Source organism: Burkholderia sp. AU44665 (genome assembly GCF_030504405.1).
GTDB lineage: Bacteria > Pseudomonadota > Gammaproteobacteria > Burkholderiales > Burkholderiaceae > Burkholderia > Burkholderia semiarida.
Map to the genome: position 1 here is coordinate 114,768 of NZ_JAUJRI010000003.1, position 57,310 is coordinate 172,077.

Genomic DNA, 57,310 nt, shown 5'->3' on the forward strand with positions numbered 1-57,310 from the left:
TCACGGTGGTCAAGCACGGCGTGCGCCGGCCGGCCGCCGAACGACTGGCGGCCGACGAGATCCGCCGCCGCAAGATCGCGCTGTTCGGCGCGGCCGGCGCGGATGCGATCGTGCTGGGCAGCAGCGCCGGCACCGCGCCAGAAAAAGGCTGGATGGACCTGATCGCCGCACTCGGCCGCCTGCCCGAAACCGAACGGGAGCGGTTTCGCGTGCTGCTGGTCGGCGCGGAGCCATCCGGCGAACAGCGCGAGCAGCTCGCGCGGCACGGCATGGCGTCGCGTACCGCGTTCACCGGGCGACTCGACGATGTGCGGGCGCCGTTCTCGATCATCGACGTGTCGTTCGTGCTGTCGTATCACGAGAGCCTGTCGTATGCGTGCCGCGAAGCGATGTCGCTCGGCTGCCCCGCGATCGTGACGCGCGTGGGCGGGCTGCCCGAGAACGTCGAACCGGGCGTGGACGGCTGGGTCGTCCCGCCACGCGAGCCCGCGGCGATCGAAGCGATCCTGCGCGCGATCGCGGAGGATCCGGGCCGCGTCCGCGCGATGGGACGCAGCGCGCGGCTGAAAGGCAAGCGAGAGTTCTCGTTCGACGCGTTCGTCGACGCGACCTTGTCCGTTTATCAGCACTCGGTTCGACACAACTCCTCCCGCTGGGTGACCTCGTTGAGATCCGCGAAATGGCAATGAATATCTGGAAGAAGTACCGGGACCGGCGCCACAAGGAATCGTCGGCCTACCGGAAAGCCGAGCCGATCATCGCGAAGTGGGCCGCGCATGCCGATTTCGCCGAGATTGGCGACTTCAAGACCCTGCGGATTTTCCGCAAGGCTGCATAACCACACTTTCCTGCGATCCACCGATGCTTGCGCGCACCCCACGCTATCCGATCCTGATGTATCACCAGATCCGCCCGCTCCCGCCGCCGACCGACCGACTGCGCAGCCTGAGCGTCGCGCCCGACGCGTTCCGCCGCCAGATGACCTTGTTCAGGCGGCTCGGCTACCGCGGGTTGAGCGTGCGCGAACTGCAGCCGTACCTGCGCGGCGAACGGCAGGGCAAGGTCTTCGGCATCTCGTTCGACGACGGCTTTCACAACGTGCTGACGCATGCGATGCCCGTGCTCGACGCGCTCGGGTTCACCGCGACCTGCTATTTCGTCGCCGGTCGGTTCGGCGGCGCGAACGACTGGGATGCCGGTGCGCCGACTGCGCGCTCGCCGCTAATGACGTGCGCGGACATGCTCGCGTGGCGCGATCACGGCCATGAAATCGGCTCGCATACGCTCGATCATGTGGCCCTGTCGTACGCGCCGTCACATGTATCGGCGTTTCAGTTGACCGAATCGAAGCGGCAGCTCGAAATGCTGAGCGGCCAATGCGTCGAATCGTTCTGCTATCCGTACGGCGATCTCGACGCACGCGTGCGCGACCAGGTCATCGCCGCCGGTTACGGCAATGCGACGACGACCCGGCGCGGATGCGCCGGTGCGACCGACGATTCGTTTCTGTTGCCGCGGATTCCGGTCGCGGGTGGGGGCGGGGCTGCGAGGCTGTGGTTCAAATGTGTGAAGGGGCGGGTTGCGGCGGGCGGGTAGCATGCGTCGTCATACGACGACATCTCGATACCCGTTCATGCCATGCACGCGCACGGACGACCCTCGCCGTCAGATCCACGCGGTGAGCAGGAACGAGAGCCGGCCAGCGCGAATCGTCCTGTCGACCACACGCCACGCAGCCCACAGAAAATGTAGATAAACTACAACCCACTTATTCAGTTCCGCCATCAACACGCTCAAGTCAGATTTGGATAAGCACCCGAAATTCCCCCCATATTCCGTCCTTGACCAGCCTGGCCGTCCGCGGTTAATGTTGAAAAACTACATGATCTAGCGGGCCATCCAGTTACGGATACTGGCTTGCTTCTTCGTGGGTTCGCTTCCGCTGAGAGCAGGACAATAATTTCTTACACACAGGAAAGGAATGCTGTTTATCAGGAACCTGAGAGATGTCGAGAAAGACGGACGGCTTGTCGAATGGGGTCCGGCACAAGCCGTCGCTGATTGACGGAAAAGGACGGCATGGGCTACGGCGTGTGCCATACGGTGGTGCGCGCGGGGACGGAATCGCTGCTGCAATACCGCAACCATCTCGAAGCCTGTTATTGCATTGCGGGCGAAGGCGAGGTCGAGGGCATGAACGGCAACGTCTTTCCGATCCCCCGGGCACCATCTACGTGCTCGATCAACACGACCAGCATTATCTGCGCGGCGGCAATGACGGGGATCTGGTGCTTGTCAGTGTCTTCAATCCCCCGCTCAAGGGACACGAACGGCATAACCCGGAATCTGCAGAAGCATCCGATTACTGAGGCCCGATACGCTCATTCCGGGAGGCCACGGGGTAGCAGCCCCCCGGCAACGTCCGCGGGAGCGCGCATGCATCGCGTGCTCCGCGCAAAAGAAAGGTGACCGTTCGTGCGCGCCCAGCATCAAGCCTTTTTCCATTCGCTTTTCCTTGCCCGCCTCGCCGACCAGATTCTGTTGTTTCTGGTGCCGCTGGTCATCTTTCAGATGACAGGACGCGTGTCCTGGTCGGGCATCGCGTTTTCGCTCGAAACACTGCCGAGATACCTGTGCTTCCCGTTTCTCGGCGCGCTTTGCGACCGGTATTCGCCCACGAAGCTGATGCGCGTCAGTCAGGTTCTCCGCGCGGCGGTATGCGTCGCGGGCGTCGCCGCCTACGACCTCGTCGGCGGCATCGGATGGCTGATCGCGCTGTCCGCGTTGTGCGGCATGCTGACGAGTCAAGGCATCGTTGCGCGCGAGGTGATGCTGCCGCAGATATTCAGCAGCCATCGCTTCGAAAAAGTGCTGTCGTATTCGCAATTGGCCGACCAGCTTGGCCTGGTGCTTGGCCCCATGCTCGCGGCGATTCTGCTGTCCTGGTGGCGCTGGGAATTCGTCGTGGCGGCCGCGGCCGTGCTGTTCGTCACAGCCGACGTCGCGCTCGCCTATTGGCAAAAGGCCAGCGCGTTCGAATTCGCGATGCCGGAAGGTTCGCACGGCACCTGGTTCAAGCCGATCAAGACGGCCTTGTCTCACGTCGTCCATCTGCCGGGCCTCAAGTCCGTCATCATGCTGGCTGCCGCGGAGAACCTCGTGATCGGCGTCACGCTCGCGACATCCGCTGCGATGGTCACCGGCTTTCATCACGAAAGCGGACGCTATTATGCAGGACTGCAAACGGCAGGCGCATGCGTGACGATCGCGATTCTGTTGATGACGGCGAGGTTGCATGTCCCGCGGCGCATCCTCGGCCTCGTCGGCTTCGGTTCGATCTGTGTCGGCGGCGTGATCGCGGCAGCCAGCTCGGGAATTGCGGGGTACGTTCTCGGCTTCCTGCTGATCGTCGGGTTCGACAAGATGTTCAACGTGTACATCCGCAGCACGCGGCAGAAGATCATCCCCGCGCGTGACTACGGCAAGACGACGGGCGTCGTCATCCTCCTCAACAACATGACACAGCCGCTCGCGGGCGTCGCGGTAGGCGTGTTCTCGACGCGTTTCGGACCAGACACGGTGATCATGGTGCTATCCGTGTGCATGGGTTGCCTCGGGTTGCTGGTCTCGCTCGCGCCCCGCGTTCGAAAAGACCACATCTTTTCTGAGAGCCCACACAAATAATGTTGGCTCTCAAAAAAGGTGTCTTTGGGCCTGTAGACAGATCAAGGACTTGGACATCTTTTTTGAGAAATCTACATGCCTCTCGTCTCAAAAAAGATGTCCGTGGCCCCGGGATTTCTCAGAAAAGTCGTCCTTGGGAATGTCACGGCCCTGCCTAGGTGTCTCGACGGAACTTAGCGACAAGCAGCGTCATGGGCGGGCGTTTCAACGGCCAGCACAGTCGACACTGCTTGTGCTATAAATGTGCCCATAGTGTGCGCCGAGAAATCTGCCGTGAACCCCAATCTGGCCCAGGATTCAACGCCCCCTCTCGATTTCGACCAGTTCATGGCGTCTTTGAAGGATTCGGAGAGTATCGCGCCCATCATCTCGGCGCGACGCTTCGCGTCTGCCCTGCATATCGATATGCAAACACTCGCACGGCTGGCCCATGTACACCGCAATACGGTAAGCCGCTTGGCTGGCTCCGAAAGTGTGCAAAAGTACCTTCGAGACGCGCTCCGGGTCATCCGAGCTGCAACCGATATCTCCGGAGACCTACGAAGCACGCTGTTTTGGTATCGCAATGAACCGCTGCCGACCTTCGGCTACAAGACTGCCGAAGAGTTGATATCGGAGGGGCGCACCGAAGACCTGCTGCGTTACGTCACATCGCTCGAGGCCGGCGCGGCTGGATAGGGTCGGGTACACACGTTGCAGGTCTGCAAAATAACGGCTATCCAGCCATCAGTACGTGGCGATCGCGCGATAAGCGAGTACGCCGCCTACAAAGAAGCCCGCAAAAGAGGAGACGCCGAGCAGAATCGAAACCACATTGGCCACTCCACCGTATCGCAGCATGCGGTCCTTCTTGGCCCCTGCATATCGCGCCTCGCTGTACCAAAACTGGGTGAGATACCGAAAGCCCGCTGCCGTCCCGCCAAAGCCTGCGCTTAAGACAAAGACGAGCATGGCGACCCCGACTTTCGATAGCAATGGCCCTCCGGTTTGCCATTTCGTCATGGCATTGCCAACAAAGGCTAGCATTGCCACCGCGGCCCCTCCGTTGATTGCAATTGCTGATCTGACAGCGGTCTGGCCGGCCTCGATTGTCCCTTTCAACAGTTCGACGCCGAAGGCCAGGTCGGTCGACGTTTGCGTCTTCCACACTTCCAACTCGTGCTTGATCTGCTCGTCGCTTTTCTGGTGGCCTCCAGTCTCACTCTCGTTCAAGGCCTTGATGAGACCATCCAGATAGGCGTTGAGGTTCGAAACGGGTATGGACGCTGCTCCTGCGGTGGCGGCATTGCTGACGGCATCTTTCACCAGTTGAACAGCATCGGACGGTTTCATTTTTACCCCGAGACGTTGTTTTATTGGATTTTGAATCGCTCGCTGGAGAAATCAACCCGAGCTTGGGGCTCGGCCACGCGAGCATGCGTAATGCATCGTGATCCCCGCGTTCTTTTCTTGTGCAGCGAATGCACCACGCAGCCTTTCATTTGTTCTATAGCACTCGTGGCGAAGACGGCGGCCGAAGTGAAAGTGAAGCAGTCGTTCGGGTGAACGTATAGCTGGTCTCCCAAAGACGCATTGCGATTCACGCAGATTCGTCGCTCTGGCCGGTGCGTGCCAGTGACAGAAATTCTTCGGTTATCGAAAATAGGGAGCGGAGTAGCGCATCGTCCCACGGAAGTGACAATCCATGAGCGCTAGCTAGGCGCATCTGCCTAATCCGTTCGAGCAAAAACAACTCGCGCTTACCTATGACCCCGGCGTCCGCTAAACGGCGGACAAGCATGTTTGGTTGCGGGTCAATATGCCCTTCCAGTTGCCGTAGCGCCATTCGGCGTAACAAAGCTTCGGTAGCGGCCCAAGCGATCAGCAATGCAGCACGAGGAGCATTTGCACGATGGGCGCGCTTAGCCTCGGACATCATATCTTCGATCTGTTCGAGACTCGGCTCACGGTCAATGCTCACGCGCGTTGACGGTCGCACTCTTTGTTCCTTCCTGGCAAACCGCAATGCGCTCAAGCGCTGTTGGGTGAACTCTGCAGTCACGCCCGACGGAAATTGAAGATCCTCGTCTCTTTCTAGGATCGGCGGGTATTCGATGCGATCAAGGAAGTCAGAAAATGCTTGTCGAGTAGGGCTCGGCCAAATAGAGAAATCCTCAAACCGAAGTTTTCCCTTGAGTTCTTGTACGCGTTCGTCTACTAACACTGCTATGTCAACCAATCGGAACTGTCGGGTTGTCGATCCTCGTGAGAACGTGAAATGGATCGGTCCATATCGGAAAATCAGCGGGTTCGACTTTCTGGAGATTGCATCGGGATCGCCACACTCTTTCATTATGACGTTCGATTCGAGACCAAGCGTGACAGGACCGAGCTGACCCGTCCTCAGAAATTCACTAATTGTTGCCATAGGTCTGCTCCCATCTTTCAATCGCGATACGTAGCATTTTGAACTCAAACATCCGGCCGTTGGCGCGGCTCGCTAGCTCTTCGCCGCCGTCGTAGCCGAGCATGTAAGCGCGCGCCATATCTAGTCTGTCTATCCAGCGGCGCCGCATCGCGGGATCCGGAAGGCAATGCTCCCGGGCGTACTTGATCGCTTTCTCCAACCTGTCGCTCGGCGTCATCGAGAAGACCTCCTTGAAGTCAACACGCGCGTTGTGATCTGACACGACGGTGAGCTCGACGCCGTTGACGTGAATGTGGCACCCCTTTATAACCCAATCATCAGCCAACTTAGATGGCTCGCACATCTTCGTCCGGCGCCTCAATCATAGTTGTTAGACCCTCGGCCGCAGAAATTGGCGTAGCCTGCGGCGTAGGTCATTCGTCGCATGCCCATCAAGCCAAGCGGTGTTGCTACTACTGATGCATCACTGGTGAATGGCTTTCGATATAAATTCGCAGGTGCGGTAATGCTGTGTCAGGTAACGGTCGTAAGTCATCTTCATGGTGGAGTTTAGCAGTGTCCGTTCGAACTTCCGCCGCCTCAGCCATTCACCATCGTCGACGCAGGCTCATTCCAGCGGCGGTTCAGCGCAAACAGCGGCACTTCACGGTCGTGATGGCATGAGGTCGTTTCAGCATACGGAACCCACACGATGCGCCGCGCAAAGGTTTCATTGATCTACCAGCGAACGAAAAACCTTCGCGCCGTCCAGTTACTACTCGGACATACGAAGCTGGAAAGCACGGTTCGCTATCTCGGCATCGATGTCGACGATGCCCTTGAGATGGCAGAGCAGACGGAGGTCTGATGGCATCACGGCCGGCGAGCGGTCTCTTGCCGGTCATGAGCCGCCTTTCACACGCGGCATCGCTCGGAGGTTCAAGGGTCGGCTACACTCCGTAGGCAGTCCATTCGTAACTGACGAAGCTCATTCGTCGGTCTACCTTCTCGCAAAAATGCGATCAGAAGGATGATAGACAGTCTGTTGAGCTTGCGGCCGTTGTGTTTGCTGGAGCCGCCGCGCCGCGAACGGTACAGCATGACTTCCTGACGTTGGTTGGGACTAGGATTCCCTATGAGCGTAAATAGGCCTTTTCGGCGGGTATGCCGTCAATTCGTTGATGGAAACTATTCAGAGGGCGGAAGCTGGATGTATCTCTTGCACCCGAAATATGCGACAGACCCACGCCACTACGCCCGCGCGTTCCTGCTGCTTCAGGAGGATCTCCTCGACCTCTTTTCGTATGTCGAACCGAGCGACGTGAACCTCAATACCTACTCTCACCGTATCCAGCAGTTGCTGATGAGGGCATGCATTGAGGTAGAGGCGAACTTCACCGCAATATTCTTGGACAATGGATTCGGCGACAATGACACACGGTTCAATATCAACGACTACAGGCTGATTAATACGTCACACAGACTATCTTCATTCCAGGTTCGGATTCCCGGCTGGACGGGAGAGCATGGAACGCGTCGACCATTTCTTCCGTGGGCGGAGGAAGACGGCCGCCTTGGCTGGTATCGCGCATACAACAAAGCTAAGCATAACCGACATGAAAATTTCCACTTGGCAACCTTTGACGCGCTGCTCGACGCCTATTGCGGGCTGAACGTCTTATTGTCCGCACAATTCATGAGCGAGGATTATGGACCGGGTTCCAAGAGCATCGGCGTGACGGGTGCTGACTACTACTATGAGGGGAACGATGGCATGGATCCCTCGATCGGTGGCTCGTTACGAATAAGATTTCCGGATGATTGGCCAGCCGATGATCGATATGAATTCAACTGGCAGGGATTAAGGAATATGGAGGACCCTTTCGTGAATTTTGACTACGCGGAGCTTTCCCAGGCTGAGCGACGCCGCTGACCGTTGTGGCCGGCAGGAAAAATTGGGATGCGCACGAATGCAAAGCAAATCTGTGGGCTTTTCCTATGACCCGCGTGATCGCGCCGCAGCATATATTCGCCAATTTTCTAAAAGTAAGCGGGTGGAGTGAAGATTGCTAGCTGCATGGTTTAGATCAAGCCTCTGATCCGGCGTGCTTGGTTTCGTCCAGACCCATGACTACTTCGCCTAGGTATCTTCTGCCGCGGTGCGCGATCCGATCCTGCCACCTTGCCGGCTGCTAATGTGAGCCAGTCAACCTTTCCTGAGGAGTTCTCCAGCGCCGAAGATGGTCGAGTGCCGATCCCTCATCGAATAACTCTCGGGCCGCCTCCAAGCGCTGTGTGAGGTGTTCACGCATCGAAGGTTCGAGCTTCGACAAATCCGCTTCTATTTCTGTGAGGAACTGCTCAATGTTGCGCGCCTCTGCCCATCGAGCAATGAATTGAAGCAGATCCTCTTTGCTCTCTTTCAGCGCAGCAACCGCTCGACGTTCAGCATCTTCCTTCAATCGCTTCTGGCGATCTAATTCCCACTCCCTGCGCTGAGCTTCTGCGCGTTGCTTCTCCTCAACAACCAAGCGAGCAATCTCATTCGCACCAACCTCAAGCTCCTGGATGATTTCCGAGATTTGGGAAATGAGCCCTTCTTCCTTTGACTCCTTCCAGCATCGCTTCCAGTTGGTACCGGGATAGGGAGAATAGGCTTGCAAACAAAGCCTTCCCGTCGCGAACTCACGGGTCGTCGTCCACGTGTGATCGACGCTGCGCCGGCGCTTCGGAACAACATATTCAGATTCGCGTATGTATTCCCCGTTGACGTAGCGTGCTTGAGCCGACTCAGACATCTCAATAATCGTTATGCCTATAGCGACAGTCCCGACATATACCACCGTGCATCGCAAAGGTGACCAAAGATCCTGATGATGGTATCCATGATCCCGTTTGGGTGGATTCTCCCGCTCGTCGATCGACGCTCTATGCAAAATTTGACCGTGCGGCGCGATGGCCACATGAAATCCGTGGCCTTCCAGTTCAAGAAATAACTGATTTGCTAACGTCAACGCACGATCAAGACCCATCTGGGTGACGGCAAGGTCAACCAGAAGCTTCTTCGCCGGCTTCAGATATTTAGGGTAACTGTAAGAGGAAACACGTCCGCTTTCGAACAGTTCCCTAGCTCCTCTGATGAGGCCATGCTGACCTGATCGACGAGTTGGCGATTTCGTTCTACTCAGTGACATCGACTTACCGACCTCGCTTGGCGGCTGAGGCAATGCGGAGGGCGAGGTAGCGTATCCATCTCTATTCCAGGTTTGCTCGTCGCCCGGCCGCACATCCGGCAGCGGAGGAATTTTTAACTGGATGCCAACAGCGAGCTTTGCCCAGTATCCACGCGCTGGACGTGGTACGCGAAGCTTTGTGCAAACACGGGCCAGATAGCTTGACGAAACCTTATATTCAGCCGCTATCTTCGTCATTGGTTGTGACCACACGAGTTCATACAATTTCTCTCGTGTTAGCGATACCTCGGAGCTCTCACGGATACTATCGGCGTTCGGCCCCAGAGCATCTTGTAAAGCCATACTGACTCTCCTCGCAAATATGTCTGTTCACTCCATCAAGCCCTAAACGTTCCGTCCACGAGAACAGCCTCATCCGACGAAAAGAGTTCATAGAAGCTGCGACATCGCTCAACCGAATGATAAGTTGGTGGCATCAAGCCATGGCCGGAGACTCTGCTGCACTATCCTCATCTCCCTCTAAGGCTGCCTCATAAGCGATTTGCTGCCTGAACCACTTATCGCGCAGTTCCGGGTCCGACTCGATCTGACGCGCAATCGCAAGACTATCGCGATACTGCGCCGCAGCAGCCGTCATCGTCCACGACACGTTCAGCCCCATGTCCTCGACGGTTGCCCGTAGATCCGCGAGGCCCACACGGAAGAACTCCTTGCGCGGATTCACCTTATTAACCTGCGCCTCGAAGAACTTGCGATGCAACGTCCGCTCGAGCTCCGGAGCATCCTCCGACCAAATCATCGCATGGACATCGAACGAGAACGGCACGCTCGCATCTCCCAGCTCTCGAACGCGATCCAACGGCTCAAGACGGCGCGTTAGGCCAACCTTGTAAACATGCTCGCCGAACGAGCCGATGTTGGAAATGATGTAAACGTGACCAGCTTTCGTTTGTTGCGCCATCGAAAGCGCACGCTGGTTCTTCTCTTCGGCTTGTCGCAACCTTTCTTCGAGCTCGGCAAGCTGAGCCTGAAACTGCGCTTTCTGCTCTTTCGTTGCTCGAGCAATCTGACTTTGCGCCTTCTCCATCGCACGGCGAATGAGGTCTTGCTCCTTCGCAGCATCACGCATTGCACGCTCATACTCTCGGCGAGCCTTCTCCTCCTCACGCATCTGCTCACGGATCTGCCGCTGTTCCTCCTTCTCGCGCTCGCGAAGCTCGTACGTCCGTACCGCCCAGATCAGCTCGTCAATACGCGCGTCAACGTACTCCTTCAAAATCCGTGCATTCCGGAACGCGGTGCCGTTGTGGTTCACCAGCGCAGCGGCGTCCTTGATTTCCTGTTGCAGCGTGCCGAAGTTGTCTACTTTAGCGCGCGAGAGGATGGAATCTACCTTCCCGTTAAAAGCGTCCACCACAAACCTGATCGCAGTATCACGGCGGATTTTCTCCACGTAATCGCACTCGGCAGCCCGTTTCTGTGTTGCCATCAATTTCGAGTAGTCGCGCGCAACTTTAAGTTGCTTTCCGGCCTCCGTATGCGAATAGGTTTCAGCCAGGTCATCGAGCAAACTATGACTGGGAATCATGTATGAATCCCCGTAGCCGTCAATGACGTTCTTCATGGCCGCCACAGTCGCGGTTAGGCGATCGGCATCCTCCAGCGCACGGAGAGCATCGCCACCGATTTCCTCCGCACGCGCACGAGCGTCCTCGATAACCTTTGCTGCTTGCAAGCTCGCGCGCGAAATCATCTGCTCCGCCTCGCCACGCTTCTGCTTGGTTTCAGCCGTCGCTTCTGCCAGCAAACGCGTCGCCTCTTCTATGGCAGCCGTAACCGACGCCGCGGACTTGCTCTCAGCGAAGTTCAGAATTTGAGCAGCTTCGAACCTGATGCGGTCAGCCTCAACCACAGTGTCGCGTATGCCGACAAACTTGGAGAGCGAGTCTCTGTCCGCCGTCGCTGTCGCCAGCTGCTCTCGCAAGTCAGCAATTTCGTGAGCGTTCGTAGCATCGTTTTCCTCCTTCGCTGTTCGCAATGCTTCGAAGCGCGTAGCGAGGCCGGCGGCCTCCTTCTTGATCGCTGACAATGCTTGGGTGGCCACGGAGTATCGCCACATCAGCAAGGCGAAGAAGATGACAAGAATTGTTAGAGTTAAAGCCACGGTCTCTCTCAAGGTTCTGCGTGCCGTCGACTCTGGTAGCGGTCCTGGCACACCCATTTGACTTTTTTCACAGGCGCTACTTTGCCACGTTCTCGTCGCAAATACTTGAGAGGAGCTCAAAATGCCAGGACCGAATCCCGAGGTATAGCTCGAACGCGTCGGCCGAATAACCTGTGACGCGCAAACATGTCTGGATATAGTGAAAGCCGTTCACACACGCGGCACTACGGGGCACACACCACGCATACAGCTCTCGCCCGTTGTCCATAGTTTCGTTCCAGCCACCGGCCGACTATGCCGCCGTGAACAATTCGATTACTTTGCGGACGACGAGCCACGCTTCAATTCGTTCGATGACCGTCAGCGAAACGCAAGCACATCACTGGACAAATTTTCTTCTAACAAGGGTATTTTCGCGTTGATGCATTCGAACTGAGATGGCATGATTGTCAAAAAATCAGTCAGTCGATTCGTGACCAAGCTCACCGCCGGGCCCAGGAAGCCGTGCGATGTTGCAACAGGGGATTCGAAAAATGCATATTCCAATTAAGGCTGTATCTGCGGGTCTGCCGGCCGACGTTCAAATCGGCCCACCCACACCAGCAACCATGGCTTCAACTGCCAACAATGCGATTCCAAAGTTAAAAGACCGCACAACCGAAGAATTGATTATTGCACTCGTTGGCCCGGTAGGATCGGGTTGCACAACAGTGGGAAATCAAATCGGTGAAATTTTAGAACACTCTTACGGATATGCGATCGAAAAATATAAGCTCAGCGAGCTAATTAGCGATTACGCCCACTTGGTGCATGAAAAAAGCGCAGCGACCATGACAGGTGCCGCTCGCGTTAAACATCTCCAGAAGGTTGGGGATAGTCTGCGTCAAAGCTTCGGACACGGCTATCTTGCCGCAAAGGCAATCGAAAAAATTGCCGAAATTCGAGATAAATTTGGCACACAAAAGACGGCCGAAGGAAATGAAGTTCCTGTTAGCCAGAGACGAATTCACATTATAGACTCACTGAAGAATCCGGAGGAGTTGAAACTTCTTCGCGACACTTATGGACAAATGTTTTGGGTCTTCGGCGTATTCGCCCCCGAAGCAGTCCGCAAAGATCGTCTGCAGCACGTACAAGGATTAGAACCCGACAAGCTAAACGAAATAATAAAAACAGATTACGACGAGGCCGAAAAACGCGGACATGGTCAAAGTGTTCGAGACGTGTTTCATGAGGCTGACTTCTTTGTCAGAAACGACCAGTCTACTGAAATTGATCTAAAAAATTCCCTGAATCGATATATCGACATCCTATTTGGCTATCCGATCCATACTCCAACGACCGATGAATCATCGATGTACGCTGCGCATGCAGAAGCAGCAAAATCCGCCTGTATGTCTAGACAAGTAGGGGCTGCAATTACCGACTCTTCCGGCCATGTGATTGGACTTGGAAGAAATGACGTGCCTAGATTTGGTGGAGGCCTCTACAGCGAGGAGAATGAAGGGAACGACCATCGATGCTTCAAATGGTCTGGGCATTGCTGCCATAACGATCGGAAGAAGGAGAAACTATATGATCAGATCGCTCGCAAGCTGATCGAAAGAAATTTGGTCGTAGACCCGGCGCTCAAGGACGCGATCATCTCTGCGCTAAAGGAAACCGACGTAAAGCAACTAATCGAATATTCGCGAGCCGTCCACGCCGAGATGGATGCAATCGTCTCAGTGGCCAGGGCAAACAAACCCGGGCTTCTAGGGGGCACATTGTACGCAACAACGTTTCCGTGCCACTCCTGTGCGCGACACATTGTCGCCAGCGGCATCGCGAAAGTTCTATATATCGAACCGTATCCGAAGAGTCTCGCGTTGGACCTCCACCGCGACGCAGTCTCGGAGGACAGCAAGGATGCAGCCGAAAAAGTAGTATTTCTGCAATACTCCGGCGTGGCACCGAAGAACATGCTCGCTTTGTTCAACGCGAAGTTGACACGGAAAGACGCCAGTGGAAAACTACGCTCGTTTGACAGGCGCACTGCATCCCCGTTGGTCGCTGTCTCGTTGGATGACTTCCCGACCCATGAGAAGTACGTTATCGCGGAGTATGCGCAACATGAAAGAGACGCAACGTCCGGAGAGCAGGCAGCTCTCTTTGAAGCTTGATGTGCCTGAGTCAACTCGCGTGCCGAAGCAGCCGCAGCAACCGAGCGGTGGGAATCTTGTGCGTTTCCCGAATTCTGCACCCACAACGTCGTTCCAGCGACGCGTCATCGAACAGTTGCTCCGTACACGGGTGATTGCGAAGTAATTTCGCCTCGTTCGAGACCTCTTAACGGGTCTCGAACACTTGAATCGTGACGTAGAGTGCATCAGCGTCTCGCCCCTCTGTAGACCCCGGCCATCGTCGTAGACGTTCGTATCAGAATCCAGTCGCACCAATCAGCGTATGCTATAAATGTGCAAATAGTGTGCACCCAGCAATCTGCTATGGATCCTGACGTCCCCTGCGACTCAACGTCACCTAGCGGTTTCGACCAGTTCACGGCGTCCTCGAGGGATTCGGAGGGCGCCACGCCGATCGTCTCAGCACGACGCTTCGCGACCGCCTTGCATATCGATATGCAAACACTCGCACGGCTGCCCCATGTCCATGGCAATGGTGGGCCGCCTTGCAGGCTCCGAAAGCGTTCAGAAGCTCCTTCGGGACGCGCTTCGGATCATCCGAGCAGCTACCGAATCTCCGGCAACGTGCAGCGGGCACTCTTCTGGTACCGCAATGAACCGTTGCCGACCGTTGATTACAAGACCGCTGAGCAGCTCGTGTCAGAGGGGCGCACTGAAGACCTGCTACGTTACGACACATCGCTCGAGAGCGGTGCGGCGGGATAGGATCGGGTACACCCGTTGCGGGTCTGCGAGATAATGACTATTCTCATGTCTTAGTCGATCTATGCTCGGCGAAAAAAACAGGGAGCGGGGCTTACCGGCTTGGACGTGGTTCCGCGGTATGTTCTCGCCCCACCTCTTCAAATGCCCGCTTGATGAGCGGGCACTCGCGCTCACTTCACCGCAAATCCACTCGAAAATTATGCATTTCGGCCCCGCGCGCACCACGGACGGTAGTTCATGGATCTCCGTATCGGATTTAGACTGAATCGTGACCGGTGTCCGTGTCGCACAGTATCGGCCACAAGCGGCTACTTGGGCTCATGTCGTGAATCGCCGCTTCCGGGGACGGATCTTACTTAAAGCCGTGCCCACACAGACAACCTATCAGCCTCAATCAGCTGCCTCTGTAAGTGGACGATTGCGCAAGTCTCTGCCTCGCGCGACGACCTCGCTCGCAAGGTTAATGCGCTGAATGTAGATCAAGTCACCAAGTCCTGAAGGAAATTCGTAAGCGCCTTCTTGGGGTCGTCCTCCTCTGAAACGATCATCTCGATCCCCCAATGGCTCAAAACTTCTTGGGCGACCGGGTTGGGACGATTCGTGAAGATGTAGGACTTCGGCCTTGCGGACGCAAGGGTAGAACGTTCCCACATTTCGGTCAGGCGATAGAACAGTAGCCGAATGTTGAGATCGTTCAGGCTGTAGCCGATGAAGAGAACCGAACTGCCCAGTACGTCGTTGCGGAGCTTAATATCAAGCGGTGTATCAAAGTTTAACCGATGAAAGTAGCTGGTCTCATCAAGGACGATCGACTCATCTGCGTCGAAATCGCCATGGAACTTAATGATCTGCCGGCGTCCATCCGTGACGGAAACTAGATCGGAAACTCTGGCGATTTTATCGTACTTCACATTGAACGCATCGTGGGCAAATTCCAGCCATCGATCGTAGTTAGTGGTATAGATCCGGGAGAATTTTCCCTGGGTGATCAGCCTATGGATGTCGGACTTCGAGATGTCCGTTGTCGGTTTATGCCATTCACGGTCCATCCAACTGCGCAGCGCCCCGAGCCCACCCATCTTCTTCTTGTAAAACTCTGCGAGGGCCAAATGACTGCCGTAAGTAGAGAAGATTTTCGGGTCGTAACCAAGCTCTTTCGCGATGCGCGCAATCAATGCGTCCCAGTTCGGCAGACCAAGGTTGGCCGACACCCCGGCGCCTACAAACAGCATCAGCTTGCCGGTGCGATGCGCATCATGCAGTTGATCTTTCATTTCGTGCCCTTCGCGGATTTGAGGTGAGCGGCAAACAGGTCCAGTGCTTTGCGACGCATGGAGATGTCGTCCTTGGCCGCCCCCATCTCAGCAAACGTCTGTGAGCTGCCATCCGGGACGAAGACACAGTCCCATTGGAAGTGAGTGGGACCAGCGGGTTTACGAGGTACGGTCCCGTCGATCGCACCCACGAATGTATGGATTTCCCGCCCATCGCAGTACCCGAGAATCGTCTTAGCAGTAACCTTGGCGTCGCCAAGTCCTGCAACGAGGTCCGCGAAGCGATCCGCCTGCAACCGGTCCCAGAATATCTGAGTCAATCCTGCGGGAAGTCCATTGAGGCCACTCAAATACAAGCCGGTGTGCTCAACGAACAGCGGGCGACCGATGGCCTCGAACGCCTTGGTCAGCTTGTCCCGCACCAAACTCTCGACATCTTCTGTCTGGAGCTCCTCGATTTTCTTCGACACCGGCACAATGTCCACTCCTACGGGGGCAAGGATCCGCTGCACCTCTGTGATCTTGTGTGCATTGCCGGACATGAATCGGATTTTCAATTTAGACCCTTCATGAATGAGTAGCGCTTGGCTACTTCGTACTGCTGTCGCATGTCACTGATCGACAGGCCTTCAGCCATCGCGGCGACTTGATCGTCCGCAAGGCCACGGTGGTGGATTGCGGGGTTATCCGAGCAAATGACAAACGGTACGCCATAACGCCGGAACTGTTGAAGCGGGTGAGCCTCGTTCGCAGGAACTGCACCCGTGAGCCGATTGCTAATCGGGCACACCTCGACGCAGATGTCCCTGGCAGAAAGAAGGTCCAGCAGCTCTGGATCCTTGCCAGCTGCTGTCCCGTGGCCAATACGATCTGCTCCGAACAGTTCCACGGCAGACCGGACGTTCTCAACACGGCCTGTTTCACCGGCATGGATTGTGATCCCGAGCCCGAACCTGTCTTTGGCCTCCCGAAAGAACGAGGGCAACTCCGTCGGATACGCGATTTCTTCATCTCCGGCCAGGTCAAGCCCAATCACGTCCTTCGGCTCACCAAGGTCCTGGTATGCCTGGAGAAGGGTCGATAGGTTAACCGCGCTGTAGTCACCACGCGTCACCGTGAGGATCAGGCCGCGACGGATACCATGGTGCTGCGCAGCCTCCCCGGTTGATTCGATCAGGCGCTCAAGCGCCTGCGCTGGCGAACACTTCTGAAGTGCTGCGAGGTAAAGAACGCTGCTTCGGAGTTCGACGAACCGCACGTTGTTTTCCGCCAGGCCCGCAACGACCGCAAGGGTGAGACGGTCGAGGTTCTCGCGCCTCCGTGGAAAGAGTCGCAGAACTTGCCAAGGCATCAGGTATTCGGCCAGCGACTGGCAGGGCGTTGACCGAACCAGGTCTCGCTCAAGTTCGAATCCAGTCGGCAACACGGTCCCTTCGTCGGCGAGGATCTCTCGAATCTTCGACGTTGGAATCGCGCCGTTCATGTGCACATGAAGTTCGCCCCGGTGGGGTACATCCACGCCTTTCCCGTCTTCGCCTGCCTTCTCGGCGACACCGGCATCGGCCAGCATCCCTGGCAGATCTAGTTGCCGTTGATCCAATCGTTGTTCCCCGCATTCCGCTTATCGAGCGCCCCGCTCGTCTTTGAGTATCCTACGCGTGTTCGGATTGTAACGTCTCCTCGCAAATCTATAAGTAGTCGATCGTTCGCAAACGTTACATTTCGACCTCGATAATCCTATTATAGTAACCGCAACAAATGCGCCTCACTTCGACCATGGTCGATTCTTCATCCTCGCGGGGCGAGGCATAGATGCGATACGAATACTCAACCATGCAAGAGCCCGCGCAGAGCGTGCTGTTGACCAAACCCACCACGAATTCATTAAATAATGCGCTTCACTTCAATGTTACGTGTCCACGACGGACAGCCCAGAACCATCCCCGATCCGTTGATTCCTGGCTTTAGCGAGTCTGCGTTCTATGATGCTTTCATGGCGCATGGAGACGGGTCGCCAGAAGATCTCAATATCTACAATTTTGGCGCCCTCGTCGCTAGTCGAGTTGATCGCATATTTATGACTCTAGAGCAAGTGGAGCGAGAATGTCGACGATTCACTTATGACGAGGTCGCAGAAGCAGTTGTTGTCTTCTTACATCGTACACAAGTGCAAGTGTTCTCGGATTACCAGGCCGCACTCGAAGAAATCACAACAATTTCTAGAGAGGCACTGCAAGGATTACGCACATCAGTCGATGAGCATGGAAGCCGGTTTACCGCCCAAGAGATTTTGCAGGCGGCCGTGGATGGAGCTCGGCATGTGTTGAAGCATGCACGCGGTAACAAAGGATTCGGTGGCAAAGGCAACGAGCGCGGAATCGATGATCTTCAAGCAGTGCTGCCTATTGTTCTTAAGTTAGGAAGCCAATTCGAGTCGTTACGCAGTCAATGGAACAGCGTCCTCTGGGGAGAAGCTCGTGTCTACGTCGATGTTAGGCCACCCTACCAGTACCACATCGACAAATACGTCTCCCGGCGCGAGTTTCTAGCGAGTGTCGATCTTGCTCGGCGTGAGTCTGTTATCGCTCGCGACGCAGATGAGATGAAAGGTCAAGCCAGAGTTGGCGAAGCACTTGCAAGAAAAGTAATAATGCGCGACAGGAAAGGTCCGGGGTGCTCGCCACTCACGGTGCTCAGCGCTGGCGCAATGCCACCGGAGTTGCGGGAGATAGCTATCCAATTGGCGGTGGCGCACTCCACCTTACTCGATCGCCAAGTCGAGTTTTTCCTCAATGCGACCCACGAATCCTTGAAAGGAATGACATATCGAAAGGTTCTTGATGCCTGGTATTGTTTGACACTGCTGGCGCTCGTTGACTGGCATTCGGCGCACGAAGATCCAACTCAAGTTGAAAATACCTCGATCGCACAACTGACCAGAATTTCAATAAACGAGTTGGTCAACGCAATGTCCCTCGTATTGGAGGTCTCGCCAGCAGATGCAAAAACGATCCTGAACTTCCTGACTTATCAAGGCGGCCATCAAACTCTTTGGTCAAGACCGCTTCTCGTTACCTCCGACTTCGTGCTGCCTTTGTGGTGGCCCCTCCAGGCAGGTCATCTTATGCGGCTCGTCGACAGTTGGGGAGGCGCTAAGGGTTCTAAGGGTGCGCAATATTCTGACAAAGGACACGAGTATGAAGACTTGATCGGTGATCTGTTACATCGCCTGAGTCGCTATCGTAATGTGTCTATACCATTCACCGCTCTCGGACCGCGTCTGGCCATAAAGGAGATTGCAGAAGACGGAAACGAGGTCGGAGATGTTGATGCGGCTTTCATCGTGGAGAAGACGCTCTTTATTCTCGAGTGTCGTTCGGTGGGATACCCGGCTGAGGCCTATGAGTTCTGGTCTGTCAATGACGCACTGGAGGACAAAATTCGTCAGGTAACCAGAAAAAAGAACTACATAGCCAAAAACCCAGAAGTGGTCGTGTCGTGGGCACGTAAGTTGCGAATCGATTTACCTATCGAGCCCATCGAAAGAGTTGTCTCAGTGGTCGTATCTAACTCATTTTTACTCGAGGGCGAGCGCAAGGAAGAACCTTACTTCGTGCATCTCGATACTTTGTTTAATTTGCTTCTGACGGGAAAAAGTATCTTCGGCGGGGGTCTTGACCAAAATAACCAGGAAGTTGAATTCCATGTTGATTTCCGAATGCAAGCGGTTTCAGTAGCAGACGCGATCATACAGGCGCTGCAGAGCCCCGCTAAGGCCGAAGCCTACAAGGCCAGTGTTGTTCCTTTCGAGGTCAAGATCCCGCCATTTGACCATACAGACGCGACCGGTTTCGTTCGTAGCCCGGCCGTGGAGCTTCCGTCCGCCCTTGCCGAAATCGAGGCGCTGCTGAGGCGTTGCAGCTTCTCACCTTACATTTCGCACGTCACTGTGGGAAGGTAAATTCCAGCCAAAGGCCGGCTAACAACTCGATGGTCTGAGCGGCGAAATTGCTGCATTTCGTCGCTCCCGGACGAGCATTAAGCACCGGTAGCAGTACATCGTGCCGCTGCCGGCCGCCCCCGCTAAAATTGCGCACTGAAAGCTATACGCCCATATAAATCGGGAAAAAAATGCCGACAGCAACAAAGTGTAAGCTGGAGCAGAGGGAAATCAACGTTCGAGAGGCGATTCAGCTTAGGGAAATCGCTCGATCGGACGACCGGCCAATACCGGCGTTCATTTGTACAGAATGCGGTCGACCGGTCCGTCCGCATCGAGGCGGTGGCCACACTCCCCCTCACTTTGAACACTTGCGTCGCAACAAAAATTGCACGTTGAGCCACAAAGCAACGCATAAAAATAGCACGGCAATGAAGCATGTTGGCCCGATCGACACGGCTGAGCTAGCACGCCGAACTGCAGGAGGAGACGACTATATCCGCACCAAAGACGGGAAGGTTAAAGGGCTTGCCCTTCGCCTTGACATAAACGAAGAAGCCCCTGAGATCATCGTTGTTGGGAGGGGCCCACGCATAGAACACCGCGCGAAGCTGTTACTCGATACACCGCACGGCGTCCCTACCTACGTTAAGCGAGGTAGCAATGCGTGGGCATACATCGGCGACTACAGAGCAACGGCCTATAGGACAGATAGGTCGACCATTGAGCAGCACCGTGGCGAGCGCAGAACCGACGACGTCGCAGGCATCTTGTTTCTGGAATCCGTCAGATCTGTTTCTGTAACCGCACACGGAGGTGGGTTCGCCGACCCGAAAACTCGACGGGAGATTGAGTTGGCGGCTATCCGGTACGTTACGCAAGAGCTGAAACGCCAAGGTTTCGCGGTCGAGGACCGTCAGCGAGAGAACTGCGGTTACGACCTGCACGCTCAACGCGGGAAGGAGGAACTTCTCTACGAAGTGAAGGGTACAGATGCGGCCGCCCCGCGGTTCTTCATCTCGCGAAACGAGCGCAATTGCTCAAGGTTGAATAAGAACTGGCGTCTCGCGATTGTGACGTCTGCACGCGCAAATCCGAGGCTGCTCATTTTGACGTCAGCGGAAATGGAAGATCGATTCACCTTCGAGTGCCTCGCCTGGGAAGGTACGGAAACAACGCCGACAACGTGAAGGAAGTCCGCTTTCAGAGGAGCACTAAGGGAATCGAACGTACACGCGCAAGCGGCGCAAACCACTCTTCCGGGCCGACAGCCGCCTCGATTCGGACGCAGTGCTGTCAGCATTCGCAGCAGAGAAACGACCCTTGCAAGCACCCCGCAGTCGGCTGACTGCTCCGGTGGCGCGTGACGACACAGAGCCTTCTGATCTAGCGTGCGGCAGCGACATCTGGCTCAAAAGCTCAGAAATAAATGGCAGATGACGATGCTGCCGTGGGCAGGCGCCTTCCCGGCGGGGCGCTTGTGCTCGGTGTCGAACTCGGCGTCGCTGAAGGAAGCAGGGCTACGCACAAATTGACCTGCAGGGTTTGCCACCATGCCAAGAGCCGCCTGAGCTGCCGCTGACGACAGGTACGTCCTCAATGCCGGCACGCAGTCGGATGTCGGTTTCAGCAACATGCCGGCCATCAATGCAACCGGCTGACCAACGCTATAGTCGCCCGTTACGAACCGCTCCATGCCGTCGGCGCCGGTATAGGCGTTGCGACGAGTCTTGGTGTGGTCGATCTTCTTAAATTCGAACACCAGTCGCAACGCCGGCTGCAGTCGATCCGAAAAATACTGGATATCCGTCCGGCGTCGTTTCACCACCTCAAAGCCACCCGTCGGCAAACGGACGATAGATCCTAGCCGGTCCTCATAGGTCCAATTGCCCGTGAGGCCCGCCCCAGTCTTCGCAGTCCGGATGTACTCACCTAGCAGTTCCGTGAGCGTATGCTCCTTCTCCTTTCCGTGGAAAGTCTGGGCGCTGTCCCTTACCAGTTCGCGCCATGCCTCGCAGAGCACCTGAACCACCTTTTTCGCATCGCTCTTGCCAAAAGCGCGTTGCCAGTCGCTGAGGTTTTTTGTTTGCATTGAGGAGATAGATCAGCAGTTGCCTGTTGTCGCCGATACAATCCGCGCCGCATCGCGGCGGGCCTGCCGACGCAGCCACAAGCGCTGCGCTACCGGTTTAATCAGATACGCTGTATTGCCCGAGACGATCAGAGTGTCGGGCACGAAGTGCATGCGCTCCTGCAACTCGACTGTCAGCAACTGCGCCTCTTTGAGCTTGCGCAGAATGGCGTCGACCACAAGGTTGGCTTGTTGACCGGTCGGCTTGGACTCAGCCTTTTTGTGCAAATTCACCTGAGCCACGGCAAGCGCCCCTGTATGCCGCTCGTCGGTGTAGTACACGTTGACGTCAAAGCTACCTTCGCCGTCACCTGCATCCCGCCAGGCGTTCAGCTCGTTCTGCAACGCATCGGCGTAGTGTTCGGCCACGGCATCGGACACACGCTCCATCGCGAGTTCGTAGACGCGCGACATCCCATATGGCCGCGTGGCGGGAAGAATGACGTCGACCGTCTCCTTGACGATGGCTTGCGCATCATGAGGTAGATCGAAGTAATCTTTGATGTACTTCTCGACCTTTGCCCGCATCTTTTCCCAAGCGCGAGGCCGAGTGAAGTCGTCGCGCTGCTCCAGCCATCTGGAGATCGCCGCAACCTTGCCCACGATCCGCCGCGCCTTTGCAGGATCAGCATGTCGTTCTGGTGGATAGAACGGAAACTGTTCGATGTCCTTTAGCGATACTCGATCACGATCACTTAACAGCTGATAGACCTGGGTCACCATGAGATAGCGGACCAGATCTGACCTCAGGTAGAAGGCAGCAAATCGCAGCAGATCTTCATCCTCTGGAGGGCCTCCGATTACGCCCACACTGCTCATAAAGGACGCCGGGGTCGCTAGGAACGCGGCCCGGATGCTCCTGTCCGGAGCGGGACCATCGGGGAAGAGGATGCGTGGACCGGAGAAAAATTCGATCAACGAGGCGTCAAGGCTCGGAAGCGTCGGCATTTCATCGCGCGGAAAGGCGTCTAGATCTGCGTCGGCAATCACAGGGCACCTATACAGATGCTCCGGCCTGAGGAACTTCATCTTCCACAGCGGCGCGCTGCTGACGTGCTTCTCGACCTCCACGTACGAATCGACACGATGAAATCCCTTTCTCCGGCTCCACCGCTTGTGTTTGCCACGCAGCAAGTCGCCGAAAGTACCGCGAAGGCGAAGTCGTGCCCACAGGGCCATATCGAACTCGTCGCCCCACATGCGGGTGACCAGTTCGCGGTTGGACCGCACGATGGCCTGCGTCTGGACTTGATGGCGATCAACACCATGCAGCGAAATCCGGCCGAATGCTAGGCCGACATCAGCCTTCGGCACCCAGTACTCGAACTTCTCCGTCGGCGGCACAATCCACTCGTCGTGCTCGCTGAGGATACGCGGGCTGGCCAGCAACACGATGCAAGAAGCCCTGCCCTCGTCGAACAGCAGTTCCTTCAGGTCGCCGAAGTTGATCAGCCGCAGCCACCGCACCTGCGTCAGCCAAGCTGACAGGAACTCTTGGCTCGTCGGCTTGAGCAACAGCGTCATCGGCAAGATGACGCACATGCGTCCTTCGGGCACCAGACACTCGCGCGCTCGCCAGACGAAGTCAGCGGCAATCTGCCGTAGTGGTCGCGGATAGCCTTGCTCGGCAGCCCACTCGTCCGCGAGCCCGGTAGACTCCCCGTCCGGCTCACTCCATGGCGGATTACTGAGAAACAAAGTGAACTTGCGCTCGTTGGCCAACGGGTTTTGAGCGGAAAAGAAGTCGCCTTTGTCGGGGCCGCAAAAGAGATTGAAATCCCGAAGTGGGGGAAGCTTGACGTTCTCGTCCTCACACAGCGCCACGATGTCAGTAGGCTGGAGCTGTTCGAGCAACGAGAGGTAGAGGCTGAACGCCGTGACGCGGCAAGCGGCCTCGCTCAGGTCGCTGCCAAAAATTTGAGTCTGGAGTAGCTCTATCCGGTCGCGCAGAGACAACTGCCGTTGAGCTTTGGCCTCGGCAGCGCCGATCAACCGGCGGAAAGCCGTCGTCAGAAGAATACCCGAGCCGCATGCACCGTCGTAGATTCGCTCTGCAAGCAGATCCGTCGAATTCGTCAGTGCCTGCGACACCACCACGTTGGCGAGATGCCGGGGCGTGTAATAGGCAGCCAGTTCCTTTTTCCTATCGCCAAGAAATGATTCATAGATGCCGGATAGCAGCTCGACGGGGATGTAGCGGAAGTTATAAGGGAATAGACTTGGCTGTGCGTTCGCCACATCCGTTGCGCGCAAGAAGTCCGCGATGACATCAAACCCTGCGTTGCCTAGGTCGAGCCATAAGGACTTTTTCTTTGCGTCAGGCTCCAGAAAGTCCCCGTTGAAATCATCTTTGAGGCTACTCAGCAGCTGTGCCAAGCCATCCCGATCACGACCGGTCACTAAATCCACAAACGTGCCGACCTTGTTCTTCGAGCGGTACGGTTCGTCGACGATGCCGCGATGCTCCAGGTAGGAGATGAATAGCGCTTGGCCGACTAGATATTGGGCAGCGCTCTTGCCGCACTCCCGTCCGTTACGCAACTTGCACGTTGCCAAGTCGCGCACGGTCAAGTTGAGGTTTCTCAACAGTTTGCGATCAACGCGGTCCTCCAGGCGGAACCAAGTCGGGAAACGCTCTCGCACATCGCCAGACAATAGGTCGGAGCAGGACCACGGGCCATTGACCTTCGCGTCAGCCAGCTTGAGCTTCGCCTGCGCCCCCGCGACTGCGGATGCTGGGTAGGCGGTTGCCATATCGAGATCAGCAACCAATACGACCGTGATTAACCCCTGATTCCAGATGCGCTGACGGAGTTGCAGGAGTTGGGCAGGGTCTTGCAGCGGGGAAGCCTCACCGCCGACGAAGAAGGTGATGGCGGGCACGCCATCGACGTCGAACACCGCCTGCGCCTGAATCTCTCCATTGGGGTTCAGCAGGTCCCTGAGCTCGGGCGCATAGGGATGATCTTGCGGCACTGGGTCTCGCGCCAGATGCAGCGACGGCGAAGCCTCAGCATAGCCGAGGGCACGCAACCACGGATCGAGACGTGTAGAAATCATGAGACCACAGGCCGAGAAAGACACGATTATGACAGCAGCCCATCCGCCGTGGGTGCCCCAACGCTACTATAATACAATACTTGTTAGATGTAGACTGAGCAATAAGAGTGCTCTACACTTTTTGATTAGATCGTGCCACCAACTTCCATCAGGTTCGTGCCCTCCCACTCACAGCGTGAACGCTTGCGCTTTGTCGAGTCGACTCTCCTTTGGGAGGGTGAGATCCAACGTTCTCGCGTGAGCACTGTCTTCGGTGTCGTGCTTAACCATGTCACCAAGGACTTCCGGGAGTACGAAGCTGCGTTTCCACAAAGCCTGATCTTCGAACCTCGGCGACGCTTCTACGTCCCCGGGCCGGCCTTCAAGCCGCGCTTCGCCTCTGGCGACCCTCACGAGTACCTAGCTCTGCAACTGGCCTCATCGCAAATCAAGTCCAGCGCCCTAGTCTCGCTTGTGGGCAATCAGCTTCCGATTCAGGGGCTGCCGATACCTACGCATGGCGTGAAACGACAGACCTTATCCTTGGCCGTACAGGCGATCAGATCAGGGACCGCTTTGGAGGTGGTCTACCATTCGATGACGACCATCGGGCCCGTGAAGAGGCGGATGTGGCCGCATGCGTTGATTCACACCGGGTCGTGGTGGCATTTACGGGCGTTCGACAGCCGCAGCGAGGAGTTCAGGAACTTCGCCCTTCAACGCATCGAGCAGCCCAAAGCCCTAACGGATCCGTCGCCTCAACCCAGCGACCATGATCTGCAGTGGCACAAGGAGTCGGTGCTTGAGGTGATCCCCCATGCTGCGCTGAACGACCACCAGACAAAAGTTGTTGCCCGAGATTTCGGCATGACGTCGGACGGAGGTCAGCCCCTGTGGCGAGTCAAGATCAGGAACTGCCTGGTCGGCTATTTCGCGACTTACTATGGGTTGGATCTCCCGAATGCGCGTCCGCCTCGGCACATCCTGGCCCTGCGCAACCGGGACGAGGTGAAGGCGTTGTTCCTGCCATCAAATCACGAGTAGCAGTTTGACTTGCTTGGCACGAAACAGTGGCTGCATTGACTGGAAATCATCGAAATGCGCACCCAATGCAGTGACTCTACTTACCGAGTTAGATAAAACCCAACGCATACCGCATCTGATTCAACGGGACTGCCCGTCGGTCGACGGTGCCGCTCCCATTCTTGGCTCCCGCGGCACGCCGACAGTCGACTAGCTTCTCTGCCGCAGCCAGCCCTTCCGAAAGTCCGGATCCCGTAGTCTCCGGCGAACACCAGCACTGGTACAGATAGCGCACATTGTCAGCCTCCTCCAGCGTGCAGGTAATGGGCGAAATGCGAGAAAAATCTAGACCACATCGACATTGCACCATGTTCGGTCGCGTCACCATGATCGGCTTTTCGCACTGCGGGCAAACGTCAAGCAACTGAACTGCGTGTACGGGACATGCCGTCATCCAGGTAAGGCGATGGGCGGCAAGCATCATCCCGCCGTCGAGCAGGCAAAGCGGACAAATCCGCTCGCGGTCTCGAACAAGCAAGTGCCGGGCCTCAATCACGTGATGCCCCACCGCGTAACTGAAGGCGGCCCCTCGTGCTCGCCCACCAACTTCGATCGGGCACATCGATCTCATCGTCGACTGCCCGATCCGGCAAACACGAGACAATTCCGCAATCTCGGCGGAAACCAACGGACCGAAGGCAACGCAACTGGCGTCACGCAGCAACGCCCCAATGCTTCTCAGGCCGTTGGCATCCACTAGGCGCATGAGCACCGACGACAACGACTCGTCGAAATAGGGCTCGACGCGAAGCGCAAGCGGCAGCCGTAACATCGCATTCGCTGGCTTTGCGGAACACGGAACCCAACTTTGATTTTCCATATCGAACTCCAGATCGATACAGTGCTCGTTACTAGCGGTAGGCGCCTGTCTGCATGCTCTGCAGCGTCAGGGCCACCAGTTCCTCTCTGTCGGCGGCGAGATATGTGACAGGCTTCTTCCAGCCGAGTGACGGAACCTCTTCGTGTTGCCATGTACACAACCACCGTTTCGCGTCAAACCCCTCCGGTTCGCCTGACTCATTGACCATTTTCTGCACAAGATTCACGAGCTTGTTCCAGACCGCTTCATGCACGTGCTTGACCATACATTCGGATCGCCATGTGCCGCAACGACACGTTTTCATGATGTTCATCTCACCCAGATTCGCAGTCCCACGTCGGAACCGGTGGCGATCCGATTCGAATCGGATCGCCACGGTTCATTGAGAACACCGCGTCACACGGTCTGCACCACTTGGCCGCCTATTGCGTCGACCAATGCGCGATGAAGAAACGCAAATGGAGGCTCCGGCAACTCCGTGAACAAACGCAAGGAGATGTGCTCAACGCTTCGGGCCGAGCTCAGGATTGACCCCGACCGAGGTCGGTATTGCCGTTCCGCGTTGACCAGTTCCTGGAATCCCCGAGGCCAGTCCGACATGATCCGTCCGATTTTTTGCATGCGCGGCGTCAGTTCGGAAATGGCCTTCGAGCGCAGCCCCTTGTCTGTCGACCCGCTTGTCGCGCCGCTCACGCGATACAAAAACGAAAGCACACGCAGCAACTCCCCAAGGTCAAGCGCGGCGAAATCCGGTGGAACGCCTGGTGGACAGTCCGGCATATCATGCTCAAAACTCATGCGCCAGCGTCGATCGATGAGCCGAGTGATCATCAGATCGTCCGTCTTCGCGGGTTGACATGCAGTCGACCCGAGATCCGTCCCGCACTGACAACGCGCCACGCCCGGCCGCATGGACGACACTTCTCGTCGACAACCCGGACAGCGATCGAGCAGCTGGACGCCGTGGACAGCGCAGCACGTCGCGAATACGTAAGCATTCACACCCAGCACGTGTTGATGCTCAGCGATACACAGCGGACATATGCGCTCGTTGGCGCCGACAAGGATTGCATCGGGTTCGACCCAGTGGCCATACAAGCTGATCTTCGCGTGCTTCGTCCCGCTACGGTCAATCGCGCCCACGGTCAACGGTGTCATCGCCCGGACCAATTTCGGGGAGAGCCGGCAAACACGGGCAAGCGCATCGACCTCCGAGGCAAAGCGCGGCCGAGCAGCAGCCACGCCGGCGCGGCGCAGGACCATCCCTGGTCCACCCAACCCGTTGACCTCGGCAACGCGATGCAGCAACGACGAAAGCGACTCTCCGCGATGCGGAGCAACGCCTAGGAGAAGAGGGGTCGTCATTGCACGTCCTCCGCAAACGGTTCACCAGGTTGGTCAAGCGGAACGCCATTAAACTTCGAATCGAAGGGATCGCGAGAAGGCGGTGCATCCTTCCAGATATGAACGCGAAACGCCGCGGCAAAATCGTTCAGCGTGACACTTTTCCCACCGCGTCGCTCGGCAACCTGATAAGCACCGTTCAACAGCTTGCACATGTAGTCCACCAGTCCTGCAGTTGCGTAGTACAACTTCATCACGACACGCTTGTCGACAATATCCGTCATCGGCAATGGCATATCTTTGGCGAGCGCCTGCATCACGCCAATGAACGTTTTGGCGCCTTCGTTGGTGTTCACATTGAACGGACGCATCTCCGTCACGCGAGAAAACCGGCGCCGCAATTGCCCATTGACTCGTAGCACACCCAGCAGCGACGGCAGCCCCGCGAGCACAACAGCAGCTGGGAGCCGGTCCAGCAGCACCTTCAACCAGTTCGCAACCTGTCTCAGCGAACGGCGATCGCCCTCGACGAAGTGCTGAAACTCGTCGAGCATGATGATCTCCACGCCACAGCCGTGTACCAGTTTGACAATCTGCTCTGTCAGGCGCGCACTCGATTGACCAGCTTGCGCAATTTCACCCAAGGCAATCAACATAGCTTCGGCCAACGATCTGACAGTCGGTACTGCAGGCACGATGACATAGAGAACCGGCACGTGCCGGCGCAACACCTCCTCTCGCACCGGAAATTGGGCACGATAGCATTCGAGCACGGTCGATTTTCCGGCTCCGGACGCCCCGATCGTCGCCAGACACCCTGCTTCGCCGGATTCCCGCAGCCATTGATGGATCTCCTCGATGCTCTTGAGCGCAACAACGAAATCGGGATGCTCGACGATGCTTTTACGGACATTAAATCGTTTCATGATGATCTCCTTACCGTTCGGTACGCTTCGTAACAGAAAATTCAGGAACACTATCGAATCTGACGATCATGGGATCCACTTGATCCAGCTGGACGGAGTCGTCAACTGCGTTCCCGCCGACGGTTCCCAGCAAAAGATCCTTGCTCGACTTCCCCTTGATCTGCGCAACCCATTTGCGCTTCTTGAGTTTCTGATCAAGCTCCGCCTTGGCAATGTCGTCTGCGAGACGGATACGCGCTTTTCGAAGCGAGACAGGGTCGATATCGATGCTGCTGTCTCGCATGGCGCCGGTGACTTCGTTGTGCATCCATCTGGTCAAATCCTTCGTATAATCTGGATCGGTGCAATCAACGCGAAGGTATTCTTTCTGCCTTGGGTCGTAGATGTAGACAAAGCTGGTCTGCTCGTTGAAATACCGAACCTTGACTTTTTCGTCGTCCGAGATGCTGTGACGAAGCAGTTGCAACGCACTAGAGTTGTACGACAGGTGATCAAACGTCACGCCACTGTTCGTGATCGGACGCATGATGGTGTCCGAGAACGCGACGGAAAGCTGATCGGGATCGGCCGGCATGTAGATAGGAGTCAGCCGTGCACTTTCCTGCCATGCCTGAAACGGTGTCTTGCCATTCAAGCCACGATGTGGCGCGTGCTGGTAACACTCCACAATCCAGCGCACGACAAACACCGTTAGCTGTTCGAGGGTCACGCACGCAAGCTTCTCGGACGGGTACTCTCCACGATCCTTGGTATTCGACCAAGTCGTCCCCGGAATCAAATGGAAGAGTTGTTCCGCTATCGTGCGCATGAACCGCTCCACACGGCCTTTGAACCATGGTGCACGGCTCGGGCAGTACACGAGTGAAATCCCCAACTCGTCGCAGCCAGCTCGTGTGGCGCCTCCGTGGAATTCCCACGCGTTGTCACCGAAGATCATCTCGGCTACACCTCGCGCCAACCATTCAAGATGCCCCAGGCCTAATCGGTTCAGTAGATCGCGCTTGCTGAGCATGGCCATTTGCATTGCCCATCCGACCTCCTCCTGGCCAGGTGAGCGCGCCCCGATATGAAACCCCATCACCATGCGAGTGTGCGCGTCAATGATGAGCGTCAGTACGGGACGAACGATGACCATACGGGTGCGCTCACAGACGCACAGCAAGTTCACCGGCGTGTGGTCAATCTCCCACCGCTCGTTGAGTCGTTTTGTTTTGAGCCGACGGAACACCGGTCGATACTGCTTCAGTGCTTCGGTGCGGCCCTCCCGGGCCGCGGTGACGAGATAGCTGTTCAGTTTCCCGACATGGCGATAAAGCGTCGCTCTACTAATCGTGGGTAGCGGATTTTCCAGGTCACGTTCGTTATGAGCGTCAATGGCCTCCTCTACTTGATCGTACAATCTCGCGACGTTGAGTTTCTGGCCGTTGAGATAGTGCGTTTCGATGACATCTTCCACCAGCGTGAGCAGTGAACCATCGAGGATTTCGCGTCGTCCCTTGTTTTCATGGCGCGGCACCACGTCCATGACATCACGTGACGGCTGGTAGCGTTTTCTCCACCGACAGAAGGATCGATAGGTTTGCGGTATCGATGCGCCAACCTCACACGCCACCCGTTTGATGACGGTCTCGACTTCGTGGACGCGCGAGCACTTCGCCTCCTCGACGGCTCTTAGGTAGACGAGTCGCGCACGCATCACGACAAGATCTTCTTCTTTGAAGGTCGTGACATCACGTCGAGCAACAACAATCGGTGACGCAGCCGTCTCACGTAGCGATTCGATACTGACGGACCATGTCCCATTACCGTGGCGTGCCCATATTTCAGTTTCGTGCAGGCGTATTGGCGAGCTGTAGTCGGAGCTGAGCTCGATTCGACCATCGGGCAGCGCAGTCTGAACGCGCCAGACATACTCGCCCTCACGGAACTCGACGCCACGCTTAAGCAAAAATTTTTGCATGACGCACCTCCGAAGGAGCGACGTAAATGGCTGCGTCGGAGGTCAGCGGCACATCGAGATCGATACCCGCGGCGCCATTGGCGATCCAGGTCAACGCAACGTCGCGCGAACGGGCCAGATGCACGAGGTTTCGGAGGGTTTTCGGATACTTCTTTTCAACGAGCCACTGTGCTTCCCGGATCCGTTCGGACGAAATTCGCCCCAGCCACGGCCGCAAGAGCCGCAGAGTCTCGTGACGGGTGCCGGAGATGTAGGTACGTTCATCCCAAATGAAAAGGGCGTGTCCATGCTCCGCAAGGACGGCTCTCGCACGCGCCATGCGGGCCTGCACTGAAGGCTTCTGCAGATCCTTTGCTGGCTTGGCTTCGACGAAGACAGTCGAACTGTCGCGCCGCACAATCTCGTAATCCGGCGTGTACCGAAAAAGCTGGCCGGCCTCACGAAGAACAAATGTTCTATCTTGAGCGCTACGAAAGCGCAGTACCTCAGGGCTGAACTCGAGCAAGAGAGTCGTCGCCTCTTCCGCCAGGGAATACCAAGGCATCGAGCAAGCGTTTTTGACAGAGGGCGTGAAACCTCGAAAATTTCCGCCACTGCGGGTATCGTACGAAGGCATGATGATGTCTCCTGCGCCCTTTCGGGCGCGTGGATGTGGGGGGGCGCCAGTCCAAATGGACGAGCGCCGGCCGCGCGGATGTCATTTCCACGCAACGAGGAGACGAGTTGGGCCTTGACGCCGATGAGGGGGGAGCTATACTGAAGTCGCTTAGGTTTCAGTTGTGCTCCCGCTCAGTCGGGTCGAAAGAACCAATCCGTCGTAAAGGGTTGGTTTTTTCTTTTCTGTCTAATAGGCAGTACTCCTAATTCAATAGGTTGATGGGGAAAGGCATTTTCAGGATGACGTTACCGATCTAGCCTCGCCACCAGTTCATCAAGCAAGGTGACTTCGTCACCGCTTAGACGCGTCGACGCTCGCACCAGGCGATTGATCAGGCGCAACGTATCCGAGTGCAGGTCGTCAGGTAGCCGCAGCTTCTTTTGTGAATCCCGGGCCGCATCGAGCAATGAAGCGACATCGGCTTCGCCCATGTCCAGTGCCGCAGCGATGCGTTCGATTTGCTCAAGCGACGGCGGCGGCTTCACTCCGCGCTCGAGCTTCCACACGTACTGGATCGCGACCCCGAGTTGCTTGGCCAGATTCGTCTGACTGAGTCCGGCGCGCTTTCGGTAATGCACCAATGCGTTTGAGAATGGAGTCATCGCCTTCCTCCTGCACGTGTCCTATCTCCCAATGTATGTGGTGACCCAGCCGGCGGACAAGTAAATTTTTTCTTCTTCTCCGCGACAAAAAAGGCGGAAGAACCCTCGTTCGAATCAAAAAATAGAGTCAGTCGTTATGGAAACGCTGAAAATGAGAAAGAAAATAATTTCCCTTTTTGTACAAGTGTCGGCTCATATGTTTCTCGAGTAGGGTCGATTCATTCGTCAAACTTCTGAACGGCATACGCAAGGAAATCGACGAAAATTAATCTATAGGTGTTCAAACGACGCGCAGATTTGCGGTGACGGATGAACGGTGCCGGCCGGCCGACAAGCATCCGTTGCGCGAAAGTTACATTCCCAGGACAAGTGTGGGCCGGGTTGCCAAGTAACACAAATAGCCATGGCTCACATCGCCACGATTGGTATGACAATTGGAAGTGTGTGCCGCAGAAAGGCTGCACAGAGCCTCTAGGTCTACTTCGTCAGGTCATCAAGACGATCGACAAAGCCATCCCCGGCGATTCGATCAAGTTCTCGCTAAAGCAAGATCACGACAACCTCTGCCTCGGAGCGGCCGTAGAAGCCAATCTTGGCGATGCGCTCAAATGCCACATCGACCTGCACGGGGAGGGTTAGCCGAACGAGCCGAGTAGCTTCGGCAGATGGCTTGCGCCCTGCAAGCATTGAGCTCCATCGGCTTGTGGAGACACGCCCCAGACGTGAAACGACGATTGAGCGTCGCCAATGCGGTGGCATCGATCTGACACCATCGACTAAACATTGCGTCGCAGGCCGTCATTGCCAAATATTCTCCGATCATTTTCTGCCTATCCACACGGGTTACATTCCCAACGCATGAAAGGCAGCCAATTATTCAAAGACAACTTATTGAGACTGCGGACATCTTTTCTGAAAACCAACAAATAAACGGGCGCCTACCAAACTTCACCCCCTCCCCGTACCGGCATTCGTCAACCCAACTGTACCGGTACTGTACAGAAAACCGTCGCTACACTGACTCCATCCCAGCCTCGAACCCGAACGGAGAATCCGCGATGGAATTCCTCACCCTCAGCGCGCTGCCAGCCGGCATGCTGTTCGCGCTCGTCACGTCGATCACGCCCGGCCCCAATAACACGATGCTGCTCGCGTCCGGCGTCAACTTCGGGTTCCGCCGCACGATGCCGCACCTGTTCGGCATCAGCATCGGCGTAGCGATCCTGATGCTCTGCGTCGGTTTCGGTCTCGGCGAAGCGTTCCGTCGCGTGCCGGTCCTGTACACCGTCCTCGAAGCCGCGAGCGTCGCCTATCTGCTGTACCTCGCATGGCGCATCGGCACGTCGGGAGAAGTAAAGGCACACGGCGCCAAGCCGCGGCCGATGACGTTCATCGAAGCCGCCGCGTTCCAGTGGGTCAACCCGAAGGCGTGGATGATGGTGCTGACCGCCGCGACGACGGTCCGCCTGTCCGCCGACTACGGGATGAGCGCCGCGTGGATGTCCGTCGTGTTCATCCTGATCGGCTTCCCGTGCATCTGCCTGTGGGCCGCGTTCGGCCAGGGCCTGCGCCGCTTCCTGTCGAATCCCCGCGCGCTGCGCGTCTTCAACGTGACGATGGCCGTGCTGCTGATCCTGTCGCTGTATCCGCTCGTCGCCCATCTGCTGCCGCAGTAAGCGCTCACAAGCGCCCGTTGAGCTTAACGTGAGGCAGGCGTACCCTTTCGATACGGGCGCGTGCAACCGCTTCGGCGGTTGCGCCGCTGCTCTGTATGGAGATTGCCGATGAAGCCAATGCTGAGAGCGGGCGAGCACATCGAAGGCATGCACTGGATCGCCGAGTATCATCCGCTCACGCACGATATCCGCGTGCTGCGCGAGAACATCGAAGTCGGCACTTACTGCGCGCCGCCGACGCTGTTCGGCGACGAGGAGGAAATGGGCGCCGCGAACCACGACGATCATCGCCGCCGGGAAGCCGCGTTGCGCGCGTATCTGCGCAACTTCGTCAAGGAACACGACGCGGAAGAGTAACGGTGCGCCGGCCGGAATGTCGACGGGCCGCGAAGGCGGCCTGGTCTGCTGTCGTGCGTCGGTCGATCTGCTTGCAACTGCCCCGAATCCATCATCACTGGGCCGGCACAACGTACCGGCCCCCGGTCGCTCAATGCCCGAGCGACTCGATCTTGCCTGCCGGCTGCGCCACGCCATGCGGCCGCGCCATCTGCTTGATCAGCAGCGCGACACACGCGAGCACGCCCGCGACGGCGATCGTCGCGAACACGCCCGCGAACGAGAAATGCCGACGCGTCAGCTCGGCGACGAGGAACGACCCCGCGATCCCGCCAAAGCGGCCGACGCCGAGCATCCACGCGACGCCCGTGCCGCGCCCTTCGGTCGGATAGAACGCGGCGGCCAGCGCCGGCATCGACGATTGCGCGGTGTTCATCAGCACGCCGGCCACGAACACCACCAGCACCAGCAACCCGACGTTGCCGGCCGCCTGCCCGATCGCATACACGCTCACCGCCGTCAGCGCGTAGCACACGGCGATCACGCGGTTTGCGTTGAAGCGGTCCATCAGCACGCCGCACAGCACGGCACCCACGCCGCCGAGCGGGAACAGCGCCGAGATCAGCGTCGCGCTCTTCGGCGTCAGGCCGGCATCCTTCAGCAGGATCGGCATCCAGTTGATCGACGCGTAGAAGATCACGAGGCCCATGAAGTACGCGAGCCACAGCATCACCGAGCCGACGATGTACGAGCGCGACAACACGACGCCGAGGCCCTTGCCGCCGGTCTGCGGCGCGGCTTCGGTCAGCGCGAACGAGCCGGCGTTCAGCGCGTCGCGCGAGATGCGGGCGAGCGTGGCGCGGATCTTGTCGATGCCCTGGCCGCTCGCGACCATGAAGCGCACCGATTCCGGCATCTTCAGCAGCAACAGCACGCCGAGCAGCAGCGGCGTCACGCCGCCGAGCACCAGCACGCTGCGCCAGCCGAAATGCGGAATCATCCACGCGGCGAGGAAACCGCCGAACGCGGCGCCGAGCGGAAAGCCGCAGAACATCAGGTTGATCACGGTCGCGCGGCGCTTGTCCGGGCAGAATTCGCCCATCATCGTGACCGCGTTCGGCATCGCGGCGCCGAGCCCGACGCCGGTGATGAAGCGCAGGATGGTCAGGTGTCCGATCGTGTTCGAAAACGCGGACATCAGGCATGCGACGCCGAACAGGAACACCGAGCCGAGCAGCAGCGAGCGGCGGCCGAGCCGGTCGGACAGCGGGCCCGACACGAGCGCGCCGCACGCCAGGCCGAACAGCGCGGCGCTCAACACGGGCGCGAGATCGGGCTTGGTGAGGTTCCATTCGCCGAGCAGCGACGGTGCGATGAAGCCGATCGCGGCCGTATCGAAGCCGTCGAACAGCACGATCACGAAACACATGAGGAATACGAGCCATTGAAAGCCGCCGAACGGCTGCTCGTTGATGAAGGCCTGGACATCGACCACGGGTGTGCGGTTCATCGCTTGTCTCCTTGTCGGCCGGTGTGGGCGCGTCAGCGCTCGAACCGGTCGCATCCAACATTGATATATATGCAACAAGCGCGGCCTCGTGGCCGCGCCTTTCCTTCGTTCACGCGCCGATTCGCTGCCGGTGCGCTCGTTGATCGTCACGGCTCGCCAGCATCAGCGGCCATGCGATCGGATCGCCGCCGGCACTCAGCCGGCCGTCTTGCGGGGCCCTACCTAGGCGGCCCCATCCTGTTCTTTAAAGATCTTGTCCGCGAGATGGAACGCGGAATTCGCGGCCGGCACGCCACAATAGATCGCGGTCTGCAGCAGCACTTCCTTGATCTCGTCGCGCGTCACGCCGTTGTTGCGCGCGGCGCGCAGGTGCAGCGCCAGTTCCTCGCCGCGGTTCAGCGCGACCATCATCGCGATGGTCAGCAGGCTGCGCGTATGGCGCGGCAGCCCGTCGCGGGTCCAGATCTCGCCCCAGGCGTAGCGCGTGATCAGGTTCTGGAATTCCTCCGTCACCTCGGTGCGGTTCTCGAGCGAGCGATCGACGTGTGCGTCGCCGAGCACCGCGCGACGCACCTTCATCCCTGCTTCATAACGTTCCTGGTCGTCCATTGCCGGTGCCTCATGCAGTCAGGAAATCGAGCAGCGCACGGTTGAAACCGTCCGTGCACTCGATGTTCGAAATGTGCGCGGCGTCGAATTCGACGTGCCGCGCGCCGGGAATCGCGGCAGCCAGCGCGCGGCCCTGGTCGGGCGGCGTCGACATGTCCTTGTCGCCGGTCACGACGAGCACCGGCAGCGCGATGCCCTTCACTTCCTCGCGCAGGTCGGCCGCGTTCAGCGCGTCGCAGTTCGCCGCATAGCCGTCCTTGTCGGTATGCACGAAGGTGTCGCGGATCGCGTCGAACAGGCGCGGCTCGCGCTCGACGAATGCGTCGGTGAACCAGCGCGGCAGCACGGCGCCAGCGAGCGCGGCCATCCCTTCGGCGCGCGCCTTCTGCGCACGCGGCACCCACACTTCCGGCGAGCCGATCTTGGCCGACGTATTCGACAGCACCGCGCGCACGATGCGCGACGGGTAGCGCGCGGCGAGCGCGGCGCCCGTCAGCCCACCCATCGAGATCCCGCAGAAATGCGCGCGTTCGATGCCGACATGGTCGAGCAACCCGATCACGTCGCCCGCCAGTTGGTCGATCGTGTACGAGCCGGCCGGCGCGTCGGAATGGCCGTGGCCGCGCGTGTCGTAGCGCAGGATGTTGAAGTGCTGCGTGAGCGGGCGGATCTGCGGCGCCCACATCTGCAGATCGGCGCCGAGCGAGTTCGAGAAGACGAGCCACGGCGCGTCGCCGCGCGCGGCACGGTCGATCCGGTAATGCAGTTTCACGCCGTTGACAGTGGCGAAAGGCATCAATGTTCTCCTGGTTGTTTCGCGCCCGCGTGCAGCGCGAGCACGGCGTCGACGTAGGCATGCGCCTCGCCGACGTAATGTGCGGGATCGAGCAGCCGCGCGAGCGCGTCGCGCGACAGGTGGGCCGATACGGTTGCGTCGGCCGCGAGCACGTCGAACAGCGTCGCGCCGGTGCGCACCGCTTCCTTCGACGCATGTTCGACGACGTGGTGCGCATCGAGCCGGCCGATCTTGTCGCCGAGCGCGAGCATCACCGCTTCGCCGAGAATCAGCCCGTGCGTGAGGTCGAGGTTCGCGGCGAGGCGTTCGGTGTTGACGTCGAGGCCCGCGACGATCTGCGCGACCTGCGCGAGCGCGCCGCCCGTCAGGCGGGCGAGATCGGGCAACGCGTCCCATTCGGCCTGCCAGCCGCCGAGCGCGCGCTCGTGCTCCTGCACCATCCCCGCGAACACGGTCGCAACGAGGTTCGGCGCACGCACGGCAGCCGTCAGCACGGCCGCGCAGCCGACCGGGTTGCGCTTGTGCGGCATCGTCGACGAGCCGCCCTTGCCGGCCGCCGCCGGTTCGCCGAGCTCGCCCACTTCGGTCTGCATCTGCAGCGACACGTCGCGCGCGATCTTGCCGAGCGTGCCGGTCAGCATGCCGAAGCACGCCGCGGCTTCCGCGATGCGGTCGCGCTGCGTATGCCACGGCACGGCCGGCAGCGCGAGATTCAGGTCGAACGCGAGCGCGGCGCTCACGCCGGCCGCATGCTCGCGCAGGCTCGCGAGCGTGCCGGCCGCGCCGCCGAACTGCAGCACGAGCAAACGCTCGCGCAACTCGGCGAAACGCGTGCGATGGCGCAGCAGCGCGTCGAGCCACTGCGCGAATTTGAGGCCGAGCGTGATCGGCAGCGCCTGCTGCAGCCACGTGCGGCCGATCATCGGCGTCGCGCGATGCGTGCGCGCGAGCGCCGCGAGCGACGCACAGGCTTCGTCGAGCATCGGCTCGAGCACGTCCAGCGTGTCGCGCAACTGCAGCACGGTCGCGGTATCGATGATGTCCTGGCTGGTCGCGCCCCAGTGCACGAACTTCGCGGCCTCGGGGTCGTCGGCCTTCACTTGCGCGGTGAGCTGCTTGACGAGCGGAATCGCGAGATTGCCGCCGAGCGCCGCGCCGTGCGCGAGCGCATCGGCGTCGAGCCGGCCGGCGTCGCACGCGCGTTCGATCGGCGCGACCGCGGTGGCGGGAATCACCTGCTGCGCCGCGAGCGCACGCGCGAGCGCGGCCTCGACGTCGAGCATCCGCTGGATCGTCGCGCGGGGCGACCAGATCCGGTTGAGCGGCTCGGTGCCGCAGATCAGGGAGGTCAGGCGGGCGCTGTCTTCGAGCATGGCATCAAGATGGGGAAACGGCGTGCGCCTATTGTCTACCCAAGCGCGCCGGCGTGCGCTCGAATGCGCGCACCGGCACGCTTGCCGTTCAGGCGGCGGCCTTCTGCGTCGCGTCGATCAGCGGCACGCCGGTCAGCTTCTGCAGTTCGTCGAACGACAGGTCGGTGAAGATCTCGCTCACCGCGAGGCCGTCGGCCGTCACGTCGAGCACGGCCAGATCCGTATAGATGCGGCTCACGCATTGCACGCCGGTGACCGGATACGAGCACCGCGCGACGATCTTGCTCTCGCCCTGCTTCGTCAGGTGCTCCATCATCACGAACACCTGCTTCGCGCCGATCGCGAGGTCCATCGCGCCGCCGACGGCCGGAATCGCGTCGGGCGCACCCGTATGCCAGTTCGCGAGGTCGCCGCTCGCCGACACCTGGAACGCGCCGAGCACGCAGTAGTCGAGATGGCCGCCGCGCATCATCGCGAACGAATCCGAGTGATGGAAATACGCGCCGCCAGTGAGCAGCGTCACGTGCTGCTTGCCGGCGTTGATCAGTTCGTCGTCTTCCTCGCCGGGCGCGGGCGCCGGGCCCATGCCGAGCAAGCCGTTCTCGCTGTGCAGGAAGATCTCCTTGCTCGGGTCGAGGTGGTTCGCCACCAGCGTCGGCACGCCGATGCCGAGGTTCACGTACGCGCCTTCGGGGATATCCTGGGCGACGCGCTTGGCCATTTCATCGCGGGTCAGTCGTTTCATGTCGATTTCCTGTCGACCGGAGTTGGCGCTTCAGCGCTTACTCCGGTCCCATACAAAGTTCCAGGCGGGTCAGGCGGCTTGCGATGCAGCGTGTTCGGCGGCCAGCTCGGCCGCGTGCGCGGCCTGCGGCACCTCGACGACGCGCTGGACGAAAATGCCCGGCGTCACGATGTGTTCCGGGTTCAGCGCGCCGAGCGGCACGACTTCCGACACCTGGACGATCGCGACCTTCGCGGCGCTGGCCATGATCGGCCCGAAATTGCGCGCGGTCTTGCGATACACGAGATTGCCCCAGCGGTCGCCCTTGTACGCCTTCACCAGCGCGAAATCGGCGTGAATCGGCGTCTCGAATACATACGGCTTGCCGTCGATCACGCGCGTTTCCTTGCCTTCCGCGAGCTTGGTGCCGTAGCCCGTCGGCGTGAAGAAGCCGCCGATGCCGGCGCCCGCCGCGCGGATGCGCTCGGCGAGGTTGCCTTGCGGCACGAGCTCCAGCTCGATCTCGCCCGCGCGGTACAGCGCGTCGAACACCTGCGAGTCGCTCTGGCGCGGGAACGAACAGATGATCTTGCGCACCTTTTTCGCCTTCAGCAGCGCCGCGAGGCCCGTCTCGCCATTGCCCGCGTTGTTGTTGACGATCGTCAGGTCGCGCGCGCCCTGTTCGATCAGCGCGTCGATCAGCTCCGACGGCATGCCGGCCGTGCCGAAACCGCCGATCATGATTGTCGCGCCATCGTGGACGTCGGCGACCGCCGACTGAAGCGATTCGAAAATCTTGTTGACCATGTCTCTTCCTGATGCGAACCCGCGGCTCGTGCGCGGCCTGTCGAGGGGACACGCGCGTGCCGCGTGTCGCGCCGGAGGCCTTCGTCGACCCTCGGCATTTGTTCGCTAATCGAACCTAGATTCGATTAGCGAACGATGAGCCGATCATAGGGGCGCGCACAGCGCATTGTCAAGGCGGGTTCCCTCGGGGGCCGTCGCGTCTTCGAACGGCAGGCCGACATAGTTCTCGGCGAGCGACTGCGCGGCCGCCCGCGAACGCGTCACGTATTTCAGCTCGGCAAACTTCAGGCGATTGACGAACGGCGAGTCGTCCGGCGACGCATGCAGCATGTTCGTCATGAAGTACGAGAAGTGCTCGGCGCGCCACACGCGTTCGAGGCAGGTCGCCGAATAGCGTTCGAGCGGCGTCGCGTCGCCCGTCCGGTAGCGCGCGCCCAGCGCGCGGGACAGCGCGCGGACGTCGGCCACCGCGAGATTCATGCCCTTCGCGCCGGTCGGCGGCACGATGTGCGCGGCGTCGCCGGCGAGGAACAGACGCCCGTGCTGCATCGTCTCCGACACGAAGCTGCGCATCGGCGTCACGCTCTTCTGCGTGATCCGGCCCTCGGTCGGCGTCCAGCCGGTGTCGTTCGAGAAGCGTGTGTGCAGTTCGTCCCAGATCCGTGCGTCGGACCATTCGGCAAGATCTTCATCCGGCTTGCACTGCAGGTACAGGCGCGTGACCGTCGGCGAGCGCATCGAGAACAGCGCGAAGCCGTTGTCGTGATGCGCGTAGACGAGCTCGTCGAGCGACGGCGCCGCGTCGGCGAGGATGCCGAGCCACGCGAACGGGTAGACGCGCTCGAACGTGTTCAGCCGCTCGGCCGGAATCGTCTGGCGCGCGACGCCGTGGAAGCCGTCGGAGCCGGCGATGTAATCGCAGTCGATGCGGTCCGCGCGGCCGTCCGCGTGCTTGAACGTGACGAACGGGTGCTCGCTTTCGACATCGTGCAGCGCGACGTCGCTGACTTCGAAATGCATCTGATGGCCGTGTTCGACACCGGCCGCGATCAGGTCGCGCACGACTTCGTGCTGGCTGTAGACGGTGATCGCACGCCCGCCGGTCAGTTCGGACAGGTCGATGCGGTGCCGCTGGCCGTCGAACAGGAGCTCGATGCCGTGATGTTCGAGCCCTTCGCGGCGCATCCGGTCGCCGAGGCCGGCTTCGTTCAGCGTGTCGACCGTGCCCTGCTCCAGCACGCCGGCGCGGATGCGGTTCTCGCAGTATTCGCGCGAACGCGCTTCGACGAGGATCGAATCGACGCCTTGCAGGCGCAGCAGATGGGACAGCAGAAGGCCGGACGGACCGGCGCCGATGATCGCGACTTGGGTGCGCATTGTTCGTCTCCAGAACATTGGTTCGAGTAATGAAACACATTTCAGCGCTTTCCCGACTATGCGGCAACGCGATTCAGGAGATATGTTGTATACGTTCTGGAGATACCGGCCCGGCGATGGATGCGCTCGATCTGAACCTGATTCCCTACCTCGTCGCCCTCGACGACGCGCGCAACGTGAGCCGCGCGGGCGACCTGCTCGGCGTGAGCCAGCCGCGCGTGAGCACGGCGCTCGGCCGGCTGCGCGAGTACTTCGGCGATCCGCTGTTCGTACGCACGTCGCGCGGGATGGAGCCGACGCCGCGCGCGCTCGCGTTGCTGCCGGCCGCCCGCGACGCGCTCGCGCAGATCGAGCGCGGCCTCGTCGCGCCGCACGACTTCGACCCTGGCGCGAGCACGCATACGTTCTCGATCGCGCTGTCGGACGTCGGCGAGATCGTGTTCCTGCCGAAGCTGCTGCAGGCGTTCGCGACGCATGCGCCGCACGCGAACCTGCGTTCGGTCTCGCTCGCGCACGACGAAGTCGGACGCGGCCTCGAGGCCGGGTCGATCGATCTCGCGGTCGGCTACTTCCCCGATCTCGACGGCAACAACTTCTTCCAGCAGCGGCTGTTCACGCACCGGTTCGTCTGCCTGATGCGGCGCGGCCATCCGTTCGAGCAGACGCCGCCGTTCACGGTCGAGCAGTTCCTTGCGTGCGGACACGCGGTGGTGCGCGCCGAGGGCCGCAGCCAGGAGGTGCTCGAGAAATATCTGGCGAAGCAGCGCATGCAGCGCCGCGCGGTGCTCGAGACGCCGCACTTCATGAGCCTGCCGTTCATCCTGAGCCGCACCGACCTGATCGCGACGGTGCCGCACGCGATCGGCTATGCGTACGCGGCCGAGCACGCGTTCATCGTGCCGGTCGAGCCGCCGCTCGCACTGCCGCGCTTCGACCTGAAGCAGCACTGGCACCGCAAGTACCACAACGACCCGCGCACCGCGTGGCTGCGCGGCGTCGTCGCGGCGCTGTTCAACGACGAGCAGGACGAATGGCCGAAGTGAAGAAGCACGCGCGGCGGCCCGCACGCACGACCGGCAAAAGCATGAAACAATGCCCGGATATCGGCCGCCGCAGGCGGCCTTCGATGGAGCCACTAGATGGGTAAGGGAAAGAAATCCGCGCAGCCCGAGGCGGTCGCCTCCCGGCCGAGCCGCGAAGAAGCGGAAGACGCCGTGCGCGTGCTGTTGCGCTGGGCCGGCGACGATCCCGCGCGCGAAGGCCTGCTCGACACGCCCGCACGCGTCGTGCGCGCATACGAGCAGTTCTTCGCCGGTTATGCGCTGGAGCCGCGCGACATCCTCGCGCGCACGTTCAGCGAGGTCGACGGCTACGACGAAATGATCGTGCTGAAGGACATCCGCTTCGAAAGCTACTGCGAGCATCACATGGTGCCGATCATCGGCCGCGCGCACGTCGCGTATCTGCCGAACCATCGCGTCGTCGGCATCTCGAAGCTCGCACGCCTCGTCGACGCATTCGCGAAGCGCCTGCAGATCCAGGAAAAGATGACCGTGCAGATCGCCGACACGCTGTTCGACGTGCTGCAGCCGAAGGGCGTCGGCGTGATCCTCGAAGCCGCGCACCAGTGCATCTCGACGCGCGGCGTGCACAAGCCGGGCGTCGAGATGGTCACGTCGCGCATGCTCGGCACGTTCCGCACCGATCCGTCGACCCGTCGCGAATTCCTGTCGATCGTCGCGAATCCTTCCTCGGTCAACCTGACGAATACCTGATGGAGCAGACGAAGCAAACGGCGCACGCGCCCGTCGTGCTCGTGACCGGCGCCGCGCGCCGGGCCGGGCGCGCGTTCGCCGAGTATTTCGCCGCGCACGGCTATCGCACCGCGGTGCACTACGACCGTTCGGCCGATGCCGCGCAGGCCGCCGCCCGCGCGATTGCCGAACGCGGGCACGATTCGGCGGCGCTGCAGGCCGACCTGTCCGATGCCGCGCAGATCACCGCGCTGATCGATCAGGTCTACGCGCGCTTCGGGCGTCTCGACGTGCTGGTCAACAACGCGTCGGTGTTCTGGCAGGACCATTTCCCGAGCTTCGATCTCGCGGCGTTCGACCAGGCATGGGCCGTCAACTGCCGCGCGCCGATCCTGCTCACGCGCGCGTTCTACGAACGAGCCCGCGCGGCCGGCACGCAGGGCGTCGTCGTGAACGTGGTCGACCAGAAGATCAAGGAAAACTTCCACCGCGACCATTTCAGCTACACGGTCGCGAAAGCCGCGCTCGGTAACCTGACGCAGATGCTCGCGCTGTCGTCCGCGCCGGTGCTGCGCGTGAATGCGGTGTTCCCGGGGCTGATGCTGCCGAGCGACGACCAGACGCAGGCCGACTTCGAACACGCGAGCCGCGCCTCGACACCGCTCGCGCGCATCGCAGGCCCCGACGACGTCGCAAGCGCGATCCTGCTGCTGACGGGCAATGCGTACAACGGCGTGGATTTCGTCGTCGATGCGGGCCAGAACCTGATCCGCGTGGATCAGGACGTGCTGTACAAGCACCGCTCGCCGGACGGCAAGCACTGACGCATGCGGCGCGCGCCGGGGAACCGGGCGCGCCGCCCGCCGCGTTACGGCTTCTCGGCGCTCCCGCCTTCGCGGACCTTGCCCTGCGCGACGCTCGTGCCGGGCGGCACGCTGTGCGTGAGCCACACGTTGCCGCCGATCACCGAGCCGCGCCCGATCGTCACGCGGCCGAGAATCGTCGCGCCCGCATAGATCACCACGTCGTCCTCGACGATCGGATGCCGTGCATTGCCCTTCACCAGCGCGCCTTCGCCATCGGCGGGGAAACTCTTCGCGCCGAGCGTGACGGCCTGGTACACGCGCACGCGCTCGCCGATGATCGCGGTTTCGCCGATCACGACACCGGTGCCGTGGTCGATGAAGAAGCTCGGGCCGATCTGCGCACCCGGATGGATGTCGATACCGGTGGCCGAATGCGCGATTTCATTGATGAACCGCGCGAGCAACGGCACACCGAGTTGGTGCAGCGCGTGCGCGAGCCGATGGTGCATCATCGCGAACACGCCGGGGTAGCACAGCAGGATCTCGGTGATGTGCTGCGCGGCCGGATCGCCCGCGTACGCGGCCTGGATGTCGCTGACGAGCAGCGCGCGGATCGCCGGCAACTGCCGGCCGAATTCGCGCGCGATCTCGAACGCGCGTTCGTCGAGCTCGGCGAACGGCGTATCGACGTGCTCGGGCAGGAACGGCAACGCGCGGCGGATCTGCTCGGACAGGATGCGAAGCGTGCTTTCGAGCGTATGGCCGACGTAGTAGTCGACGCTTTCGTCGGTCAGGTCGGGCGCGCCGTAGTGCGTCGGAAACATCGACGCGCGCAGGCCGGTCACAATCTTGCAGATTGCATCGCGCGACGGCAGTTCGCGGATGCCACGCGGATGGCGCGTGCGATGGAGTTCCTCGCGCGATTCGCGCAAGCCGGCGACGATTTCTTCGAGGCCCCACTGACGGGCGGCTGATGTCGACATAGGCCAAAGCGGGCAGCCGCGCTCGGTCGCGCGGCCGCTAATAAAGTGACGGGTTCCGCAAGATTACCGCGTTTTTTGTCCGGGAGCGGCCCTTGGGGGATCGGCCGGACGGCCGACGCCGTACGAGCGCGACGGCATCACATCGAGATGCTGCTCGCGTCGATCCAGCGCACGGCCCAGTCTCGCGCGTGCGCGATCGCGTCGCCTTCGTCGTTGAACTGGAGCTCGATCGGGAAAAAACGGTTCGCCACGAGTTCCCCGTCGCTCGATCGGGAGATCACGACGTAGGGCTTGAACGAACCGTCACTGGCGCGTGCGGGCGCGCAATTCAACAGATAACCGCGGTGCGTGAAGGCAGTAGTCGCTTGCATGAGTCCGCCACCTCTAGTCCCTTGTTTGTTGTTCGCTACCCGTCTTTAAGGGTGCTGCGGCGCCCCGGCGCGGGCAGAGGCGGCGAGACTTCATCCCCTGTCGCCGCTTCGCAGGAAAAGAATCATACTCTGTAGAAAACGCGTCTTCTAGCTGAAATAAATCATGACAAATCAGTGCGCGCCGCGCGACCGCGGCGATCGCCCGCGCGCCTTTTCCCGTCGTGCCCGGAACGGGATTTGCTTCGATCCGGAGCGTGTCGCCGCCAGGAGAGCCGCGATGGAATCCTCCGCTCAAACAGGCCGTGCGCATCCGCGCAGTATCGAACTCGACAACGACGCCACCCACGACAGCACGGTCGATACCGACGGCAAGAACCGCGAAGCCGCGCGCGTCGCCGGGGCCGGGGCCGGGGCCGGGGCCGGGCCGATCTCGCCCGACCAGGTCACGCGCAGCAATGCGTCGCTCGTCAATGCGATGCCGGAAGCTGGCGACGGCCTCGCGGGTTTCGACAGCCGCCCCGACGGCAACCATCCGGCGTTCGCGTTGCGCGCCGGCTACGTGGTGATCGAGAAAGGCTTCGACACGCCGCCCGCGGGCGACGCGCCGTTCGGTCCCGTGCACAGGATGTACGGCAGCGCGTACTGGCCCGGCCACGGCCGCCGGCCGGAGCGTGTCATCGAGCTGACGGCCGTGCCGAAATAGCCGGCGCGGCGTTTGAATCGATCGTTCGTTTGCGAATCGCCGTCGGCCGCTGACGGCGATCGACGGCGGTGCATTGGCGCGTGCGACCGGACCGCGCGTCGATACTCGCTCGCACGATGCCGAAGTGAACGATGCCGCGCATTGGCATCGGCCTTCGCAATTCATGCATGCCGCGCATCGCATCGACGCACATGCATTGACCGAAGTCATGGCGCCCCGGCGCGATTGCGATTGAATGGCGATACGTGCGGCGCATCGGCGTGATCGCCGTGCCGGGTCGATGCGCGCGCATGCGTTTTCGCCAATGAGGCGGCCACCGCATGTCCGTTCACGAACTGAACAGGGACAGCGCGGCACGCGACACCTCGCTGCACGATCGTGCACGTTGGTTTACTCTGCCTCGCAGCATCGCGCATTGCCCGGCCCGATCGGCCATCCGGCCGACTTCGTTCCAACCCGCCACTCGGAGACACTATGTACAAGCGTATTCTGGTTGCCGTCGACGGCAGCGACACGTCCCGCCACGCGTTCGACGCCGCGCTGGCGCTCGCGAAAGCGCACGGCGCGGAGCTGCAGCCGTTCTACGTCGTCGAGAACGCCGCGATCTACTACAACGTGCCCGGCTACGATCCGTCCGTGCTGCGCGATCAGCTCGTCGCGCAGGGCAACGCGCTCGCGCAGGATTTCGCGAAGCGGATGCAGGCCGCCGGCGTGAAAGGCGAAACGCGGCTGAACGAGGCGACGTCGCTCAACGACGTATCGTCGCTGATCCTCGACGGCGCGAAAGCGTTCGGCGCCGATCTGCTCGTGCTCGGCACGCACGGCCGCCGCGGCTTCCGCCGCCTCGTGCTCGGCAGCATCGCCGAACAATGCGTGCGCCACGCGACGCTGCCCGTGCTGCTGATCCCGGCCGCCGCCAACGCGGACGAGCCGGCCGCGTGAGCGGCGTTCGGCACGCGCGGCCGGTCGCGACGTTTTGTCACCCGACAGCGGCAACTTGCGGTGGGACAATGATTTCGTCGATTCAACGCCGGAGTAAACGATCATGCTGACGCCCGTCGCCACCCGCCCCGCCGCCACGGCCCATACCGGTAGCTGGGCTCCCCGCCAGGCCGCACACTGCTCGTCGTGCGCGATGCGGCACCTGTGCATGCCGCAGGGCCTGGCGCCCGAAGCGCTCAGCCGCCTCGAGTCGGTCATCTGCGCGGCTCGCCCGGTCAAGCGCGGCGAAGCGCTGTTTCGCGAAGGCGACGCATTCGACAACCTGTACGCGGTGCGCTCGGGTTCGCTGAAAACCGTCGCGACGCGCCACGACGGCCGCGAACAAGTCACGGGCCTGCACCTCGCCGGCGAAGCGCTCGGCCTCGACGGCATCTGCGACGATACGCACCCGCGCACCGCGGTCGCGCTGGAAGACAGCTCGGTGTGCGTGATTCCGTACAGCGCGCTCAAGGCGCTGTGCTCGGAAGCCGGCTCGATGCAGTTGCGCATGCACAAGCTGATGAGCGAACAGATCGTGCGCGAAACGTCGCAAACGATGCTGCTCGGTTCGCTGAACGCCGAGGAGCGCGTCGCCGCTTTCCTGCTCGACGTCTCGTCGCGCTACCTGAAGCGCGGCTACTCGCCGTCGGAATTCAACCTGCGGATGACGCGCGAGGACATCGGCAGCTATCTCGGCATGACGCTCGAAACGGTCAGCCGCACGCTGTCGAAATTCCAGAAGCGCGGCCTGATCGAAATGCAGGGCCGCCACGTGCAGATCGTCGACTTCGACGGCCTGCAGCACGTCTGACGCCGCACGGCGCGCGCAGGCGCCACGCGCGCCGCCTGCGTGACGCCCTGACGCCGCCGGTCAATCGAGAAACAGCGCGGCACGCGCCTTCAGCGCCGCGCTGAAATCGTCGAGCCAGCCGATCGACAGACGCCAGCTCTGCCAGTACAGATCGATGTCGATGGTTCGCCCGCGCGACATGTCGATCAACTCGCCCGCCGCCAGTTGGCGGTCGACCATCCGGTCGGGGCACATCCCCCATCCCAATCCCGTTTCGCACGCGCGCAGGTAGCCCGCGACGTGCGGTATCCAGTGCTGCGGCGGATCGAGATCCGCGCGCGTCACGCGCCGGATGAAACGCGCCTGCAACCCGTCCTTCGGATTGAACATCACGCACGGCGCGCGGCGCAGCGCATCGCGCGTGATCCCCGCGTCGAAATAACGTGCGTAAAACGCCGGCGAGCACACCGCGCGATAGCGGATCCGCCCGAGCCGCTCCGACCGGCACCCCTGGATCGGCTCGGCCTGTGCGGTCACCGCCCCCTGCACGCTGCCGTCGCGAATGCGCGACGCCGTGTAATCCTGATCGTCGATCACGAGGTCGAGCAGCGTCTCGCGCGCCGTGCAGAACGGCCCGACCGCGTCGATGAACCACGTCGCGACGCTGTCGTCGTTGACGGCCACGCGCAACGTCGGCCACGCGCTGGCGATCTGGCCCGGCAACGCGGGCATCCGGCCGCCCAGTTCGGCTTCCAGCAACTGCACGCGTTCGGTATGCCGGCACAGCAGCGCGCCCGACGTGGTCGCGACACACGGCTGCCCGCGCTTGACGAGCACGCTGCCGACCCGCTCCTCCAGCAGCTTCACGCGCTGCGACACGGCCGACGGCGTGACGTTCAGCTCCTTGGCCGCCCGCTCGAACGAGCCGTGCCGGATCACGGCCGCGAGGGCATCGAGCAACGCGTAGTCGAGCATTAGATTTCCTTAATCCGCATTAGGTGATTTAGCTTCTCTTATTTCCGTGCTGATCGCAGACTAGCGCTACCCGATTCGTTCGTCTACTGCTTCCACGGCTGTCCCCCCAAACATGAACTGGCTCGCTTTTTCCCACGGCGCCGCACTGTGCGCGTCGCTCATCGTCACCATCGGCGCGCAGAACGCGTTCGTGTTGCGCCAGGGCATCATGCGCTCGCACATCGGCAAGATCGTGCTGCTGTGCGCGGTGTCCGACATGATCCTGATCGGCGCGGGCGTCGGCGGCGCATCGGCGCTCGTCGAGCGCTATCCGACCTTCGTCCATGCGGTGCTGTACGTCGGCCTCGCGTATCTCGCGTGGTTCGGCATCAACGCACTGCGCCGGGCGTTCAAGCCGGGCCACGACACGCTCGACGTGCGCGGCGACGCGGTCGCGCCGCCGCCGCAGGGCGCGCTTGCGATCGTGCTGATGACGCTCGCGTTCACGTGGCTCAACCCGCACGTGTATCTGGACACGTTCCTGCTGATCGGCACGGCCGGCGCGCGCGAGCCGGAAGGCGCGCGGCTCGCGTTCGCGATCGGCGCAATGACGGTCAGCGTCGTGTGGTTCCTCGGGCTCGGCTACGGTGCGCGATTGCTGGCGCCGTGGTTCCGCAAGGCGGTCGCGTGGCGCGTGCTGGATGGCGCGATCGGCGGCATGGTGCTGTTTCTCGCGGCCGTGCAGTTGCGCTGACCGAACCGTCCCGCGCACGGGCGGCGGTCTGCCGCCCGTCTTTCCCCCGCTCCGCCGTAATACCGGGGCAGTCCGCCCCCTTCCGTCGCGCACCCGTCGCAAAAAAATTCGCTCCCGATCGAACGCAGCCGCACGGAGCGCTCACGCAGCGGACACGGTATCCGTCATCTGCCGCAAACCGTCCACCATCGCGGCGGCGCGCCGCCTGCACGAATCGAAGCGATCGGCGAGAATGTCCGGTGTCCCGCGACCATGGCGGAACCGCACCGCGCACCCTGCCGTCCCGCCGCGATCGCCTCGACCCGTCCCGCAGTTCAATCCCGTTACCCGCAGTTATCGGAGAGGAACATGGCACATCGCACCCTCGGCACATCCAGCATCCAGGTTTCGCCGCTCGCGTTCGGCGGCAACGTCTTCGGCTGGACCGTCGATGAAAACGCATCGTTCGCGCTGCTCGACGCGCTCGCCGACACCGGCATCAACTTCATCGACACGGCCGACGTCTATTCGGCGTGGGTTCCCGGCAACCACGGCGGCGAATCGGAAACGATCATCGGCAAGTGGCTGAAGCGCTCCGGCAAGCGCGAGCAGGTCGTGATCGCGACCAAGGTCGGCATGCTGGGCGCGCGTGCCGGGCTGTCGAAAGACAACATCCTGAAGGCCGCCGACGATTCGCTGCGCCGCCTGCAGACCGACTACATCGACCTGTATTTCTCGCACCGCGATCTCGCCGACACGGCCCCGCTCGAAGAAACGCTCGGCGCGTATCAAACGCTGATCGAAGCGGGCAAGGTGCGCATCATCGGCGCGTCGAACTACAGCGGCGCACGCCTGCGCGAAGCCGCCGCCATCAGCGCGCGCGACGGGCTGCCCGCGTATCAGGTCATCCAGCCGGAATACAACCTGCTCAACCGCGCCGACTACGAACGCGATCTCGAGCCGGTCGTGCACGACCTGAAGCTCGGCGTCGTCAACTACTACGCACTGGCGAGCGGGTTCCTGTCGGGCAAGTATCGCAGCGAGGCCGACCTGAAGAAGAGCGTGCGCGGCGATCGCGTCGCCGGCTATCTGAACGAACGCGGCCTGCGCATCCTCGCGGCGCTCGACGCCGTGTCGGCGAAGCACGGCACGCAGCCGGCCGCGATCGCGCTCGCATGGCAGATCGCGCGGCCGACGATCACCGCGCCGATCGCGAGCGCGACGTCGCTCGAGCAGCTCGAACTGCTCGGCGAAGCGATCCGCGTCAAGCTCGATCAGGACGACATCCGCCAGATCGACGAAGCCAGCGCGCCGTGAAGTCGTCGGCGGCGGCAGGCCGAAGGAATCGCACGGGCAGGCGGTTCCGCGGCCCGCCTGCGATCCGCGCAAAGTGGATGGATACAATCGCGGGCGTCCGATGGCCTCGCGGCGCGACCGGGCTGCTTCGCGCCGCGTTCAAACCGCACATAAAAACCGTCGATGATGAATGTCGGTTTGAACGGCTTACGGCAACGACTGCAACGTCGCCTCGGCGAGCCTCGCGATCCGGCCCATGCCCGCCGTCGTTGCAATTTCGGCTGCGCGCCGGCACGCATCGAGCGCGGCCACGCCGCCGCAGCGCCGATCGGCCCGGCGCAAGAACTCGGCCTGCTTGAGCAACAGCTGGGCTTCGTAATACCGTTCGCCGCTCGATTCGCACAAGGCGAGACACTGCCCGACCTGCGCGAGCGCCGCGCCGTAGTCGCCGCGTTCGGCATCCAGCTCGGCAAGCAACGACGCGTAGTAGGTCATGCCGAGCAGGCCGCCCGACTGCCGCTGCGCATCGAGGTGCGCGACAACGCCCGCGCGATCGCGTTGCGCCCACGCATGAATGATCGCGGCGTAATGCCCGACTGCCCGCAGCCGGTGCTCGTCCGCGAGGCGGAGAATCGCTTCCGACACCGCTCGCGCCGCGTCGCGGTCTCCGGCGAGCTGATGCGTGCGCGCGAGGTATAGCATCGTGACGCCGAGCGTCGGCAGATGATCGAGACAGGTCGCGCAATAGACGGCTTCGCGCGCCATCGCGAACGACGGCTGCGGATCGTCGTCCATGCACCAGCGCACGCTGGCGAGCGACGCCATCGCCCACGCGCGCGTATCGAGCGCCAGGACGCGCCGGTGCCCCGCGTCGCGTCGCACGTCGTAGCCAGCCAGCACCGCGTCGAACGCGGCACGGGCGCGCGCATAGTCGCCGTCGATCCACAGGCTCATACCGCGCATCGCGTCCGCCGCGACCTGCACGCCCGCATCGCCGCGCTCGGTCGCCAGCGTGTCGAGCCGCTTGCCGATCCGGCGCACGGTCGGACGGTCGCCGGCGACGTGGTAGTACGTCGACAGCGTCCACAGCGCGCTGATCTCGAGTTCGGGATCGTCGAGCGTCTGCGTCTGCCGCAGCAACTGCTCCGCATGCTCGCGTACCCGCGGGTCGGCCCAGCCGAATCGCGCCATCGTCGCGTGCGTCAACGTGGCGCGGATGCGCGCACTGTCGTGCTCGCGCCGCGCGTGATCGGCAGTAGCGAGCCAGTCGGACACGGCCTGCCCGTAGCGGATCGCGTCGTCGTATCGCGAACGCTCGAGCGCGCGATGCGCCGCATCGATGCCGTGCGCGATCGCGTCCGCGTATGCGCCTGCGCGCGCGAAGTGCGCGGCGACGCCGAACGCATGCGCACCGGCACCGCGATCGGCCTGCGCGAGCAGCGCACGGCCGACGCGCGCATGATTGCCGCGCCGTACGGCAGGCGGCATCGATTCGTACGCGGCGTCGCGAATCAGCGCATGGCGGAACGCATAGAACACGCGATCGCGCCGATGCTGCGCGTACACGACCCGCTCTTCGAGCAGCAGCCGCAGATGTGCGTCGAGCGTGGCGCGATCGTGCGGCGACGCGTCGGCGAGCAATTGCGCATCCACTTCGAGCCCGATGGTCGCGGCCAACTGCGCGGTGTCGCGCGCGTCGTCGATCCGGTCGAAGGCGAGACCGAGCATGCCGCCGAGACTGAGCGGCAGCGGGTACGGGTCCGTTGCCGCTGGCTCGGCAATCGGACCGTCCGCGCCGCTCACCGTCAGTTCGCGCGCGACGGCCTCGATGAACAGCGGGATGCCGGCCGTGCGATCGGCGAGCCGGTCGAGCCACGCCGGATCGAACGCGCCCGGGCCCAGATGCGCCGACATCAGGCGCTGCGCGTCGTCGCGCGGCAGGCGGCGCAGCACCAGGCGGTCGGTCGCGCCGCGCCAGCGCGCGAGTTTGTCGGGGCGCGACGTGAGCACGATGCAGAGTGCCGCCGCGCGCGGCGAGTGCTGCAGATACGCGAGAAAATCCTCGGTCGAGCGATCGAGCCACTGAACGTCCTCGATCACGAGCAGCACCGGCGCGCCGTTGCCGAGCGACACGATCAGTTGCTCGAGGACGTCGAACAGCGCGTGCTGTTCGCGCGCGCTCGACCACCGGAGCCCGTTCGCATCGCAGGGCAGCCCGAGCCAGGCCGCGAGCGCGACACGCGCCGCCGCATGGTCGCAATCGAGCGGTGCGATCATCGCGTCGATCGCCGCGAGCGCGGCGCCGGGCGCGTGATCGGCGTCGACGTGCCAGTGCGAGGCGATGAATCGCAGGACCGGAAACAACGCATGATTCTCGCGTTCGGGCAGACACCCGCAATGCGCAAAGGCATGGCCGCGCGTCCGCACGGCCTCGCACAGTTCGTGCACGAGCCGCGACTTGCCGAAGCCCACATCGCCGACGACGAGCCGCGGCACGCCGCGCGGCGGCTCGCCACGCATCGCGCGACGATGCCGCTCGTGCGTCTCCTGCCACGCGCGCAACAGCACGTCGAATTCGCGCGCGCGGCCGACCATGGGCGTCCGCCTGCCCGCGTCGAGCGAATCGAACGGCGTATCGGCGTGCCGCTCGCCGAGCAATTCATGAACCGGCTGCGACACGAGGCCCGCGCGCGGCAGCCGCAACGCGGTCGGACGCGAATCGGCATGCCGTTCGAGCACGAGCCGCGCATCGTCGCTGATCAGGATCTGTCCGGGCCTGGCCAGCCGCAGCAGCCGCGACGCCGCGGCCGGCGTCGACGCGCCCGACATGTGCGACGCATGCGCGAGCATCTGCCCGACGTGAATCGCGGCGGCCACTTCGACTCGCCAGCCTTCTTCCGCGCCGCCGGCACTGCCGCCGGCGGCCGACGGCACCGGCAGCCGCGCACGCTCGGCGACGCGCACGATGTCGAGCGCAGCCCGCGCCGCGCGACGCGCGGGCCAGTCGATGTCCCCTTGCACGCCGAAATGGAACAGCAGCGTGTCGCCGAGCCGTCCACCCGCGTGCGCGCCGTGACCGATCGCGATATCGGCGCACTTCGTCAGCCACTGCGCCTCGTAGCCGTCGAGCGCCATCCCCTGCTCGGTTCCGGCACGACGTTGGCGGCCCTCTCCGGCGATCGTCACGCAGCAGCACAGCGTGGTGATCTGCCGGTATTCGCCCCCCTCCGCGATCGTCTCGCTACGCGGCGCAAGCGGGCGCGCACGCGCGCGGCGGTCGGCGCGACCGGTATCGAACTGGCCGACGAGCGCGGCGAAGTTGAGCGCACGAAACTGCGCCGCGAGCGCGTCGGCCGACGCGGCGCGCTGCCGCGGATTCTTGTTCAGCGCATGCCGCAGGACCGCGCCGAGCGGCAGCGCCGCGATCGGCGGCGGAAGCGCGACATCCACGGGGCTCAGCTGCTGATAGAGGATCTCGGCCACGCTCGCGCCCTGCATGACGACCTCGCCGGTCAGGCATTCGAGCACGATCAGGCCCCACGCATACAGGTCGCTGGCGGGCGTCGGCGGCTCGTTGCGCAATTGCTCGGGCGCACAGTAGGGCGGCGAGCCGAGCACCTCGGTCGCGAGCGTCGCGGTCCGACGCGTGATGTCTTCGGTACCGGGCAGCAACGCGCCGATGCCGAAATCGAGCAGCTTCGCGTGCGGCCCGTCGTCGGCCATCGCGATCACGACGTTCTGCGGCTTCAGATCGCGATGCACGATGCCGCGCCGATGGGCGGCCGCGAGCGCGTCGAGCACTTCCGTCATCAGCCGCCCGGTGTCGAGGGCCGACAGCGGCCCGTCCGCGGCGAGCCGGTCGCGCAGCGTCCGGCCCTCGACCAGTTCGAATACCGCGAACAGCCGCCCGTCGGGCGCCTGCCCCTGGTCCAGCAGCGCCACGATGTTCGGATGCCGCAGCGCCTCGCACAGGCTCGTCTCGCGCCGGAAGCGCGCACGCCGGCGCATGCGCTCCGGCGCGATCAACGCGGCGTCGTCGCGCATCAGCTTGATCGCGACCGCGAGCCCCGTCTCGTCGCAGGTCGCCCGAAACACCACGCCGTTGCCGCCTTCGCCGAGCAGCGCGCCGAGCCGGTAATGCCATCTGCCGGCGAGCGTCGCGAAAGGCGCCGCATGCCTCGGCGGTTCAGATGCATCCGGCCCGGCGGGCGCGCGGGACACGATCGGCAGCACGGCCGGGCCTCCGGCGTTCACGGACAATGGACGACCGGGCCCGGCACCGCGCGCGGCGCGCCGGGACGCGGTCCGCCGGTCGGCACCCACTCGCATTCGAGATGCTCGCCGCGCACGATCCGGAACGGAACATCGCCGAAGCGGACGCTGCCGCGCCGACGCTCGACGAGCTGGCTCGCGCCCAGCCCGGGCAGCGCCGCGAACTGGCTCCGGGCGCGATGAATCTGCACGTTGACGTGGGATGTGTCGATGCCGAGCATGCGCGCGAGCCGGTCGAGCTCGATCCATCCCTGCGTGGCGGCGTCGTGGCCGGCCTGCCTGTCGGCCGAGCGCGCGCGGGCGAGCGTGACGAGGCTGTAGTGATGGGCGCGCTCGCCGAGGTCGACCACGCCGCCGCGGACATGCAGCAGCATGCGCACGTGCTCCTCGTTCCGGCTGACGAAGAATTCGAGCAGTTGCGCCGGCGCGGCCGGATCGGCGTGGGCGGCGAGCGTCACCGTCGAGCCTTGGCGCGCGAGGGCGAGGCGCCATGCGAAGTCGCCGGTCGACACTTCGTCGCCGTCATGGAGCGCGCGCGGCGGCAGCGTGTCGTCGCACAGCCATTCGCCGGCCGGCGATCGGACGATCGTGACCGGCTGCGCGGCAGGGGCCGGCAGGATCTGGCGCGGCGCGAGCACGATTGGTTCCACGGCGCCACGGATCGGCCACAGCGTATCGGCCGGATCGTCGAGCGATTCGACGCGCCAGGGCGCGATGCCGGCCCGGCCGAAGCGGATCACGTCGCCTTGCCGCAGCACCGCATGCTCGCCGTCGCGCAGCGATACGCCCGATACCGACGTGCCGTTGCTGCTGTGATCGTGGAGTTCCCAGAGCCCGCCGGCCCAGCGGACATGGGCATGGACGCGGGACACCGAGCCGTCCCGGATGACCGTGTCGCAGCGCGCGTCGTCGCGGCCGAACACGTGATACGCGCGGAGCAGGCATGCTTCTCCGGAAGCGTCGTTCTTGAGTATCGCCATGGCCGCCCCGTGTCGGATTCGCCCGGATCGTTCGAGTGCCGCATCGACGTTGCCGGACAAGCGATTGATTCAATGATCGCGAACGGTCGCACGTTCGCCGCCTCGTTACCTGTTTTTCCGATCAGCTGTCTTGCAAGGGGTCGCCCCGGCATCGCACGTTATTTCAGCAAATTGAACTGTCGATCGCTTTGTTGTTTTAAAATCGGGCGCCCGATGAAATCCTGCCAAATAAAATCATGCCCCGCAACCGGAATGCACGGATAACGACTTCATATTGCAATCCTTTACGTTTCCGATAAATTTCCGGGTTGCCAATAAGGGGTCGAAATTATTCATCGTCTCGCAAACCTCCGCCAGGCATACATCCGACCGGTATGGCGACATTGAATTACAGAGCGGGATTAATGACCTTTGCCAACACGGAAATTTTGTTTGCCCGAGCGAAAATAAAATCACACCGTTTCGATTGTTTAAATAATTTTCCCTGGCGTTTTTATAATCGATGCCGTTTAACCCGTCCGTAAATCAAGCCGCGCCGCTCATGCCTTTCGGGATAGCCGGCTAACGTGGGTATGTCGGCGCGACGATGCACATGGGGTAGTCGATCAAACGGCCGCGACACCGGATACAGCCCCGCACCCCGCCGGTCGCCGTATCGATTCGCCCGGCCCCCCAAAAAAACCGTTCGGTTTAAAATGTTTGCAAATCATCTCATGGTGTGACGGGCATGGGCAGACCCAAAAAATTCAGTCGCGAAGGCGTGTTGCAAAAGGTCCTCCCGCTCTTTTGGAAGTACGGCTTCGCCGGCACGTCGCTCCAGCAGCTGGAACGGGCGTCGGGCGTCAACAAGTCGGGGCTCTATGCGGAGTTCGGAGACAAGGAAGACTTGTTCCTGCATACCCTCCTCTACTACTACGAACATCGCGGGGCGCTGCAGATCCTTACCGCGGAGCCGAAAAGTTACGGCAACATCGAGCGCTTCCTGCGGCTGGGCGATGCGCAAGACGACGGCTGCGTAGGTTGTTTCTCCGTCAATTCGCTGCGTGAATTCCCGTCGTTGTCCGACCGCGTGCGCGAAGTCGTCGGCGCGTATCACCATCGGCTGATCCCGCAGATCATCGAAAATATCGAGGCCGAGCCTCATCACCTGCCTGCCGCGACCATCGCCACGATCGTGACGGTGTTCTTTGCCGGCTATTGCATCGAGCGCAATTTGCCCGCCGAGGCCGAAGGCGACGCCGTCGGCGCATTCATGCAAGCGCTACGCCTCCTCTGACGCTCGTCCGCGGTCGGCCCGCTTCGCGATAGACCAATCGTTTTGAACCGATTGGTTTTTTTAATTGGCCGCGCCTCGTCCGCTTGATCATACTGAACCGATCGGTTCAA

General features: G+C 61.1%; 52 protein-coding genes and 3 pseudogenes (1 of these 55 running past the window's edge). 25 read left to right on the forward strand and 30 right to left on the reverse strand.

Translation table 11 applies throughout. The annotated features are described in order from the left end of the window. The 7 genes and pseudogenes from QZM15_RS09010 to QZM15_RS09040 form a co-directional block, all read left to right on the forward strand. Positions 1–689, forward strand: partial view of a glycosyltransferase gene (locus QZM15_RS09010; RefSeq protein ID WP_302106232.1) — the 3' portion only. Its footprint begins 466 nt before the window's first position; the window shows 689 of its 1,155 coding nt (coding positions 467–1,155); its start codon lies beyond the left edge, outside the window; it ends in the stop codon at positions 687–689. Further along, complete coding sequence (locus QZM15_RS09015; RefSeq protein ID WP_155634572.1) at positions 686–838, forward strand: hypothetical protein; 153 nt, start codon at positions 686–688, stop codon at positions 836–838. Before QZM15_RS09010 ends, QZM15_RS09015 begins: the two co-directional genes overlap by 4 nt. Before the next feature lie 23 nt (positions 839–861). After that, positions 862–1,596 (forward strand): polysaccharide deacetylase family protein, encoded by a 735-nt coding sequence (locus QZM15_RS09020; RefSeq protein ID WP_302106233.1) that lies wholly within the window; start codon positions 862–864, stop codon positions 1,594–1,596. A gap of 483 nt (positions 1,597–2,079) precedes the next feature. Beyond that, positions 2,080–2,157: pseudogene (locus tag QZM15_RS09025) on the forward strand (L-ectoine synthase); the annotation flags it as partial. 77 nt (positions 2,158–2,234) lie between these two features. After that, on the forward strand, positions 2,235–2,369 hold the full coding sequence (locus tag QZM15_RS09030; protein ID WP_302106363.1) for an ectoine synthase: 135 nt from the start codon (positions 2,235–2,237) through the stop codon (positions 2,367–2,369). A 106-nt stretch (positions 2,370–2,475) separates the two neighbouring features. Then, entirely contained in the window at positions 2,476–3,684 is a 1,209-nt protein-coding gene (locus QZM15_RS09035; RefSeq protein ID WP_302106234.1) for an MFS transporter, read from the forward strand. 273 nt (positions 3,685–3,957) lie between these two features. Next, positions 3,958–4,362, forward strand: a complete 405-nt coding sequence (locus tag QZM15_RS09040; RefSeq protein WP_226227101.1) for an MbcA/ParS/Xre antitoxin family protein — start codon at positions 3,958–3,960, stop codon at positions 4,360–4,362. A 48-nt stretch (positions 4,363–4,410) separates the two neighbouring features. On the opposite strand, the gene QZM15_RS09045 is transcribed toward QZM15_RS09040, so the two are convergent. The 3 genes from QZM15_RS09045 to QZM15_RS09055 all read right to left on the reverse strand — a co-directional run bounded on the left by QZM15_RS09045 (position 4,411) and on the right by QZM15_RS09055 (position 6,416). Beyond that, entirely contained in the window at positions 4,411–5,016 is a 606-nt protein-coding gene (locus QZM15_RS09045) for a hypothetical protein (protein ID WP_302106235.1), read from the reverse strand. A 247-nt stretch (positions 5,017–5,263) separates the two neighbouring features. Next, entirely contained in the window at positions 5,264–6,091 is an 828-nt protein-coding gene (locus QZM15_RS09050) for a hypothetical protein (RefSeq protein WP_226227103.1), read from the reverse strand. Further along, positions 6,078–6,416: a hypothetical protein gene (locus QZM15_RS09055; protein WP_226227104.1), complete on the reverse strand. Its 339-nt coding sequence runs from the start codon at positions 6,414–6,416 to the stop codon at positions 6,078–6,080. Before QZM15_RS09055 ends, QZM15_RS09050 begins: the two co-directional genes overlap by 14 nt. Before the next feature lie 345 nt (positions 6,417–6,761). Here QZM15_RS09055 and QZM15_RS09060 point away from each other — a divergent pair. Together QZM15_RS09060 and QZM15_RS09065 are read left to right on the forward strand one after the other, a co-directional pair. After that, positions 6,762–6,938, forward strand: a pseudogene (locus QZM15_RS09060) (integrase); the annotation flags it as partial. Between the two features lie 342 nt (positions 6,939–7,280). Beyond that, positions 7,281–8,003 carry a hypothetical protein gene (locus QZM15_RS09065; RefSeq protein WP_302106236.1) on the forward strand — a complete coding sequence of 241 codons (723 nt, stop codon included), beginning with the start codon at positions 7,281–7,283 and terminating at the stop codon, positions 8,001–8,003. A 259-nt stretch (positions 8,004–8,262) separates the two neighbouring features. Here the strand turns inward: QZM15_RS09065 and QZM15_RS09070 are convergent, their stop codons facing one another. Both QZM15_RS09070 and QZM15_RS09075 read right to left on the reverse strand, forming a co-directional pair. Then, positions 8,263–9,606 (reverse strand): hypothetical protein, encoded by a 1,344-nt coding sequence (locus QZM15_RS09070; protein ID WP_302106237.1) that lies wholly within the window; start codon positions 9,604–9,606, stop codon positions 8,263–8,265. 133 nt (positions 9,607–9,739) lie between these two features. After that, on the reverse strand, positions 9,740–11,368 hold the full coding sequence (locus QZM15_RS09075) for a DUF4041 domain-containing protein (RefSeq protein ID WP_302106238.1): 1,629 nt from the start codon (positions 11,366–11,368) through the stop codon (positions 9,740–9,742). 569 nt (positions 11,369–11,937) lie between these two features. On the opposite strand from QZM15_RS09075, the gene QZM15_RS09080 reads away from it, so the two are divergent. Continuing rightward, a complete protein-coding gene (locus QZM15_RS09080) occupies positions 11,938–13,590 on the forward strand; it encodes an anti-phage dCTP deaminase (RefSeq protein WP_302106239.1) in 1,653 nt (550 codons plus the stop codon). 324 nt (positions 13,591–13,914) lie between these two features. Next, positions 13,915–14,316, forward strand: a pseudogene (locus QZM15_RS09085) (DUF2384 domain-containing protein). 479 nt (positions 14,317–14,795) lie between these two features. Here the strand turns inward: QZM15_RS09085 and QZM15_RS09090 are convergent. The 3 genes from QZM15_RS09090 to QZM15_RS09100 are packed head-to-tail and all read right to left on the reverse strand — an operon-like array spanning position 14,796 to position 17,160. Next, positions 14,796–15,590: an SIR2 family protein gene (locus tag QZM15_RS09090; protein ID WP_302106240.1), complete on the reverse strand. Its 795-nt coding sequence runs from the start codon at positions 15,588–15,590 to the stop codon at positions 14,796–14,798. Beyond that, positions 15,587–16,132: a non-canonical purine NTP pyrophosphatase gene (locus QZM15_RS09095; RefSeq protein ID WP_302106241.1), complete on the reverse strand. Its 546-nt coding sequence runs from the start codon at positions 16,130–16,132 to the stop codon at positions 15,587–15,589. The genes QZM15_RS09090 and QZM15_RS09095 overlap by 4 nt, the downstream gene beginning before the upstream one ends. An 11-nt stretch (positions 16,133–16,143) precedes the next feature. After that, entirely contained in the window at positions 16,144–17,160 is a 1,017-nt protein-coding gene (locus QZM15_RS09100) for an adenosine deaminase (protein WP_226227110.1), read from the reverse strand. A gap of 321 nt (positions 17,161–17,481) precedes the next feature. On the opposite strand from QZM15_RS09100, the gene QZM15_RS09105 reads away from it, so the two are divergent. Then, positions 17,482–19,551 carry a hypothetical protein gene (locus QZM15_RS09105; RefSeq protein WP_302106242.1) on the forward strand — a complete coding sequence of 690 codons (2,070 nt, stop codon included), beginning with the start codon at positions 17,482–17,484 and terminating at the stop codon, positions 19,549–19,551. Positions 19,552–19,961: 410 nt separating this feature from the next. Then, a complete protein-coding gene (locus QZM15_RS09110; protein WP_226227112.1) occupies positions 19,962–20,720 on the forward strand; it encodes a DUF3883 domain-containing protein in 759 nt (252 codons plus the stop codon). A gap of 221 nt (positions 20,721–20,941) precedes the next feature. On the opposite strand, the gene QZM15_RS09115 is transcribed toward QZM15_RS09110, so the two are convergent. Both QZM15_RS09115 and QZM15_RS09120 read right to left on the reverse strand, forming a co-directional pair. Beyond that, positions 20,942–21,622, reverse strand: coding sequence for a hypothetical protein (locus QZM15_RS09115; RefSeq protein ID WP_174391253.1), 681 nt, complete (start codon positions 21,620–21,622; stop codon positions 20,942–20,944). A 12-nt stretch (positions 21,623–21,634) separates the two neighbouring features. Further along, positions 21,635–24,721: an N-6 DNA methylase gene (locus QZM15_RS09120; protein ID WP_174391252.1), complete on the reverse strand. Its 3,087-nt coding sequence runs from the start codon at positions 24,719–24,721 to the stop codon at positions 21,635–21,637. Between the two features lie 237 nt (positions 24,722–24,958). On the opposite strand from QZM15_RS09120, the gene QZM15_RS09125 reads away from it, so the two are divergent. Then, positions 24,959–25,744 carry a WYL domain-containing protein gene (locus QZM15_RS09125; RefSeq protein ID WP_302106243.1) on the forward strand — a complete coding sequence of 262 codons (786 nt, stop codon included), beginning with the start codon at positions 24,959–24,961 and terminating at the stop codon, positions 25,742–25,744. Positions 25,745–25,832: 88 nt separating this feature from the next. On the opposite strand, the gene QZM15_RS09130 is transcribed toward QZM15_RS09125, so the two are convergent. The 7 genes from QZM15_RS09130 to QZM15_RS09160 form a co-directional block, all read right to left on the reverse strand. Further along, positions 25,833–26,603 (reverse strand): TniQ family protein, encoded by a 771-nt coding sequence (locus tag QZM15_RS09130; RefSeq protein ID WP_302106244.1) that lies wholly within the window; start codon positions 26,601–26,603, stop codon positions 25,833–25,835. Between the two features lie 31 nt (positions 26,604–26,634). After that, positions 26,635–26,868 carry a hypothetical protein gene (locus tag QZM15_RS09135; protein WP_302106245.1) on the reverse strand — a complete coding sequence of 78 codons (234 nt, stop codon included), beginning with the start codon at positions 26,866–26,868 and terminating at the stop codon, positions 26,635–26,637. 131 nt (positions 26,869–26,999) lie between these two features. Continuing rightward, positions 27,000–27,968 carry a TniQ family protein gene (locus QZM15_RS09140; protein WP_174390295.1) on the reverse strand — a complete coding sequence of 323 codons (969 nt, stop codon included), beginning with the start codon at positions 27,966–27,968 and terminating at the stop codon, positions 27,000–27,002. Next, positions 27,965–28,873, reverse strand: a complete 909-nt coding sequence (locus QZM15_RS09145) for a TniB family NTP-binding protein (protein WP_124456729.1) — start codon at positions 28,871–28,873, stop codon at positions 27,965–27,967. Before QZM15_RS09145 ends, QZM15_RS09140 begins: the two co-directional genes overlap by 4 nt. Before the next feature lie 10 nt (positions 28,874–28,883). Then, the gene (locus tag QZM15_RS09150) at positions 28,884–30,833 is read right to left on the reverse strand and encodes a Mu transposase C-terminal domain-containing protein (RefSeq protein ID WP_302106246.1); all 1,950 of its coding nucleotides are present in this window, start codon (positions 30,831–30,833) and stop codon (positions 28,884–28,886) included. Continuing rightward, complete coding sequence (locus QZM15_RS09155; protein ID WP_302106247.1) at positions 30,814–31,449, reverse strand: hypothetical protein; 636 nt, start codon at positions 31,447–31,449, stop codon at positions 30,814–30,816. The genes QZM15_RS09150 and QZM15_RS09155 overlap by 20 nt, the downstream gene beginning before the upstream one ends. 287 nt (positions 31,450–31,736) lie before the next feature. Further along, positions 31,737–32,093, reverse strand: a complete 357-nt coding sequence (locus tag QZM15_RS09160) for a helix-turn-helix domain-containing protein (protein ID WP_302106248.1) — start codon at positions 32,091–32,093, stop codon at positions 31,737–31,739. Between the two features lie 1,058 nt (positions 32,094–33,151). Here QZM15_RS09160 and QZM15_RS09165 point away from each other — a divergent pair. Together QZM15_RS09165 and QZM15_RS09170 are read left to right on the forward strand one after the other, a co-directional pair. After that, positions 33,152–33,769 carry a LysE family translocator gene (locus QZM15_RS09165; protein ID WP_302106249.1) on the forward strand — a complete coding sequence of 206 codons (618 nt, stop codon included), beginning with the start codon at positions 33,152–33,154 and terminating at the stop codon, positions 33,767–33,769. Between the two features lie 108 nt (positions 33,770–33,877). Then, positions 33,878–34,126, forward strand: coding sequence for a hypothetical protein (locus QZM15_RS09170; protein ID WP_059581274.1), 249 nt, complete (start codon positions 33,878–33,880; stop codon positions 34,124–34,126). A gap of 130 nt (positions 34,127–34,256) precedes the next feature. On the opposite strand, the gene QZM15_RS09175 is transcribed toward QZM15_RS09170, so the two are convergent. The 7 genes from QZM15_RS09175 to pobA form a co-directional block, all read right to left on the reverse strand. Next, on the reverse strand, positions 34,257–35,615 hold the full coding sequence (locus QZM15_RS09175) for an MFS transporter (protein WP_302106250.1): 1,359 nt from the start codon (positions 35,613–35,615) through the stop codon (positions 34,257–34,259). A 222-nt stretch (positions 35,616–35,837) separates the two neighbouring features. Continuing rightward, entirely contained in the window at positions 35,838–36,224 is a 387-nt protein-coding gene (gene pcaC / locus QZM15_RS09180; protein ID WP_089468856.1) for a 4-carboxymuconolactone decarboxylase, read from the reverse strand. A 10-nt stretch (positions 36,225–36,234) separates the two neighbouring features. Further along, a complete protein-coding gene (gene pcaD, locus QZM15_RS09185; protein WP_302106251.1) occupies positions 36,235–37,020 on the reverse strand; it encodes a 3-oxoadipate enol-lactonase in 786 nt (261 codons plus the stop codon). Beyond that, the gene (locus QZM15_RS09190; protein ID WP_302106252.1) at positions 37,020–38,393 is read right to left on the reverse strand and encodes a 3-carboxy-cis,cis-muconate cycloisomerase; all 1,374 of its coding nucleotides are present in this window, start codon (positions 38,391–38,393) and stop codon (positions 37,020–37,022) included. The genes pcaD and QZM15_RS09190 overlap by 1 nt, the downstream gene beginning before the upstream one ends. 88 nt (positions 38,394–38,481) lie before the next feature. Then, a complete protein-coding gene (locus QZM15_RS09195) occupies positions 38,482–39,138 on the reverse strand; it encodes a CoA transferase subunit B (RefSeq protein WP_124659260.1) in 657 nt (218 codons plus the stop codon). Positions 39,139–39,207: 69 nt separating this feature from the next. Then, positions 39,208–39,924, reverse strand: coding sequence for a 3-oxoacid CoA-transferase subunit A (locus QZM15_RS09200; protein ID WP_034205770.1), 717 nt, complete (start codon positions 39,922–39,924; stop codon positions 39,208–39,210). A 144-nt stretch (positions 39,925–40,068) separates the two neighbouring features. Then, positions 40,069–41,301, reverse strand: a complete 1,233-nt coding sequence (gene pobA, locus QZM15_RS09205) for a 4-hydroxybenzoate 3-monooxygenase (protein WP_302106253.1) — start codon at positions 41,299–41,301, stop codon at positions 40,069–40,071. 116 nt (positions 41,302–41,417) lie between these two features. On the opposite strand from pobA, the gene QZM15_RS09210 reads away from it, so the two are divergent. The 3 genes from QZM15_RS09210 (at position 41,418) to QZM15_RS09220 (ending at position 43,879) form a co-directional block, all read left to right on the forward strand. Then, the gene (locus tag QZM15_RS09210) at positions 41,418–42,344 is read left to right on the forward strand and encodes a LysR family transcriptional regulator (protein ID WP_302106254.1); all 927 of its coding nucleotides are present in this window, start codon (positions 41,418–41,420) and stop codon (positions 42,342–42,344) included. A 96-nt stretch (positions 42,345–42,440) separates the two neighbouring features. Beyond that, the gene (gene folE / locus QZM15_RS09215; RefSeq protein WP_059645050.1) at positions 42,441–43,076 is read left to right on the forward strand and encodes a GTP cyclohydrolase I FolE; all 636 of its coding nucleotides are present in this window, start codon (positions 42,441–42,443) and stop codon (positions 43,074–43,076) included. Further along, complete coding sequence (locus tag QZM15_RS09220; protein WP_034203083.1) at positions 43,076–43,879, forward strand: SDR family oxidoreductase; 804 nt, start codon at positions 43,076–43,078, stop codon at positions 43,877–43,879. Before folE ends, QZM15_RS09220 begins: the two co-directional genes overlap by 1 nt. Before the next feature lie 44 nt (positions 43,880–43,923). On the opposite strand, the gene epsC is transcribed toward QZM15_RS09220, so the two are convergent. Continuing rightward, on the reverse strand, positions 43,924–44,844 hold the full coding sequence (epsC, locus tag QZM15_RS09225) for a serine O-acetyltransferase EpsC (protein WP_059581299.1): 921 nt from the start codon (positions 44,842–44,844) through the stop codon (positions 43,924–43,926). Between the two features lie 137 nt (positions 44,845–44,981). Beyond that, positions 44,982–45,215, reverse strand: coding sequence for a hypothetical protein (locus QZM15_RS09230; protein WP_006480138.1), 234 nt, complete (start codon positions 45,213–45,215; stop codon positions 44,982–44,984). A gap of 277 nt (positions 45,216–45,492) precedes the next feature. On the opposite strand from QZM15_RS09230, the gene QZM15_RS09235 reads away from it, so the two are divergent. Beyond that, positions 45,493–45,918: a DUF3005 domain-containing protein gene (locus QZM15_RS09235; RefSeq protein ID WP_302106255.1), complete on the forward strand. Its 426-nt coding sequence runs from the start codon at positions 45,493–45,495 to the stop codon at positions 45,916–45,918. On the opposite strand, the gene QZM15_RS09240 is transcribed toward QZM15_RS09235, so the two are convergent. Next, entirely contained in the window at positions 45,890–46,210 is a 321-nt protein-coding gene (locus QZM15_RS09240) for a hypothetical protein (protein WP_302106256.1), read from the reverse strand. The genes QZM15_RS09235 and QZM15_RS09240 overlap by 29 nt on opposite strands. A 182-nt stretch (positions 46,211–46,392) precedes the next feature. Here QZM15_RS09240 and QZM15_RS09245 point away from each other — a divergent pair, with 182 nt between their 5' ends. Both QZM15_RS09245 and fnr read left to right on the forward strand, forming a co-directional pair. Further along, positions 46,393–46,860: a universal stress protein gene (locus QZM15_RS09245; protein WP_059581304.1), complete on the forward strand. Its 468-nt coding sequence runs from the start codon at positions 46,393–46,395 to the stop codon at positions 46,858–46,860. Positions 46,861–46,963: 103 nt separating this feature from the next. Next, positions 46,964–47,710 carry a fumarate/nitrate reduction transcriptional regulator Fnr gene (fnr, locus tag QZM15_RS09250; protein WP_059581308.1) on the forward strand — a complete coding sequence of 249 codons (747 nt, stop codon included), beginning with the start codon at positions 46,964–46,966 and terminating at the stop codon, positions 47,708–47,710. A gap of 60 nt (positions 47,711–47,770) precedes the next feature. Here fnr and QZM15_RS09255 read toward each other — a convergent pair whose 3' ends face one another. Further along, a complete protein-coding gene (locus QZM15_RS09255) occupies positions 47,771–48,664 on the reverse strand; it encodes a LysR family transcriptional regulator ArgP (protein WP_059581311.1) in 894 nt (297 codons plus the stop codon). A gap of 112 nt (positions 48,665–48,776) precedes the next feature. Here QZM15_RS09255 and QZM15_RS09260 point away from each other — a divergent pair, with 112 nt between their 5' ends. Together QZM15_RS09260 and QZM15_RS09265 are read left to right on the forward strand one after the other, a co-directional pair. Further along, positions 48,777–49,397, forward strand: coding sequence for a LysE/ArgO family amino acid transporter (locus QZM15_RS09260; protein ID WP_124862333.1), 621 nt, complete (start codon positions 48,777–48,779; stop codon positions 49,395–49,397). A gap of 348 nt (positions 49,398–49,745) precedes the next feature. After that, a complete protein-coding gene (locus QZM15_RS09265) occupies positions 49,746–50,693 on the forward strand; it encodes an aldo/keto reductase (protein ID WP_302106257.1) in 948 nt (315 codons plus the stop codon). Between the two features lie 186 nt (positions 50,694–50,879). Here QZM15_RS09265 and QZM15_RS09270 read toward each other — a convergent pair whose 3' ends face one another. Then, a complete protein-coding gene (locus tag QZM15_RS09270; RefSeq protein WP_302106258.1) occupies positions 50,880–54,926 on the reverse strand; it encodes a TOMM system kinase/cyclase fusion protein in 4,047 nt (1,348 codons plus the stop codon). Further along, complete coding sequence (locus tag QZM15_RS09275; protein WP_302106259.1) at positions 54,923–55,924, reverse strand: FHA domain-containing protein; 1,002 nt, start codon at positions 55,922–55,924, stop codon at positions 54,923–54,925. Before QZM15_RS09275 ends, QZM15_RS09270 begins: the two co-directional genes overlap by 4 nt. 727 nt (positions 55,925–56,651) lie before the next feature. On the opposite strand from QZM15_RS09275, the gene QZM15_RS09280 reads away from it, so the two are divergent. Further along, positions 56,652–57,200, forward strand: coding sequence for a TetR/AcrR family transcriptional regulator (locus QZM15_RS09280; RefSeq protein WP_059581361.1), 549 nt, complete (start codon positions 56,652–56,654; stop codon positions 57,198–57,200). Positions 57,201–57,310 lie beyond the last annotated feature (110 nt).

Coding starts and splice junctions, on each gene's coding strand:
- QZM15_RS09015 (WP_155634572.1), top strand. CDS start 686: ATGAATATCTGGAAGAAGTACCGGGACCGGCGCCACAAGGAATCGTCG.
- QZM15_RS09020 (WP_302106233.1), top strand. CDS start 862: ATGCTTGCGCGCACCCCACGCTATCCGATCCTGATGTATCACCAGATC.
- QZM15_RS09045 (WP_302106235.1), bottom strand. CDS start 5,016: ATGAAACCGTCCGATGCTGTTCAACTGGTGAAAGATGCCGTCAGCAAT.
- QZM15_RS09050 (WP_226227103.1), bottom strand. CDS start 6,091: ATGGCAACAATTAGTGAATTTCTGAGGACGGGTCAGCTCGGTCCTGTC.
- QZM15_RS09065 (WP_302106236.1), top strand. CDS start 7,281: ATGTATCTCTTGCACCCGAAATATGCGACAGACCCACGCCACTACGCC.
- QZM15_RS09070 (WP_302106237.1), bottom strand. CDS start 9,606: ATGGCTTTACAAGATGCTCTGGGGCCGAACGCCGATAGTATCCGTGAG.
- QZM15_RS09080 (WP_302106239.1), top strand. CDS start 11,938: ATGTTGCAACAGGGGATTCGAAAAATGCATATTCCAATTAAGGCTGTA.
- QZM15_RS09090 (WP_302106240.1), bottom strand. CDS start 15,590: ATGAAAGATCAACTGCATGATGCGCATCGCACCGGCAAGCTGATGCTG.
- QZM15_RS09095 (WP_302106241.1), bottom strand. CDS start 16,132: ATGTCCGGCAATGCACACAAGATCACAGAGGTGCAGCGGATCCTTGCC.
- QZM15_RS09100 (WP_226227110.1), bottom strand. CDS start 17,160: ATGCTGGCCGATGCCGGTGTCGCCGAGAAGGCAGGCGAAGACGGGAAA.
- QZM15_RS09105 (WP_302106242.1), top strand. CDS start 17,482: ATGCGCTTCACTTCAATGTTACGTGTCCACGACGGACAGCCCAGAACC.
- QZM15_RS09110 (WP_226227112.1), top strand. CDS start 19,962: ATGAAGCATGTTGGCCCGATCGACACGGCTGAGCTAGCACGCCGAACT.
- QZM15_RS09115 (WP_174391253.1), bottom strand. CDS start 21,622: ATGCAAACAAAAAACCTCAGCGACTGGCAACGCGCTTTTGGCAAGAGC.
- QZM15_RS09120 (WP_174391252.1), bottom strand. CDS start 24,721: ATGATTTCTACACGTCTCGATCCGTGGTTGCGTGCCCTCGGCTATGCT.
- QZM15_RS09130 (WP_302106244.1), bottom strand. CDS start 26,603: ATGGAAAATCAAAGTTGGGTTCCGTGTTCCGCAAAGCCAGCGAATGCG.
- QZM15_RS09135 (WP_302106245.1), bottom strand. CDS start 26,868: ATGGTCAAGCACGTGCATGAAGCGGTCTGGAACAAGCTCGTGAATCTT.
- QZM15_RS09140 (WP_174390295.1), bottom strand. CDS start 27,968: ATGACGACCCCTCTTCTCCTAGGCGTTGCTCCGCATCGCGGAGAGTCG.
- QZM15_RS09145 (WP_124456729.1), bottom strand. CDS start 28,873: ATGAAACGATTTAATGTCCGTAAAAGCATCGTCGAGCATCCCGATTTC.
- QZM15_RS09150 (WP_302106246.1), bottom strand. CDS start 30,833: ATGCAAAAATTTTTGCTTAAGCGTGGCGTCGAGTTCCGTGAGGGCGAG.
- QZM15_RS09155 (WP_302106247.1), bottom strand. CDS start 31,449: ATGCCTTCGTACGATACCCGCAGTGGCGGAAATTTTCGAGGTTTCACG.
- QZM15_RS09160 (WP_302106248.1), bottom strand. CDS start 32,093: ATGACTCCATTCTCAAACGCATTGGTGCATTACCGAAAGCGCGCCGGA.
- QZM15_RS09165 (WP_302106249.1), top strand. CDS start 33,152: ATGGAATTCCTCACCCTCAGCGCGCTGCCAGCCGGCATGCTGTTCGCG.
- QZM15_RS09170 (WP_059581274.1), top strand. CDS start 33,878: ATGAAGCCAATGCTGAGAGCGGGCGAGCACATCGAAGGCATGCACTGG.
- QZM15_RS09175 (WP_302106250.1), bottom strand. CDS start 35,615: ATGAACCGCACACCCGTGGTCGATGTCCAGGCCTTCATCAACGAGCAG.
- pcaC (WP_089468856.1), bottom strand. CDS start 36,224: ATGGACGACCAGGAACGTTATGAAGCAGGGATGAAGGTGCGTCGCGCG.
- pcaD (WP_302106251.1), bottom strand. CDS start 37,020: ATGCCTTTCGCCACTGTCAACGGCGTGAAACTGCATTACCGGATCGAC.
- QZM15_RS09190 (WP_302106252.1), bottom strand. CDS start 38,393: ATGCTCGAAGACAGCGCCCGCCTGACCTCCCTGATCTGCGGCACCGAG.
- QZM15_RS09195 (WP_124659260.1), bottom strand. CDS start 39,138: ATGAAACGACTGACCCGCGATGAAATGGCCAAGCGCGTCGCCCAGGAT.
- QZM15_RS09200 (WP_034205770.1), bottom strand. CDS start 39,924: ATGGTCAACAAGATTTTCGAATCGCTTCAGTCGGCGGTCGCCGACGTC.
- pobA (WP_302106253.1), bottom strand. CDS start 41,301: ATGCGCACCCAAGTCGCGATCATCGGCGCCGGTCCGTCCGGCCTTCTG.
- QZM15_RS09210 (WP_302106254.1), top strand. CDS start 41,418: ATGGATGCGCTCGATCTGAACCTGATTCCCTACCTCGTCGCCCTCGAC.
- folE (WP_059645050.1), top strand. CDS start 42,441: ATGGGTAAGGGAAAGAAATCCGCGCAGCCCGAGGCGGTCGCCTCCCGG.
- QZM15_RS09220 (WP_034203083.1), top strand. CDS start 43,076: ATGGAGCAGACGAAGCAAACGGCGCACGCGCCCGTCGTGCTCGTGACC.
- epsC (WP_059581299.1), bottom strand. CDS start 44,844: ATGTCGACATCAGCCGCCCGTCAGTGGGGCCTCGAAGAAATCGTCGCC.
- QZM15_RS09230 (WP_006480138.1), bottom strand. CDS start 45,215: ATGCAAGCGACTACTGCCTTCACGCACCGCGGTTATCTGTTGAATTGC.
- QZM15_RS09235 (WP_302106255.1), top strand. CDS start 45,493: ATGGAATCCTCCGCTCAAACAGGCCGTGCGCATCCGCGCAGTATCGAA.
- QZM15_RS09240 (WP_302106256.1), bottom strand. CDS start 46,210: ATGCGCGCGCATCGACCCGGCACGGCGATCACGCCGATGCGCCGCACG.
- QZM15_RS09245 (WP_059581304.1), top strand. CDS start 46,393: ATGTACAAGCGTATTCTGGTTGCCGTCGACGGCAGCGACACGTCCCGC.
- fnr (WP_059581308.1), top strand. CDS start 46,964: ATGCTGACGCCCGTCGCCACCCGCCCCGCCGCCACGGCCCATACCGGT.
- QZM15_RS09255 (WP_059581311.1), bottom strand. CDS start 48,664: ATGCTCGACTACGCGTTGCTCGATGCCCTCGCGGCCGTGATCCGGCAC.
- QZM15_RS09260 (WP_124862333.1), top strand. CDS start 48,777: ATGAACTGGCTCGCTTTTTCCCACGGCGCCGCACTGTGCGCGTCGCTC.
- QZM15_RS09265 (WP_302106257.1), top strand. CDS start 49,746: ATGGCACATCGCACCCTCGGCACATCCAGCATCCAGGTTTCGCCGCTC.
- QZM15_RS09275 (WP_302106259.1), bottom strand. CDS start 55,924: ATGGCGATACTCAAGAACGACGCTTCCGGAGAAGCATGCCTGCTCCGC.
- QZM15_RS09280 (WP_059581361.1), top strand. CDS start 56,652: ATGGGCAGACCCAAAAAATTCAGTCGCGAAGGCGTGTTGCAAAAGGTC.